The organism is Actinomadura sp. GTD37, from assembly GCF_041951365.1.
GTDB lineage: Bacteria > Actinomycetota > Actinomycetes > Streptosporangiales > Streptosporangiaceae > Spirillospora.
In genome coordinates this window covers 1-57671 of sequence record NZ_JBGNUS010000008.1, presented here as the reverse complement: position 1 = coordinate 57671, position 57671 = coordinate 1, and the positions used below count along the sequence as shown (strand labels likewise).

Sequence of the window (57671 nt, the reverse complement as noted above, 5' to 3'; positions counted from 1 at the left end):
GTCGACCGCGCGCCGAGGCCGGCGCGCTCGGCCAGGTCGTCCGAGACGGCCTGCTCGACCCGGCGGGCCGCGTCGCCCTCGCCGATGTGGTCGAGCAGCATGGCGACGGACAGGATCGTGGCGGTCGGGTCGGCCTTGCCCTGCCCGGCGATGTCGGGCGCGCTGCCGTGCACCGGCTCGAACATCGACGGCGCGGTGCGGTCGGGGTTGACGTTGCCGGACGCGGCGAGCCCGATCCCGCCCGCGATGGCGGCGCCGATGTCGGTGATGATGTCGCCGAACAGGTTGTCGGTGACGACGACGTCGAACCGCTGCGGCTGGTTCACGAAGAACATGGTGGCCGCGTCGACATGGACGTAGTCGGTCGTGATCTGCGGATACTCCTCGCCGACCCGCTTGAGGACGCGCTGGTACAGGTCGCCGGCGAACGTCAGGACGTTGTCCTTGTGCACCAGGGTGAGCTTCTTGCGCGGCCGGGACGCCGCGACCTCGAAGGCGTACCGGACGACCCGCTCGACGCCGAACGCGGTGTTCACGCTCTCCTGCGTGGCGACCTCGTGCGCGGTGCCCTTGCGCAGCACACCGCCGACACCCGTGTACGGGCCCTCGGTGCCCTCCCGGACGACGACCATGTCGATGTCGTCGGTCGTCACCCCGGCCAGCGGCGTCCGGACGCCCGGGAACAGCTTCACCGGGCGCAGGTTGACGTAGTGGTCGAGCTCGAACCGGGTCCGCAGCAGCAGCCCGCGCTCCAGCGTCCCGCTGGGCACGCTCGGGTCGCCGACGGCGCCGAGCAGGATGACCTCCTGCTCGCGCAGCTCGGCCAGCACCGAGTCGGGCAGCGTCTCCCCGGTCCGGTGCCAGCGGGCGGCGCCCAGGTCGTAGGAGGTCTGCTCGAACGTGAGGTCGCCGGACACCGCGTCGAGGACCTTCAGTCCCTCGGCGACCACCTCGGGGCCGATCCCGTCACCAGGGATGACGGCCAGGCGAATGCTGCGCGAAACCATGCGCGCACTCTACTGCAAACGTCTCAGTGCGTGGGCTTCCGTCTCACGATCCGGGCAGGAGCCCGCAATCCCCGCACATCCCGCCGCCGGGCGCACGGTAGTACAGGCAGCAGCTCTTCCGGACGAACCCGTCCGCGCCGAAGCTCCCCGTCCCCGCCAGCGGCTCCCGTCCGAGCAGCTCGCGCACCAGCGCGACCCGCCGCGGATCGGGCGCCCCCACGTTCAGGCTCCCCGCCAGCGCGGACGCCGCGTTCCCCCAGACCAGCCCTGCCGCGAGGCCCACGACCTCCGACATCGCCTCCCGCAGGGGCCGCAGATGGCCGTCCACCACCACGGCATGAGCGATCGAGGCGGCCTCCGCGGCGCCCTCGGCGCGCCAGCCGCGCGGTTCCGCGACCGCCAGCACGATCGGCTCCCCCGGCGCCCACCGCCACCGCAGCCCGCTCAGGTCCGGGACGACCCCGGCCGCCGCCGCGGCGACGACCGGCGACCACAGCCGGGCCGCGAGCCCCTGGAACACCAGCGACCCGGCGACCCGCCGCTCCGCCGTCCCGAGCCGTTCCGCGTAGTCGGCGGTGAGCGCCCGCAACCGCTCGACGTCCCCGCCGAACGGCGGCCACGGGCCCTCGCCGAGCTCGGTGCGGATCTCGAAATAGGCCCCGGTCCGCCCGACGTCCCGCAGAACCCCGACGACCTCGGCGGACGCGACATCGAGCGGCATGGGTGCTCCAGCGCCTGACGCCGGGCTGCTAGTCGGCTCTCCGGTCCAGGGCGGTCTGCAGGGCGCGGGCGGCCTCTTCTTCGGCTTCGTCGGCGGGAGTGTTGGTCCAGGTGTCGTTCATGGGATTGCTCCAGATCGCTGAGCTGTGGCGGGAGGGCCGCCGGGGGCGCGTGGTCCACGCGGTCCGGCTCGGATCGGACTGACGGCCAGGCAGGCCCCCGCAGCGGGTGCCGGCCTGCCGATGATCAGGCCCCGCTGCGGCAGCGAAGGATTACTACGAAGCGCCGCATGACTACCTGCGAGAATACCTCCGCTCGGGCGGCGATGTCCCGACCCGTGGCAGGGGTTCTCACGATGTGAGACAGATGGCAAACGCCGCGGGCGGACGCCCCTGAGGCGCCCGCCCGCGGCGGAGAAGGACCGCTCAGCCTTCGAGGTCGACCCGGCGGCCCATGTCGGCGCCCACCTCGCGGGTGATGGCGTCGACGAGCTGCGGGGCGACGGCCGAGTCGACGGTCAGCGCGATGAGCGCCCTGCCGCCCTTGACGTCGCGGCCGACCTGCATGCCGGCGATGTTGACCTGCTCGTCGCCGAGCAGCTTGCCGACGGCGCCGACGATGCCGGGGCGGTCGACGTAGGAGAAGAACGCCATGTGCTCGGTCGGGACGAGCTCCATGTTGTAGCCGTTGATCTCGATGATCCGCTCGGCGTGCTTGGGGCCGGTGAGGGTGCCGGAGACGGAGACCACGGCGCCGTCGGCCATGGTGCCGCGCACCTGCACGACGTTGCGCCAGTCGGGGCTGTCCTCGGAGGTGGTGAGGGTGACCTCGACGCCCCGGTCGCGCGCGAGGAGCGGCGCGTTGACGAACGTCACGGTCTCCTCGATGACGTCCACGAAGACGCCCTTGAGGGCGGCGAGTTCGAGGACCTTCACGTCGTGCTCGGCGATCTCGCCGCGGACGACGACGTCGAGGCGGACGGGGACGCCGCCGGCGAGGGCGGTGAAGATGCGGCCGAGCTTCTCGGCGAGCGGCAGGCCGGGCTTGACGTCCTCGGCGACCGCGCCGCCCTGCACGTTGACGGCGTCCGGGACGAACTCCCCGGACAGGGCGAGCTTCACCGAGCGGGCGACCTGCGTGCCGGCCTTCTCCTGCGCCTCGTGGGTGCTGGCGCCGAGGTGCGGGGTGACGACGACGTTGTCGTGGTGGAACAGCGGGCTCTCGGTGCACGGCTCGGTGCTGAACACGTCGATGCCGGCGCCGGCGACCCGGCCGTCCTTGATCGCGAGGTCGAGGGCGGCCTCGTCCACGATCCCGCCGCGGGCGGCGTTCACGATGCGGACGGACGGCTTGACCTGGTGCAGCTCGCGGTCGCCGATGAGGCCGAGGGTCTCGGGCGTCTTCGGCAGGTGGACGGTCATGAAGTCGCTCTCGCGGAGCAGCTCGTCCAGCGTGACGAGCTTCACGCCGAGCTGCGCGGCGCGGGCGGCCTGCACGTAGGGGTCGAACGCGATCACGTTCATGTCGAAGGCGGCGAGGCGCTGCGCGACGAGGACGCCGATGCGGCCGAGGCCGAGGACGCCGACGGTCTTGCCCTGGAGCTCGACGCCGGTGTACTTGGAGCGCTTCCACTCGCCCTGCTTGAGCGAGGAGTGCCCCTGCGGGACGTTGCGCGCGGTCGCGAGGAGCAGCGCGATCGCGTGCTCGGCGGCGGTGACGATGTTGGACGTGGGCGCGTTGACGACCATGACGCCGGCCTTGGTGGCGGCCTCCACGTCGACGTTGTCGAGGCCGACGCCGGCGCGGGCGACGACCCGCAGCTTCTTGGCGTGCTGGAACACCTCGGCGGTGACCTTGGTGGCGCTCCGCACGATCAGGGCGTCGACGTCGGCGACGGCCGGGAGCAGCCGCTCGCGGTCGGCGCCGTCGACGTGCCGGACGTCGAAGTCGGTCTCCAGCACGGCGATGCCGGCCGGGGAGAGTTCTTCTGCGACGAGGACGACGGGCTTGCTCAAGAGGAAACAGTCCTTCGGGAAAGTGAGTGGTCGTGTGCTGGCAGGTGAAGTCGCGAGTCACCTCGTCGTGGCCCTCGCCCCCGGCAGCGAGTCTATAACCCGCGGGCGGCGGCGGTTCCCGACAGGGAAAGACTCACTGGTAACTACCCGTCCGGACGGGTTCGCCCTGGTCTGTCAGGCCGCGTTCGGTTCCGGCACGGCGGCGAGCACGGACGCCACCCGCTCGGCGTCCCCGATGTGGACGTGCGGGACGTCCACGAACACCCGCAGCGGCCCCGCCGGCAGCCCCAGCTCCTCGGCGACCCGCAGCTGCACCTCGCGCAGCGGGATGTACATCAGGTAGCCGCGGTGGACGTTCTGCGACCGGAACATCGCGGTCATGGTCAGCCGGTAGCCGCGGATGCGGAACGACAGCGCGGTCAGGGCCGGCAGCCCGTCGGCCGGCTCGCCCGGGATCGTCAGCGAGATCCACGCGCTGGTCGTCCACGGCCTGGCGCGCAGCAGGTCCACCACCCAGCGGATCTGGTCGTGCCCGTCCAGGTCGTGGAGCCGCGGCCAGTACCGACCGCGGACGGCGCGGCGGGTGCGCTCCTGGGCCCGCCGGACCAGCCGCGCCCGGTCGCCGTACTCGCGGAGGATCGGGTCCTCCCAGCTCAGCGAGGCGACCTCGAACAGCAGCGGGGGCCCCTCGATGATGGGCCCGCCGTCCTCCAGCCCGGCCTCCCCGGCCGCCCACACGTGCCGGAGCACGCCGATCCACGCCTGGCCGCACGTCTCCCAGCGCCGGACGTCCTTGTCTTCTCGCGCCGGCATGTCATGACTCCGCACCGATATTCAACGAATTGCCTACCCGCGGGATTGCCGCGCCCGCGGGGAATTCCGCGTCGTCCCCGGCCGGTGACATACCGTCGCCCTGGATCACCTTCACACCGCTCATGCACTCCGCCTCAAGGCCCGATCCGGCGGCGGTCACGTGAGTGTTCGCGCAGGTCCACCCCGCACCGGCCGCGGCCGTCACGGCTTTCTTCAAGTATCAGGCAAAGTACCCAGAAACGATAGGGATATTTATCCGAACGGTACCTTCACCGGCATTCTGACCGTGATCTCACCCATAGGTCACTGGACAATCTGTCCAAACGATCGCGATTTGCCTCACCAAGGGTCGGGGACGTCCCGGTGCAGCACGATGTACCCGTCCCGCCGGAAGACCTGCCGGTACCCGGCGGCCTCCAGTTCGCCGACGCGCCGCCGCTGCTCGGCGACCGACGAGAACGGGAACTCCAGCCGCCCGACGTAGGCGACCACCCAGGGGGCGCCGCGCGACCGCTCGTCCCACAGCAGCACGCGGGTGCGGGACGTCAGCGCGGGCCCGACGCCGTTGGCCGCCTCGACGAGCGCGCCGTCCGGGATCGCCGCCGCCGCCGCGGACGCGGCGCGGGCCCGTTCGTTCTGCCGCCACAGCGCCGGATCGGCCAGGTGCCGGTAGGCGAAGAGCGGCACGCAGACGAGCGTGGCGGCCAGCACCGCGGCCATCGGCGGGAGGGGCGCGGCCCGCCGCGCCGCCCGCAGCCGCCCGCGCAGCCGCCCGCGCAGCCGCGCCGCGCCGTCCACCGCCGCGAGGACGAGCACGGCGATGATGAACGCGTTGTAGTGGTAGTGGGGCTCCCACCAGTTGCCGAAGCGGCTCGCGAGCATCCGCTCGGCGAGCAGCGGCACGGCGGCGAGGGTCAGCGGGGACGCCAGCGGCAGCAGGAGCAGCGGGAGGACGACCAGCGCCATCGTCACGACCTTCTGCGGCGGGTCGACGAGCACGGTCGCGACGTCCCACGGGTGGGTGAGGGCGTGGACGGCGGCGTGCGGGACGTCCGGGCCGAGCGCGCCGTAGGCCCAGTAGTAGCCGTTGTCGCCGCCGAACGCCGCGATGAGCACGCGGGAGCTGACCCAGGTGGCGACCAGGCCGACCACGACGTAGGCGAGGCCGGCCCGCCGGTCGCCGCGCGGCAGCAGGTCGCGCGGCCTCCGCCGCTCGCCGTCCTGCTCGTCCGGCCGGGTGAGCAGGTAGAGGCCGAAGCCGGCGAGCAGGAGCCCCATGTCCTCCTTGACCAGCAGCAGCGCGAACGCCGCCACCGCCGCCTGGACGCGCCGCCCGGCGTCGTGCCGCTCGACCAGCAGCGCCGACAGCAGCGGGACGAACGCGACCTCGTGGAAGTCGAACGCGAGCGCCTCGGCGATCGGCCAGGACAGCGCGTACGCGCCCGCCGCGCAGTACGCGGCGCGGGGGCCGAGCCGGCGTTCGGCGTACCGCGCGATCGGCCAGATCGCGAGGGCGAGCAGCACGGCCTGCGCGACGAGGAGCGTCTCGGGGCCGTCGTGGATCCAGTAGAGCGGCGCGAGGACGGCCAGGACGGGCGAGAAGTGGTCGCCGAGGACGGAGAAGTGCGGCCCGAACCCGTTGTGGACGCCCTTCACCATGGCGACCGGCAGGTCGAAGCGGCTGTAGGAGCGGACCGCCTGGTCGAAGATCACCAGGTCGTAGCTGCCGGTCCGGAAGGCGCGCAGCCGCAGCAGCGCGTACGCCGCGTACAGCAGCGCGCTCGCCGCGATCAGCGCGGCGAGCAGCGCGCGGCGGCGCCGGGTGTCTCCCCCGGTACCGGCGGGGACCTCGCGAGCGGGCCCGTGCGCCACGACGACCTCGGCCACGCGCCGGACGCTACCACCGGTCCGGCGCGCGGCCGGTCTCCGCCCCGCGCGTTTCCCCCGCCGGAGCACCTCCCATGACCGCGGCTTTCCCCGCCCGCCCCCGTCAGCCCCCCGCGCGGCGGGTCATCGGGACCCGGGAGCGGGTGGACGCCCCGGCGACGAGCGCGACGAGGAGCGGGATCCCGAGGCCGACCGCGAGGAGCAGCGTCCACGGGACGTCGACGATCACGCCGTGGGCGGGGACGCCGTCCGGAACGTCGCCGGTGAGCGGGTGGGTCACCGCGATGCCGGGGACGAGGCCGCCCGCGATGCCGAGCCAGCAGCCGAGCGCGGCGATGAACGCGGCCCGGCCCATGGTCAGCATCCGGCGGGTGCCCGGCCGGGCGCCGACGGCGCCGAGCGTCGCGAGGTCGGGGCGCGCGTCGGCGGACGCCAGCCCGGTCGCGATGAGCGAGCCGCCGAGCGCGAGGGCGGCCGCGGCTCCGGCCAGCATCAGCGTGACCTTCCCGAACGAGTCGGTGAAGCCGCGCTCGACGTAGACGGACCCGTCCTCGCGGGTGAAGGCGTCCAGGGTCCGGTCCAGGCGCGCCCGCTCGGCCTCGGTGACGCGGTGGTCGGCGCGGTCGACGCCGAACGCCTCCGTCCGGACGGGCAGCCCGATCTTCGCGGCGGCCTCCGGCGGGACGATGGCCCGCACGTGCGGGTCCCCCGGCGCGGCGACGGCCGGCAGATCCCTGATCGTCCGGACCGTGTGCTCCTTGTCGTCCGCCCAGTAGAAGACCTTGGCCGTGGTCGTCCCGCCGGCCGGGGGCCGGGCGCGGAAGAGCACGACCTTGCCCGCGTCCAGCGCCGCCGCGACGGCGGGATCGTCGTGGCCGAGGACCATCCGGGCCTCGCGGGCGCCGCCGACCACGTTGTCCATGAGGTCGAAGGAGGCGTCGGCGTCGCGCTCGGCGGCGAACGTGACGGCGGGGCACCGCGCCCAGTCGTCGCCCGCGCACACCCCGTCCGGCCCCGGCAGGGCCTTCAGCGCGACGACGGGGACGCCGGGCAGGTCGCGCCGGACGGCGTCCCCGACCTCGTCCGCCCGGCCCAGCGGCGGCCGGACCAGCGCCGACCCCATGGGCAGCCGCGCCTGGTACTCGACCTGCTCCTGCCGGAAGTCGCTGGCGCCCCCGATGGCCAGCGCGGTGATCCCGGCGACGGCCGCCATGATCGCGGCGACCGCGGGCGCGGTGCGGGCCCGGTTGCGGGCGGCGTCCCGGACGGCCAGGCGCAGCGGCAGCGGGAGCGGCCGCGCGGCCCGCCCGGCCGCACCGGTGATCCACGGGCAGGCGAGCACGAGCCCGATGATGATCGCCGCCGCCCCGATCGCGGCGCCGAACTCGCGCCACTTCCGCACGCCCTCCAGGCACAGCGCCACGCCCGCGACGGCGAGCGCGCCGCCGAGGACCGGCCAGCCACGCCGGCCCCGGCCGGGCGGTTCGCGGCGCCCGGCGAGGGCGGCGACGACGTCCATCCGCGCGGCCTGCGCGGCGGGGACGAGCGCGGCCAGCAGCCCGCTGCCCGCGCCGACCAGCATGGTCACGCCGACGAGGAGCCACGGGACGGTCAGCGGCCCGAGCGGTGCGGCGCCCCGGGCCTCGGCGATCCCCTTGACCAGGGCGGCGCCGGCGATGCCGAGCGCGGCCCCGGCGACCGCGGCCGTCCCGCCGAGCAGCAGCCCGCTCGTCAGCACGACGGCGCGCAGGTGCCGGCCGGCCCCGCCGGACGCCGCGACGAGCGCGAGGTCGCGGCGGCGGCGCCGGACGTCCACCGCGAACGCCGGTCCGGCCAGCAGCACGACCTCCAGCACGACCATCGCGATGATCAGCGCCAGCACGGCGGTCTCCGCGCTGGACGCGCCGGACGCGCCGCCCGGACCGGCCGACCGGTCCCGGGCCGCCGTCGTGGCCTGCAGGACCGACATCATGACGACGACGCCGATCGGCAGCCCGATCATGCACAGCACGAGCGCCGTGCGGCCCTTGGCGCGCAGCGCGTCCTGCCGGGCGAGCCGGAACGCGAATCCGCAGCGGCTCACGGCGCCTCCTGGAGCAGGGTCTCGGGGGTGGAGCGGCCGGGGGTGGCGTCGACGAGGCGGCCGTCGCGCAGGAACACGACCCGGTCGGCCCAGGCGGCGTGCCGCGACTCGTGCGTGACCATCAGGCAGGACGCGCCCGCGTCGCAGCGGCCGCGCAGGACCCGCATGACGTCCTCGCCGGTGCGGCTGTCGAGCGCGCCGGTCGGCTCGTCGGCGAGGACGAGCCGGCGGTCGCCGACGAGCGCGCGGGCGATCGCGACGCGCTGCTGCTGGCCGCCGGACATCTCGTCGGGGAACCGGTCGGCCAGGTCGCCGACGCCCACCTCGTCCAGCGCGTGCCGCGCCTCGCGGCGGGCCTGGCGGGCGCGGACGCCGTCCAGTTCGCGCGGCATCATGACGTTCTCGGCGGCGGTGAGGCTGGGGATGAGGTTGAGGTCCTGGAAGACGTAGCCGACGGCGCGGCGGCGCAGCGCGGAGCGGCGGGCCCGGCTCAGCGCGCCGAGGTCGGCGCCGTCCACGACGACCTGCCCGGACGTGGGCGTGTCGAGCCCGCCGGCGAGCGTCAGCAGGGTCGACTTGCCGGAGCCGGACGGCCCCATCACCGCGACGAACTCGCCCGCCGCGACGTCCAGCGTGAGCCGCGAGAGGGCGTGCACGAGGGCGGGCCCGGAACCGTGGTCGCGGGAGACGTCCCGCATGGCCAGCACGGTCATCGGCGTGCCTCCTCGCCGGTCTGCGCGGGCCCCTCGGCGGGGGTTCCGGCGGGAGCCTCGGCGGCGGGCGGGGCGGCGGGCCCGGTGCGCACCGCGTACGACTCGCAGTGGTCCAGCCAGCGGACCTCGGCCTCGGCCTGGAAGATCATGGACTCCAGCACCAGCCGCCACGCGCGGTCCCCCGGCTCGGCGGGGACGGCGGGCGCGCCGGCCTTCAGCCGGGTGAGGTCCTGCAGCGTGCGCAGGGTCGCGGTGCGCTGGGACTGGACGACCGCGGCGACGTCCACCCCCGGCGTGGTGACGGCCATCGCCAGCTTGATCGCCAGCTCGTCGCGCGGGCGGTCGGCCCGGACGATCGGGGTGGCGAACCAGCGCCGGACGTCCTCGTCGCCCGCCGGGGTGATCCGGTAGACGAAGCGGCCCTCGTCGTCGGCGCCGACGCGGGTCACGAGCTCGTCGCGTTCGAGCCGGGAGAGGGTGGAGTAGACCTGCCCGATGTTGAGCGGCCAGGTGGCGCCGGTGGAGGACTCGAACTCGGCGCGCAGCTGGTAGCCGTAGCGGGGCCCCTGGGACAGCAGTGCCAGCAGGCCGTGACGGATCGACATGCCTACCAAGTATGCATACCGAGTATCCCTAGGGCAATACCGAGTATGCATCCGCGAGGACACACCGCCGGGATTTCACTGTGGGCGACGGGCCGGAGCCTTAACGTGACCGTTGTCCCCGGCCGATCAGGAGAGACCCGTGACCTCGGACCGCACCGCGACCTCGAACTGCCTCACCAGCGTCCTGCACGACGTGCTGCGCGTGTACGACCACCGCTACCTGGGCCTCGACCCCGGCCACCGCGAGCGGCTCGTGGAGGGCACCCGCCGCGTCATCGGCGAGGAGGGGCTGAGCGAGGCCGCCCGCGCCGCCATGCCCGCGTCCGTCCGGCTCCGGGCGTTCTGCATCCAGCACGGCCTGCGCGAGGAACTGGAGCGGCTGATCCGCGACGAGGTCGAGGGCAGCCCCGCGGGCGCCGTCGTGGTCGGCGGTCGGATCTACGCGATGTACCCCTACCTGCGCGGCGTCCCCCGGCAGGACGCCGACATCACCACCGAGGTCGGCGTCGAGCACCGGCTGGACGCGGTCGCCTGGCAGGGCCGCACGGTGCGCATCCGCGGCGTCGCCGCGCTCCAGCGGGTCGAGACCGACCACACCGCCGTGGACGTCATCCTCCGGGAGCGGACGTCCGGCAAGGAGCACGGCTTCCCCGCCGAGCCCCGCCCGGACGGCGCCCGCGGGTTCGAGGCCGTCGCCGACCCGGCCGCCGTGGAGCCCGGACGCTGGGACGTGCACGTGGCGGCGACCTCGCTCGGCGTCACCCGCGAGGCCCGCTTCGGCTCCGTCCGCGCCGAGGGCCTGCGGACCGGCCCGCAGCGGCGGACCGCCGGCCCGAAGGACGTCGCCGTCTACTTCACCAAGGGCGGCCACCTGGCGCTCTTCGTGGCCGAGAGCTCCGGCGGCGCCTCGCCGCTGACCCGGCTGCTGCGCCGGCTGCGCACCTGACGCGCCGGCCGGCCCGCCGAGACGCGGACCGGCGGCCGACGCGCGAGGGCGCGGGAGCGCACCCGCCCCCGCGCCCTATACGGACGACTCAGTCGTTCAGCCAGCTCATCATCGGGCGCAGCTCGGCGCCGGTCTTCTCGACCGGGTGACCGGCCAGCTCGTCCCGGTACTGCTGGAACTGCTTCTGGCCGCCCTCGAACTCGTCCACCAGCTCCTTGGCGTACTGCCCGGACTGGATCTCGCCGAGGATCTTCTTCATCGCGGCCTTGGTCTCCGGCGTGATCACGCGCGGGCCGCGGCTGTAGCCGCCGTACTCGGCGTTGTCGGACACCGACCAGTACATCTTGGAGATGCCGCCCTCGTAGATGAGGTCGATGATCAGCTTCAGCTCGTGCAGGACCTCGAAGTAGGCGACCTCCGGCTGGTAGCCGGCCTCGGTCAGCACCTCGAACCCGGTCTTGATCAGCTCGGAGACGCCGCCGCACAGCACGGCCTGCTCGCCGAACAGGTCGGTCTCGGTCTCCTCGGTGAAGGTCGTCTTGATGCCGCCCGCGCGCAGGCCGCCGATCGCCTTGGCGTACGACAGGGCCAGCGGCCAGGCGTTGCCGGAGGTGTCCTTCTCCACGGCCACGATCACCGGCACGCCGCGCCCGGCGACGAACTGGCGGCGCACGAGGTGCCCCGGGCCCTTCGGCGCGACCATCGCCACGTCCACGCCCTCCGGCGGCTGGACGAGGTCGTAGCGGATGCTGAAGCCGTGGCCGAAGAACAGCGCGTCGCCCTCGACGAGCGCCGGCTTGATGTCCTTCTCGAAGATCTCCCGGTGGTGGTGGTCCGGGGCCAGCAGCATGATGAGGTCGGCCTCCTCGGCCGCCTCCGCCGGGGTGACGACGCGCAGGCCCTCGGCCTCCGCCAGCTCCCGGCTGGCCGACCCCTCGCGGAGCCCGACCCGGACGTCCACGCCGGAGTCGCGCAGGGAGAGCGCGTGCGCGTGCCCCTGGCTGCCGTAGCCGATGATCGCCACGTGCCGGCCCTGGATCACGCTCAGGTCGGCGGCGTCGTCGTAGAACATCTCAGCCACAGTGCTGTCGCCTTTCGTTGTTAATACGTGTCACGTTGTCGAGGTGTCACGCGCTGTCATGAGACGGGTTCACGCGCTGCGCTCGATGGCCCGCAGCGAGCGGTCGGTGATGGACCGGGCGCCGCGGCCGATGGCCACCATGCCCGACTGCACCAGTTCCTTGATGCCGAACGGCTCCAGGACCCGGATGAAGGCGTCCAGCTTGTCGCGGTTGCCGGTCGCCTCGATGGTGACGGCGTCCGGCGCGACGTCCACCACCTTGGCACGGAACAGGTTCACGGTCTCCAGGACCTGCGACCGTGTCTCCGCGTCGGCGCGCACCTTCACCAGGACGAGCTCGCGCTGGACGGACGCCGTGGAGTCCAGCTCGACGATCTTCAGGACGTTGATCAGCTTGTTCAGCTGCTTGGTGACCTGTTCGAGGGGCAGGTCGGCGACGTTCACCACGATCGTCATCCGGGAGATGTCGGGGTGCTCGGTGGTGCCGACCGCCAGGGACTCGATGTTGAAGCCGCGCCGGGAGAACAGCGCCGCGACCCTGGCGAGTATGCCGGGCTTGTTCTCCACCAGCACCGAGAGGGTGTGCAGGCTCATCGGGGTCAGTCTCCGTTCTCCCACTCGGGCGCCATGTCCCTCGCGATCTTGATGTCGTCGTTGGTGGTGCCGGCCGCGACCATCGGCCAGACCATGGCGTCCTCGTGCACGACGAAGTCGATCACGACCGGCGCGTCGTTGATCTCCATGGCCTTGGCGATGACCTCGTCGACGTCCTCGGCCCTGTCGCAGCGCAGGCCGACACAACCGTACGCCTCGGCCAGCTTGACGAAGTCGGGGATCCGCTTCGCCGCGTGCTCGGCCTGGGGCCGGAGGCCGGTGTTGGAGTAGCGCTCGTTGTAGAAGAGCGTCTGCCACTGCCGGACCATGCCGAGGTTGCCGTTGTTGATGATCGCGACCTTCACCGGGATGCCCTCGATCGCGCAGGTCGCGAGCTCCTGGTTGGTCATCTGGAAGCAGCCGTCGCCGTCGATCGCCCAGACGGTGGTGTCCGGCGCGCCGGCCTTGGCGCCCATCGCCGCGGGGACGGCGTAGCCCATCGTCCCGGCGCCGCCGGAGTTCAGGAACGCGCCCGGCCGCTCGTACTTGATGAACTGCGCGGCCCACATCTGGTGCTGGCCGACGCCAGCGACGTAGTAGGCGTCCGGCCCGGCGATCCGCCCGATCCGCTCGATGACGTACTGCGGGGACAGCGAGCCGTCGCCCGGGGTGTCGTAGCCCAGCGGGTACGTGTCCCGCCAGGCGTCGAGCTGCCGCCACCAGTCGGTGTAGTCGCCCCGGTTGCCCTGCTCGTGCTCGTTCTGCACGGCGACGATCAGGTCGGCGATGACCTCGCGGGCGTCCCCGACGATCGGGACGTCGGCGTGCCGGTTCTTGGAGATCTCCGCCGGGTCGATGTCGGCGTGCACGACCTTGGCGTGCGGCGCGAACCCGTCCAGCTTGCCGGTGACCCGGTCGTCGAACCGGGCGCCGAGGGTGACCAGCAGGTCGGCGCGCTGCAACGCGCCGACCGCGCCGACGCTCCCGTGCATGCCCGGCATGCCCATGTGCAGCGGGTGGCTGTCGGGCAGCGCGCCCTTGGCCATCAGCGTGGTGACGACGGGCGCGCCGGTCAGCTCGGCGAGGACCTTCAGCTCCGCGGACGCGCCGGCCTTCAGCACGCCGCCGCCGACGTACAGCACCGGGCGCTCGGCGGCCGCGATCAGCCGGGCCGCCTCGCGGACCTGCTTGGAGTGCGGCCGGGTCACGGGCCGGTAGCCGGGCAGCTGGAGCTGGACGGGCCACTCGAAGCCGACGGTCGCCTGGAGGGCGTCCTTGGCGATGTCGACCAGGACGGGGCCGGGGCGCCCGGTGCCCGCGATGTGGAACGCCTCGGCGATCGTCCGGCCGATGTCGGCGGCCTCGGTGACCAGGAAGTTGTGCTTGGTGATCGGCATCGTGATGCCGGCGATGTCGGCCTCCTGGAAGCCGTCCGTCCCGATGAGGGAGGACGCGACCTGGCCGGTGATCGCCACGATGGGCACCGAGTCCATGTAGGCGTCGGAGATCGCCGTGACGAGGTTGGTCGCGCCGGGCCCGCTCGTGGCCATGCAGACGCCCACCTTGCCTGTCACCATCGCGTAGCCCTGGGCGGCGTGACCGGCGCCCTGCTCGTGCCGGACGAGGATGTGGCGCAGCTTCTTGGAGTCGAACAGCGGGTCGTACGCCGGGAGGATCGCGCCACCCGGAATGCCGAACACGGTGTCGACGCCGACGTTCTCCAGGGCGCGGACCAGCGCCTGGGCTCCCGTCATCTGTTCGGTCGTCATGATTCTGCGGTTCCTTGGGGAGTGTGTCTTGGCTCGCCGGGCAACAAAAAACCCCCGCCGCCGTGGAGCGGTCGAGGGGAGGCGCGCAGGACGAGAAGCTTGGTCAGCCCGCGCGCCGGCCAAGTACTACGAGGATGGTGGAAGTGCTCTGCACGGGCCTACTTTCGCCGATGTCCGGCCCCCGGTCAAATCCGTGGACACTAATTCTCAGCATCTGAGACAGCTGTGCTGCGGCGCACCCGGCGCGGATCAGCCCGGAAGGGGCAGCGCGACGTCGCCGGGGCGGTTCCGCGCGCCGAGATTCGTCCGCACCAGCGACTCGACCCGCCCGGCCGCCATCGGCCGCGCCACGAGGAAGCCCTGGCCGCGCGGGCAGCCCATCTCGCGCAGCAGCTCCAGCTGCTCGGGCCGCTCGATGCCCTCCGCGACCACGGTCAGCCCGAGGTCGCTGCCGAGCCGCACGATCGTGCGGGTGAGCAGCGTCAGCGTCTCGTCCGAGCCCAGCCCCGCCACGAACGACGGGTCGATCTTGATGATGTCGACCGGGAGCTGACCGAGGTAGGCCAGCGAGGCGTACCCGGTGCCGAAGTCGTCGATCGCGAGCCGGACGCCGAGGTCGCGCAGCTCCGACAGCCGCGCCACGTTCTGCCCGGCGTCCTCGACCAGGACCTCCTCGCGGACCTCCAGGGTGAGCGCGCTCGGCGCCAGCCCGGTCTCCTCCAGCACCGCCGCGACCGACTCGGTGAACCGGGGCGCGGCGATCTGCCGGGCGGTGAAGTTCACCGACAGGCCGACGTCCCAGGAGTCGCGGCGCCAGCGGGCGACCTCGCGGCACGCCTCCCGCAGCACCCACTCGCCGAGCGGGACCATCAGGCCGGACTCCTCCGCCGGGCCGATGAACTCCTCCGGCGGCACCGCCTCGCTCCCCCGCCACCAGCGCAGCAGCGCCTCCACCCCGGTCACCCGGGACGTGCCGAGGTCCACCACCGGCTGGAACTCGACCGCGAACTGCTCCTCGGCGAGCGCGGTCTGCAGGTCGCTGCCGAGCTCCAGCCGCCGGACGACGTCGGCGTGCATGTGCGGCGCGTACACCTCGACGCGCCCGCCGCCCGCCTCCTTGGCGCGGGCCATCGCGAGGTCGCCGTTGCGCAGCAGGTCGGCGGCGGTGCGGCGGATCCTGCGGCCCGCGTCCGAGCCGTCGCCCGCGGCGCCGGGCTCCTCCTCGTCCCCGGCGAACGCGATGCCGACGCTCGCGGTCAGCACGATGTGCTTGTCGCCGACCTGGTATGGGTCGACCGAAAGTACGCGCAGGAGCCGTCCGGCGAGCTCCACTGTGGCGCGTGTCTCACCGTCGTCCGGCGGCAGCTGCACGAGGACGGCGAACTCGTCGCCGCCCCAGCGCGCCACCGTGTCGTCCGACAGGACGTTCGCGCGCAGCCGCCGGGCCGCCTGCGCGAGGACCTGGTCCCCGGCCGCGTGGCCCTCCGAGTCGTTCACGGCGGTGAACCCGTCGAGGTCGACGAACACGACCGCCACCTTGCCGCCGGACGGCTGCCGGGACAGCACCTCCCGCGTCCGCTCCTCGAAGTAGGACCGGTTCGGCAGGCCCGTCAGCCCGTCGTGGAACGTCAGGTGCGCGACCTGCCGCTGCAGCGCCGCCTGCTCGCTGAGGTCCCGCGTCGTGACCAGCAGCCGCGCCGGCGTCCCGTCCGCGCCGCTGTACCGCGAGATCGTCGACTCGGTCGGCAGCCACGTGCCGTCGGCCGCCCGCACCCGGCACGACACCCGCAGCACGTCGTCGGGGCCGCCGAGGTCGGCCTGCTCGTCCAGGAACTCGGTGAACACCGCCTGGAGGTGCGGCACGTCCTCCGGGTGGACGAGCTCGTTCAGGGGCCGTCCGAGCAGCTCGTCGGACGTGTAGTGGTACATGCGCAGGGCGCCCGCGCTGGCGTACCGGACGGTGGCGTCCAGGTCGCAGATGAGGACCGCGTCGTTGATGCTCTCCGACAGCGTCCGGAAGTGCTCCTCGCCGGTGTCGACCGCCCGGCGCAGCGCGTCGTTCTCCCGCAGCAGCCCGGCGAGGCGCGCGATCAGCACCAGCGCGGCCGAGCCCGCGGCGATCGACACGCCGGGCTCCAGGCCGTTCTGCCCGGTGACGGAGTGGCCCGCGATGAACAGCGCCGCCGCGGCGGCGATCGCGGCGGGCGCGATGCCCGGCCCGAGCATGCGGCCGCACTCCTCGCCGTCGATCTCGACGCCCGCCGGGATGTCGTCGACGGGCAGGTCCGGCTCGGCGGCCGGGCCCGTCCACGGCACCAGCAGCAGGAGCAGCAGCCCGGCGAGGCGCAGGATGTCGGACGGGTCGTCGGCCGGCCCGCCGCCGTCCAGCCGGACGAGGGTCGTCACGACGTCGGCGACCGCGATGGCCGTCAGCGCGCCGTACCCCATCCAGGCGAGCCGGCGGTGCCCGCGCGCGGCGCCGAGGACGAACGGCAGCGCGCCGCAGACGAACACGATGTCGATCAGCGGGTACAGCAGTTCCAGCACGAACTGCGACGGCGACTCCCCCGACCGGTGGTACAGCGTGCCGAACAGCGCGACCCAGCCGAGGACGAACAGCGCGCAGGCGCAGACGTAGGTGTCGGCGACGTAGCGCAGCCACGTGCCGGCGTCGCGCGGCAGCCGGACGGGCACGACGAGACCGGTGCCCAGCGCGACCAGCGCGACCAGGTAGAACAGGTCGGGCACCGACAGGGACAGGGCGCTGCGGCCGGCGCCGTCCGCCAGCGCGCTGCCGACCGCGCCCGCGAACCAGGACGCGGCGGCAATGCCGTACCAGCGCCGCGACGCCCGCCAGATCCCGCCCGGGGCGCCCGGCTCCGCCGGCGCGCCGTCCGGCCGCCGGGACGACAGCAGCAGGGAGATGGCCGCGGCACCCGCGGCACCCGCCTCCGCCCAGGCGATGAAGGCCCGGCCGCCCCAGCCGAGCAGCGAACCGGTGGCGTAGAGCAGGCCGACGACCGCGGCCATGGCGACCGGCAGCGCACGCGGCGGTATCCGCCTGGCGTAGTCGCCGCTCATCGCGCCGTGTCCCTTCCTGCCCCCGGGTGGAGCTGATCGGCCCCCGCGGACGGCGACGCCGCACGCCGGGGGAGAGTGGGTCCACGACCCTCGCCGCTCGTACAACGGCCGGAAGGTCACGGATCGTGCCCCGCGCAGGGTCGGCGCAGTGCGGTGGCGAGCGAACCGGCCTGCCTGGGGGGAGCCTGCCTGCCGGAGCCGCCCGCCTGGGATCAGCGACGTTGCTGCACTACGGGATCACCGTGTCGCTCACTGTACGTTCGGTAGGTCACGGAGCGATTGAGGCTGGGCGTCCTCCCGGCGACAAACGACCTCGTCGCGTACCACTTTGGGACGTCCGAAAGCCGATCGTCACGGAATCGGAGTCTTGCCCCGGCATGACGCTCGGTGACGGGGAACGACCTGCCCGCCGGATCCGTACTACCTACGGGAGGCGTTCATGCGACTGCACACGATCGTCCTGGTCTCGGCCGCCGTGGTCCTCGCGGGCTGCTCGTCCTCGCCGTCCGATGGGGACGGCGGGGACGGCGGGGACGGCGGGGACGGCGAGAGCGGGCGCACGCCGCCGCTCTCGTCCAGCCCGTCCGCCGGGACGGACGGGAAGCCGCGCACGGTGGCGGCGGGGCTGGAGGTGCCGTGGGCGGTGGCGTTCCTGCCCGGCGGCGACGCCCTGGTCACCGAACGCGACTCGGCCCGCCTCGTGCGGGTCGCGCCGTCGGGGAGGACGACGACCGCCGGCACGGTGCCCGGCGTGCAGCCGCAGGGCGAGGGCGGGCTACTCGGCGTAGCGGTGTCCCCGTCGTACTCGACCGACCACCTGATCTACCTGTACTACACGGCCGCGTCGGACAACCGTGTCGTCCGCGCCACCTATGACGGGCGCCTCGGCACACCCGAGCCGATCGTCACCGGCATCCCGAAGGGCCCGAACCACAACGGCGGGCGGCTGGCGTTCGGCCCCGACAAGATGCTCTACATCGCGACCGGCGAGACCGGCGACGGCCCCCTCGCCCAGGACCGGAACTCCCTCGGCGGCAAGATCCTGCGCGTCACCGCCGGCGGGGAGCCCGCCCCCGGCAACCCCTTCGGCAACCGCGTCTGGACGTACGGGCACCGCAACGTCCAGGGCCTCGCCTGGGACGGCGAGGGCCGCCTCTACGCCACGGAGTTCGGGCAGAACCGCTTCGACGAGATCAACCTGATCCGGAAGGGCGGGAACTACGGCTGGCCCGAGGTCGAGGGCGACGAGGACGGCGGCGACGGCTTCACGAAACCGCTGCTGACGTGGACGACGGACGAGGCGTCGCCGTCCGGCCTCGCCTTCGCGGACGGCTCCCTGTGGGCCGCCGCCCTGCGCGGCGAACGCCTCTGGCAGGTGCCCTTGCGCAACGGCAAGGCGGGCCGTCCGGTCGCGCGCTTCGAGGACGACTTCGGGCGCCTGCGCGCCGTCTCCGAGGCCCCGGACGGCTCCCTGTGGCTGACGACCAGCAACCGCGACGGCCGCGGCGACCCGGCGTCCGACGACGACCGCGTCCTGCGCGTGCCGCTCGGCTGACCGCCGTCCCGCGGCCGGGCCGCGGGACGGCGTGCGCCGCGGGTCAGGACGCGCCGAGCTTCTCCAGGATCAGCTCGCGCGCCCGCCCGGCGTCGGCCTGCCCGCGGGTCGCCTTCATCACGGCGCCGACGAGGGCGCCGGCGGCGGCGGCCTTCCCGGCCCGGATCTTGTCGGCCACGTCCGCGTTGTCGGCGATCACCTGGTCGACGACCGAGGACAGCTCGCCCTCGTCGCTGACGACCTTCAGGCCCCGCTTCGCGACGACCTCGTCCGGCGTGCCCTCGCCCGCGAGGACGCCCTCGAACACCTTGCGGGCCAGCTTGTCGTTCAGCTCCCCGGCCGTGATCATCGCCTGCACCCGGGCGACCTGCTCCGGCGTGATCGGCAGGTCCGCCAGCTCGACGCCCTGCTCGGTGGCGCGCCGCGACAGCTCGTTCATCCACCACTTGCGCGCCGCGGCGGCGTCGCTGCCCTGCGCGACCGTCGCCTCGATGAGGTCGACGGCGCCGGCGTTGACGACGTCCCGAAGTTCCAGGTCGGACAGGCTCCACTCGCCCTGGATGCGGCGGCGGCGCGCCGCCGGAAGCTCCGGCAGCGAGGCGCGCAGCTCCTCGACCCACTCCCGCGCCGGCGCCATCGGGACGAGGTCGGGCTCGGGGAAGTACCGGTAGTCCTGCGCCTCCTCCTTGCTGCGCCCGCTGGTCGTGCGGCCGGTCTCCTCGTGGAAGTGGCGGGTCTCCTGGATCACGCGGCCGCCGGCGTCCAGCACCCCGGCCTGCCGCTCGATCTCCGACCGGACGGCCCGCTCCACCGACCGCAGCGAGTTGACGTTCTTGGTCTCCGTCCGGGTGCCCCACTCGTGCGCGCCGCGCGGCATGAGCGACACGTTCACGTCGCAGCGCATCGAGCCCTGCTCCATGCGGACGTCCGACACGCCGAGCGACCGGACCAGCTCCCGCAGCTCCGTCGCGTACGCCCGCGCCACGAGCGGCGCGCGGTCGCCGGTCGCCGGGATCGGCTTGGTGACGATCTCCACCAGCGGGATGCCGGCCCGGTTGTAGTCGACCAGCGAGTACTCCGCCCCGTGGATGCGTCCCGTCGAGCCGCCCACGTGCAGCGACTTGCCGGTGTCCTCCTCCATGTGGACGCGCTCGATCTCGATCCGGTACGTCTCGCCCTCGACCTCGACCTCGAGGTGGCCGTCCACGCAGAGCGGCTCGTCGTACTGCGAGATCTGGAAGTTCTTCGGCATGTCCGGATAGAAGTAGTTCTTCCGGGCGAACCGGCACCACTCCACGATGTCGCAGTTCAGCGCCAGGCCGATCTTGATGATGCCCTCGATCGCCGCGTGGTTGGTCACCGGCAGCGCCCCCGGCAGCCCGAGGCACACCGGGCACACCTGCGTGTTCGGCTCCGCCCCGAAACCGGTCGGGCAGCCGCAGAACATCTTCGACGCGGTGCCCAGCTCGATGTGCGTCTCGATCCCGAGCACCGGCTCGAACCTGGCCAGCGCCTCGTCGTAGTCCATCAGCGTCGGGGTGGTCACTTCGCCTCCACCAGTTCCGGGGCCTGGGCCAGCAGCGGGCCGCCCCAGCGCTCTTCGAGGGCCCGCTCGACTGCGGCGCCGACGCGGTAGACGCGGTCGTCGCCGAGGACGGGGGCCATGATCTGCAGGCCGACGGGCAGGCCGTCCGACAGGCCGCACGGCACCGAGATCGCGGCGTTGCCGGTGAGGTTGGCCGGGATGGTGCACAGGTCGGCCAGGTACATCGCGATCGGGTCGTCGGCGCGCTCGCCGATCGGGAACGCGGTGGTCGGCGTCGTCGGCGAGACCAGCACGTCCACCTGCTCGAACGCGGCCTCGAAGTCGCGCTTGACCAGGGTGCGGACCTGCTGCGCCTTGCCGTAGTAGGCGTCGTAGTAGCCCGACGACAGCGCGTACGTGCCGAGCATGATGCGCCGCTTCACCTCGGGGCCGAAGCCCTCGGCGCGGGTCAGCGCCATGACCTCCTCGGCGCTGCGGGAGCCGTCGTCGCCGACGCGCAGGCCGTACCGCATCGCGTCGAAGCGCGCGAGGTTGGACGAGCACTCCGACGGCGCGATCAGGTAGTAGGCGGGCAGCGCGTAGGCGAAGTTCGGGCAGGACACCTCGACGACCTTCGCGCCGAGCGACTCCAGCAACTCGACCGCCTCGGTGAACCGGGCGGACACGCCCGCCTCGTAGCCCTCGCCGGCGAACTCCTTGACGACGCCGACCCGCAGGCCGTTGACGTCGGCGTGGCGCGCGGCCTCCACGACCGGCGGGACGGCCTCGCTCACCGACGTGGAGTCCATCGGGTCGTGGCCGCTGAACGCCTCGTGCAGCAGCGCCGCGTCCAGGACGTTCCGGGCGAACGGGCCGGGCGTGTCCAGCGACGACGCGAACGCGATCACGCCGTACCGGGACGAGCCGCCGTAGGTGGGCTTCATCCCGACGATGCCGGTGACGGCCGCGGGCTGCCGGATGGACCCGCCCGTGTCGGTGCCCGTCGACAGCGGCGCCTCGTACGCGGCGACGGCCGCGGACGACCCGCCGGACGAGCCGCCCGGGACGCGCTCCAGGTCCCACGGGTTGTGCGAGGTCCGGTAGGCGCTGTTCTCGGTGGACGAGCCCATGGCGAACTCGTCCATGTTCGTCTTGCCGAGGATCACCAGCCCGGCCCGCCGCAGCCGCGCCGTGACGGTCGCGTCGTACGGCGGCCGCCAGCCCTCAAGGATCTTGGACCCGGCGGTGGTGGGCATGTCCGTGGTGGTGAACACGTCCTTGTGCGCGATGGGCACGCCGGCCAGCGGGCCGAGCTCCTCCCCCGCCGCGCGCCGCTCGTCCACCGTCCGCGCCTGCGCCAGCGTCGCGTCCCGGTCGACGTGCAGGAACGCGTTGACCTGCCCGTCGACGGCCGCGATGCGGTCCAGATGGGCACCGGCCACCTCGACGGCCGACACCTCGCCGGCGGCGAGCAGCTCCCCGAGCTCCGCCGCGCCCTTCCTCACCAGCTCGCTCACGTCAGGCCTCCTCGTCCAGGATCCGCGGGACGCGGAAGCGCCGCCCCTCGGCGGCGGGCGCGCCGGCCAGGGCCTGCTCGGGCGTGAGGCACGGGCGCACCTCGTCCGCCCGGTAGACGTTGGTCAGCGGCAGCGCGTGCGAGGTGGGCGGGATGTCCTCCGCCGCGACCTCCTGCACCCGCGCGACCGCGGAGATGATCTGGTCGAGCTGGGCGGCGAGATGGCCGAGCTCATCGTCGCCGAGCGCCAGCCGGGACAGCCGGGCGAGGTGCGTTGCCTCGTCGCGGGTGATGGCTCCACCGGTGACTCCGTCCCCGGCGGATCCATCGGAGGCGGCGTGCTCATCATGCATGGGAGAGAGACCGTTCCTGCGATGAAGTGGGTTCCCCGCCATCCTATGGGCCGGGCGCCCCGCGACCCGACCGGTTTACCCGGGCATGATCCCGGCGCGCCGTTTCAACTCCGCATACGGGGAACGCTTGTCCCGTCCACCCCCGGGACGACGAGAGGAGACCGCCGTGACCATCGGCGGCAGCATCGCCCTGATCATCATCGGCGCGATCCTGGCCTATGCGGTCAACTACGAGTTCAGCGGCATCGACATCCGGCTGGTCGGCGTGATCCTGATGCTGGGCGGCCTGATCGGGCTCGTCATCGGCATCGTCCGGATCGTGTCGGCCCGCCGCTCCGCCGTGCGCCGGCCCCCGCCGCGCGTCCGCGAGGAGTACTACGAGGACGACTTCGAGGCCCGCCGCCGCGGCTACTGACCCGACGCCCGGCACCGCCTGCCACGGATACGCCGTGACGGTGGGATCGGCCCCGTGGTTCAGGCCGCGGGTTCCGGGGCCTTGCGCGCGTGGCGGCGGAGCCAGGCGGTGGCGGTCTCGGCGTCCATCGGGCGGCCGAAGTGCCACCCCTGGGCGGCGTCGCAGCCCATGTCGCGGAGGGTCTCGGCGGTGGCGGAGTCTTCGACGCCCTCGGCGACGGAGCGGAGGCCGAGGGTGCGGACGAGGTCGACGATGGAGCGGACGATGACGGCGTCGTCGGCGGAGTCGGCGAGGCGGCGGACGAACGAGGAGTCGATCTTGATCTCTTCGACGGGCAGCCGTTTGAGCCGCACGAGTGAGGAGTAGCCGGTGCCGAAGTCGTCCAGGCTGAGCGGGATGCCGAGGTCGGCGAGGGCGCTGACGGTGTCGGAGGCGTAGGCGGGCTCGTTCATCAGGATCCGCTCGGTGATCTCCAGCTGGAGCGCGGCGGCGGGCAGGCCGCGGGCGAGCAGGCCCTCCTCGATGGTCTCGGCGAGGCCGGTGTCGAGCAGGTCGCGGCCGGAGGCGTTCACGGCGACCTGGACGGCGAGGTCCTCGCGCCACCAGGCGGCGGTCTGCGCGAGCGCGGCGGTCACGACGTAGTGGGTGATCGAGCGCATCAGGTACGTCTGCTCGGCGACGGACAGGAACGCGGCGGGTTCGAGGAGCCCCTTGTCGGGGTGCCGCCAGCGGAGCAGCGCCTCCATGCCGACGAGGTGGCCGTCCCGCAGCGAGACCTTCGGCTGGTAGAAGAGTTCGAGTTCGGAGCGGTCGATGGCGCGGCGCAGGTCGCCGAGCATGCCGAGCCGCTCCGGGGAGTTGCGGTCCCTGCGGGGGGAGTAGATCTCGACGCCGGTGCGCGCCTCCTTGGCGTTGTACATGGCGACGTCGGCGCGCTGCAGGAGCAGTTCGAAGTCGGGCGCGTGGTCGGGGAACAGCGCGATGCCGACGCTGGCCTCCAGGTCGAACGACATGCCGTCCAGCCGGACGGGTTCGCTGAGCGCGGCGCGCAGCCGGACGGCGACCTCGCGGGCGGCGGCCTCGTCGCGGACGGACGGGAGCAGCACCGCGAACTCGTCGCCGCCGAGCCGCGCGACGAGGTCGCCGGGGCGGACGCTGTGGGTGAGCCGGTGCGCGACGAGTTGCAGCAGCCGGTCGCCGGTGGGGTGCCCGAGGGTGTCGTTGACCTCTTTGAAGCGGTCGAGGTCGAGGAGGAAGAGCCCGGCGCGGTGGCCGGGCGGCTCGGCGGCCTTGCGGCGGCGGGCGGCGAGGGCGCTGGCGCGGCGCCGCTCGGCGCCGCGCGCCTCGGCGAGCGCCTCCTCGGTGCGGACGATCAGCAGCTTGCGGTTGGGCAGCCCGGTCAGCCCGTCGTGCAGGGCCTGGTGCTCGCGCCGGACGGACACCGAGGCGTTCATGTAGACGGCGATGAACGGCAGCACGATGAGCGGCACGAACAGGGCCGATCGGTCCATGGCGACGACCATCAGCGGGGCGAGGCCGAGCAGCGCGAGGTGGACGAGGACCTGGTAGGCGAGGTCCAGGCGGAGCGCCTTGACCAGGGAGACGCGCGCGTGCAGGGCGACGGCGGAGCCGACGAGGGTGTCGTTGCAGGCGAAGTAGACGGCGCCGGCGAGCGCGATCGCGGGCAGGTCGGAGCCGTGCGGCACCCACAGGCTGGACGGGGTGGCGAGGTCGCCGAACAGGGCGAGGACGAGCTGCGCGGCGGCGAGGCTGAGGGTGTACTGGGCGGCGTTGAACGCGATCCGGTGCGGGGCGCGGCCGCGGAGGATGCCGCAGGTGATGACGGCGACGGCCTGGAGGGCGGCGGCGATGGGCAGGCCGGCGTACAGGAGCGCGGCGAAGGAGAAGGTGGTGGAGGTGGTGGCGCCGTTGTTCTCGGTGGAGCCGGGCGTGATGATCGGGCGGAGCTCGCCGAAGATGATGAAGCAGCCGAGGATCCAGAACACGGGCGAGCTGACGAGGGCGTCCAGGTCGGCCGCGCTCAGCCCGGAGAACGCGGCCCCGCCGGCCGTGATGCCGAGCAGGATGACCACGACGAAGTAGATCCACAACGGGGAGCCGCGGCGCGGGGCCGTGTTCCGGGTGTTGTTCGGGTCCTTCATCACATCCTCGGGGGGGTTCGGGGGGCCGTCCCCCGGCACCGGGCGTCCCCGACCTCGGGGGACGCCCCCCGGGTGTTACGTCCGGAGATTCAGGTGTAGGTCGTGATGAGTGGGAGAGTACGGCCTTTGCTCAACTTCGCGAAACCGATTGCGTACGTTCCGTTATGCCGGTCCGCACCCGCCGCTCACCGTTGGGTAGTTGAAGTGTACCCCTGAGTAACGCAACCCTGGTGGGACCCGCGCGAACACGTGCCGTTATTCGTCGGCGCGCAAAGTTACGTCTTTGGCCGCATCTGGCCCATCGGCGAGCAGGACGCGGAAGCCTTCCTCCGCTAGGACCGGCACGCCCAACTTGACGGCTTTGTCGTATTTCGACCCTGGATTGTCGCCCACGACCACGAAGCCGGTCTTCTTCGACACCGAGCCGGACACCTTGCCGCCGAGCCGCTGCACCGCCTCGGTCGCCGAGTCCCGGCTGTACTCCTCCAGCGAACCGGTGATCACCACGCTGACGCCCTCCAGCGGACGCGGGCCCGCCGCGCCCTCGTCCTCCATCCGGACGCCCGCGGCCCGCCACTTGTCGACGATCTCCCGGTGCCAGCCGACCGCGAACCAGTTCTTGATCGAGGCCGCGATCGTCGGCCCGACGCCGTCGACCGCCGCCAGCTCCTCCTCGGTCGCGTCCGCGATCGCGTCCATCGAGCGCATCTCGCGGGCCAGGTCGCGCGCGGCGGACGGCCCCACGTGCCGGATCGACAGCGCCACCAGCACCCGCCACAGCGGCTGCCTCTTGGCCTTCTCCAGCTCCTCGAAGAGGATCTCGACCGTCTTCTTCGGCTCGCCCTCCTTGTTGGCGAAGAACGAGACGGCCTTCGGCTCGCCGGTCTTCGGGTCGGTCTTGGCCGTGCCGGTCTTGGGGTCCAGCACGAGGCTCCGGATCGGCAGCAGCCGGTCGACGGTCAGGTGGAACAGGTCGCCCTCGTTCTTCACCGGCGGGTCGTCCGGCTCCAGCGGCTGCGTGAGCGCGGTCGCGCCGACGTAGCCGAGCGCCTCGATGTCGAGCGCGTTGCGGCTGGCGACGAAGTACAGCCGCTCGCGCAGCTGCCCGGGGCAGAACTGCGCGTTCGGGCAGCGGATGTCGGCGTCGCCCTCCTTCTCGTACGCCAGCTCCGTCCCGCACTCGGGGCAGTGCGACGGCATCTCGAACTCGCGCTCGGAGCCGTCCCGCAGCGCGGTCACCGGCGCGACGATCTCGGGGATCACGTCGCCGGCCTTGCGCAGCACCACGGTGTCGCCGATCAGCACGCCCTTGCGCCTGACCTCGCCCGCGTTGTGCAGCGTGGCGCGGTCGACGGTCGAGCCCGCGACCTTCACCGGCTCCATCACGCCGTACGGGGTGATGCGCCCCGTCCGCCCGACGCCGACCTTGATGTCGAGGAGCCTGGTGTTGACCTCCTCCGGCGGGTACTTCCACGCGATGGCCCAGCGCGGCGCCCGGCTCGTCGACCCGAGCCGCCGCTGCAGGGCGAACTGGTCGACCTTCACGACGACGCCGTCGATCTCGTACGCGGTGCCGTGCCGGTCGTCGCCGTACTCGGCGATGTACTCGCGGACGGCGTCCATCCCGCCGACGACCTTGTACCGGTCGCTGACCGGCAGCCCCCAGCCGCGCATCAGCTCGTAGGCCCCGGACTGGCTCTCCGGCTGCGTCCCGCCGCGCCAGGCGCCGAACCCGTGGACGAGCATGCCGAGCGGCCGGTGCGCGGTGACCCGCGGGTCCTTCTGCCGCAGGGACCCCGCCGCCGCGTTGCGCGGGTTGGCGAACGGCTCCTTGCCGGCCTCGACCTGCGCGGCGTTGACCTGCTCGAACCCTTCGACGGGCAGGAAGACCTCGCCGCGGACCTCCAGGACGTCCGGCCAGCCGCCGCCGGCCAGCCGGTCGGGGATGTCGGCGATGGTGCGGATGTTGTTGGTGACGTCCTCGCCGGTGCGCCCGTCGCCGCGGGTGACCCCGCGGGTGAGCCGCCCGTTCTCGTAGGTCAGCGCGATCGCGAGACCGTCGATCTTCAGCTCGCACAGGTAGCCGGCGACCTCGCCGACCTCCTTGACGACGCGCTCGTCCCACGCGAGCAGCTCGTCGGCGCTCATCGCGTTGTCGAGGCTCTGCATCCGCTCCAGGTGCCGGACGGTCGCGAAGTCGGTGACGATCGGCGCGCCGACCTTCTGCGTCGGCGAGTCGGGCGTGACCAGCTCGGGATGGCTCTCCTCCAGCGCGCCGATCTCCCGCATCCGCCGGTCGTACTCCGCGTCGGTGAGCGTCGGCTGGTCGAGGACGTAGTACCGGTAGTTGGCGTCTTCGAGCTCCTCGCTCAGCTCGCGGTGCCGCTGCCGCGCCTCGGTGGGAACGCCCTCGCTCATGGTCATGCCTTCATTGTCGCCAACGGGACCGACATTCACTCGGCCGCTTCGCAGAGCATCCTCGCCGTGTCGCGAGAGCGCTTGAGGGCTTCGCGGACGTAGCGGGGGGACGCGCCCGCCATGCCGCAGGCCGGAGTGATCACGACCTGCCGCGCGAGCTGCGCGGCCGGGAAGCCGAGCCGCCGCCACAGCCCGCGCACCGGCTCGCCGGTCGTCCGCAGGGACGGCAGGACGCCGTCGGCGGCGGGCACCGCGCCGAGGAACAGGCCGATCCCCGCGTCGATCGTCTCGCCCACCGCGTCGTCGTCGCGCTCCGGCACCAGCCGCAGGTCGACGGAGATCGCCTTCGCGCCCGCGCCGCGCAGCACCCCGTAGGGGACGTTCCGGGCGCAGCAGTGCACGACCGGGTAGGCGCCGGCCGCGTCGACCACCGTGCGCAGCACCTCTTCGGCGACGGGCTCCTCGACGGCGCGCAGCCGGGAGAACCCGCTGGCGGTCGGGACCGTCCCGGCGAGCACGCCGGGCAGGCCCGGCTCGTCCAGCTGAAGGACGATCTCCGCCGCGGGGAGCCGCCGCCGGACGTCCGCGACGTGCGCGGCGACGCCCTCGGCGAGCGAGGCGGCCAGGTCGCGGACGGCGCCCGGGTCCTTCAGCGCCCGGTCGCCGTGCCGCAGCTCGATCGTGGCGGCCAGCGTCCACGGCCCGCACACCTGGATCTTGAACGGCCCGTCGTGGCCGCCCGCGGTCTCCTCCAGGACGTCCAGGTCGCGCGCCATGTGGTCGTGGGCGCGCAGCGTGTCGCGGCCCGGACGGTCGGAGAACCGCCAGCCGGACGGCTCCACCCGCACCGGCATGTCGACCAGCAGCCCGGCCGTCCGCCCGGTCAGGTCGGCGCCGGGGCCGCGGGCGGGCAGCTCCGGCAGGTGCGGCAGCTCGGGCAGCTCGCCGAGGACGACCCGCAGCGCCTCCGCCGGATCGTCCCCCGGATAGGATCCGACGCCGGTCGCCGTACCGGCCTGCCAGGGGTAACTCGTCACACCCCGAACCCTATCCGGCGGTGATCACACCAGTTGCGCGAGCCGGTCCAGGTAGCGGAGCGTGTCGCCCTCCGGCTCGGTCCGCAGGTTGAACAGCACCTCGTCGACGCCCGCGGCCGCCAGCGCGGCGACGGCCTCCGCCTTGCCGGGCGCGCCGAACACCGTCACCGGGACGCGCCGGCCGGCCCGTTCCCGCAGCTCGGCGATCTGCGCCGCCAGCGCGTCCGTGCCCCGCCCGTGGATCGGCATCCAGCCGTCGCCGAACTCGACCACCCGGTCGAACGTCGTCGGGCCGGCCCCGCCGATCATGACGGGCGGGTGCGGGTCCTGGACGGGCTTCGGGTAGGAGAACACCGGGTCGAAGTCGACGAACTCGCCGTGGAACTCGGCCTCGTCCTTCGTCCACAGCTCCTTGACCGCCAGCACCCGCTCGCGGAGCAGCCGCATCCGGGTCGCCGGGTCGGTGCCGTGGTTGCGCATCTCCTCCCGGTTCCAGCCCGCGCCGACGCCGAGCACGGCGCGCCCGCCGGAGACCAGGTCGAGGGAGGCGACCTCCTTCGCCAGGACGATCGGGTCCCGCTGGACGATCAGCGCGATGCCCGTCCCGACGCGCAGCCGCTCCGTCACCGCCGCCGCGGCGGTCAGCGCCACGAACGGGTCGAGCGTCCGGTAGTACATCCGGGGCAGCTCCGCCCCGCCCGGCCACGGCGACTCCCGCTTCACCGGGATGTGCGTGTGCTCGGCCAGGAACAGCGACCCGAACCCGCGCTCCTCCAGCGCCCGCCCGAGCGCCGCCGGCCCGATCCCGTCATCGGTCACGAACGTCGAAACACCAAATTGCACGCGCCCACTGTAGTGCCCTTGGCGTCGGGCCCTGGGGCCCTCCTCCGTGCCCAGGTCAGGCGGGGACGGTGGCGGTCGCCGCGATGGTGGATGAGGCCAGGACGCGGTCGGCGTCGTAGAGGACGGCGGCCTGGCCCGGTGCGACGCCGCGGGCGGGCTCGGACAGACGGATGCGCAGGTCTTCGCCGTCCTGCTCGGCCGTGCAGGGGTAGACCTCGCCGTGGGCGCGGAGCTGCACGTCGCAGGCGAACGGGCCGCCGCGGGGCTCGCTCAGCCACACCGGGCGCTCGCCGGTGATCACGCGGACGTCCAGGTCCTCGCGCGGCCCTACCGTCACCGTGTTCGTGACGGGGGAGATGTCGAGGACGTAGCGGGGGCGTCCGTCGGGTGCGGGGGTGCCGAGCCGCAGGCCCTTGCGCTGGCCGATCGTGTAGGCGTAGGCGCCGTCGTGCTCGCCGACCTCGTTGCCGTCGGCGTCGACGATGGGGCCGGGGGCCGCGCCGAGCCGCTCGGCGAGGAAGCCGCGCGTGTCGCCGTCGGCGATGAAGCAGATGTCGTGGCTGTCGGGCTTCTCGGCGACCTGGAGGCCGCGCCGCGCCGCCTCCCGCCGGATGTCGGCCTTGGACGTGTCGCCGAGCGGGAACAGCGCGTGCGCGAGCTGCTCGGGCGTGCAGACGGCCAGCACGTAGGACTGGTCCTTGCCCTCGTCGACGCCGCGGCGCAGGACGCCGCCGTCCAGCCGCGCGTAGTGGCCGGTGCAGACGGCGTCGAAGCCGAGGGCCATCGCCCGGTCCAGCAGCGCGGCGAACTTGATCTTCTCGTTGCAGCGCAGGCACGGGTTCGGGGTGCGGCCGGCCGCGTACTCGCTGACGAAGTCTTCGACGACGTCCTTGTGGAAGCGTTCGGCGAGGTCCCATACGTAGAAGGGGATGCCGATCGCGTCGGCGGCGCGGCGGGCGTCCCGGGAGTCCTCCAGGGTGCAGCAGCCGCGCGCCCCCGTACGGTAGGACTGGGGGTTGGTGGACAGGGCCATGTGGACGCCGGTGACGTCGTGCCCGGCCTCGGCGGCGCGGGCGGCGGCCACGGCGGAGTCGACGCCGCCCGACATGGCGGCGAGTACGCGCAGAGTCATAGTCCTCCGAGCGTACGCGGCGCGGCCGGGTCCGCCGCCTGCATTTCCGCGTACGATTGGGGCCGCTATGGGAATCTTCCGCCGTCCGCGCGAGGCGTCCGCCGTCGCACCGCCCGCCATCAGCGAGTTCTGGGAGTGGTGGGCGCAGGCCCGCCCGACGATCGAGGCGTCGCTGGCCGCCGGGCCCGAGCCCGACGCGCCGGAGGCCGCCGCGCCCGGTGAGGGGCTGTCGGCGGAGACGATCGAGGAGTTGTCGCGCCGCGTCCACAAGATCCACTCAGGGTTGCAGTGGGAGATCGGCGGCGCCGACGACCGGAACCCGTCGCTGACCGTGACCGGCGGCGGCGACCCCGGGCTGCGCGGCGTGACCGAGCGCTGGGCGCGGGCCGCGCCGACCGGCGCGGCGGCCGCCGGCTGGACCTTCCACCCGGCGCGGCAGGCCGATCCGGAGATGCTCTCCCAGGACCTCGTCCTCGGCGACCACGAGTTCGACCTGGAGTACGTCCGGCTGGGCATGCGCGCCGACACCGACCGCGCCCGCGTGCACATCGGCGCCTACCATCCCGACTTCCTGTTCGTCGCCGAGGAGCAGCAGCTCCAGGTGGCGCTGAACGTCCTGCACTGGGCGCTCGGCGAGGACGACGTGGCCCGCTGGATCGGCGAGGTCACGATCGCGACGGAGGCGCCGATCGACTCGCTGCCGCCGTCGATGCTGCCCGCCGTCGTCGAGCAGGTCGCCGAGCCGTTCGCCGAGCCCGCCTGGCTGACCGGCGAGGGCCGCACCCCGCGCGGGCATCCCGCCCGCCTCGGCGCCCGGTTCCCGCTGCACCGCCAGGACTACCCGCTCTGCGACCTGCACGTGGCGATCAGCGTCCCGTACGCCAACAGCAACCCCGACCGGCTGCCGGTCGAGCCGTCGGCGGGCGCGCTGCGCGCCTTCGAGAAGAAGCTCGGCAAGCTCGGCGACCGCGCGGTCCTCGCCGTCCGGGAGACCGGGGACGGCCTGCGCGTCTTCCACCTGTACGCCGACCCCGACTCGGGTGTCATCTCCGAGCTCGACCAGCTCGCGGCGGGCTGGCCGGAGGGCAAGGCCAAGGTCGCCTCCACCGCCGACCCCGCCTGGAAGGCGCTCGCGCCGTATCAGCCCTGACGGGTCGCGTCGACCTTGCGCCAGCGGGCCTCGCAGAAGGAGTAGAGGCCGAAGGTGAGGACGCCGGCGGCGACGGCCGCGAGGCCCCAGGCGCCGGCGGGGGTGCCGGCGAACTCGCGGAGGGCGCCGTCCAGGCCGCGGGCCTTCTCCGGGTCGAAGGTGACGGCCGCGTGGGCGAGGAAGGCTCCGACGGCGAGGCCGATCAGGCCCCGGGCGGCGTTGCCGACGATCCCGAGGGTCTGGACGAGGCGGCGCGCGGGGCCGCTCATCCCGGCGGTCTCGAGTTCGTCGAGGAACCCGCGGCGGACGGCGCCGACGATCACGACGGCGCCCCAGACCACGAACCCCGCCGCGGCGGCGGCGACGAGCCAGCGCCCGCCGGGCTCGCCCATCAGCCGCGCGGTGATCGTCTTGGACTGCTGGTCGCTCGACGTGCCCTGGTGGCCGAACAGGAACGCCAGCGTCCCCGCGCACCCCGCCGTGTACATGACGCCGCGCGCGGCGGAGCCCAGCCGTTCGGTCGGCTTGTCGCCGCCCGATACGGGGCGTCCGTAGACGGCTTCGGCGTACTGCCAGAGTGCGAGCGCCGCGAATCCGGCGACCATGAGCCCGAGGACGACCGGTCCGCCGGGCTTGTCGGCGACGGCCTGGAGCGCGCCCTTGCGGTCGGCCTCCCTGCCGTCGCCGCCGAAGGCCACCTGGAGGGCGAGCCAGCCGATGAGCAGGTAGAGGAGGCCGCGGGCGACCAGGCCCACGCGCGACATGCGGTGGAACCAGGGGTGTCCCGCCGCCTGCTTGATCCCGTCGGTCATGTCCGTCGTCGTCGTCACGGGCAACGCAGTCCCCGTTCAAGGAACGGTCAAACCTGGGCGGATCAGCTGAGACCGGCGCGACGTGCGCGTTCGACCACCGGGCCGATGGCGTCGGCGAGCGCCTTCACGTCCGCCTCGGTGGAGGTGTGGCCGAGGGTGAAGCGCAGCGAGCCGCGGGCCCGCTCGGGGCCCGCGTCCATCGCCAGCAGGACGTGGCTGGGCTGCGAGACGCCGGCCGAGCACGCGGACCCGGTGGAGCACGCGATGCCGCGCGCGTCCAGCAGCATGAGCAGGGCGTCGCCCTCGCAGCCGGGGAAGGAGAAGTGCGCGTTGCCGGGCAGCCGGTCGACGGGGTCGCCGTTCAGGACGGCGTCGGGCACGGCGGCGCGGACGGCGTCGATCAGCCGGTCGCGCAGCTCGGCGAGGCGGCGGGCCTCGGCGTCCCGGTGCGCGACGGCGGCGTGGACGGCGGCGGCGAACCCGGCGATGGCGGGGGCGTCGAGCGTCCCGGACCGGACGTCGCGCTCCTGCCCGCCGCCGTGCAGCAGCGGCACCGGGTCGAGGAACACCGGCTCCTCGGGCTTGGCGAGCAGCAGCGCGCCGGCGCCGATCGGGCCGCCGAGCTTGTGGCCGGTAATGGTCAGGGCCTGCGCGCCGCTCGCCGCGAAGCCGACGGGCAGCTGCCCCGCGGCCTGGACGGCGTCGGTGTGCAGGGGGACGCCGCGCTCGCGCGCTACGGCGGCGAGTTCCGCGATGGGCTGGACGGTCCCGACCTCGTTGTTGGCCCACATCACCGTGGTGAGCGCCACGTCGTCGCCGGCGCCCAGCGCCTCGCGGAGCGTCTCGGGACGGACGCGGCCCAGCCCGTCCACGGGCAGCCACTCGACCTTGGCGCCCTCGTGGTCGGCGAGCCATTGCACCGCGTCCATGACGGCGTGGTGCTCGATGGCCCCGGCCAGCACGCGTGTGCGCGCGGGGTCGGCGCCGCGGCGGGCCCAGTAGAGGCCCTTGACCGCGAGGTTGTCGGCCTCGGTGCCGCCGGAGGTGAACACGACCTCGCTCGGGCGGGCGTCGAACGCCTCGGCGATGATCTCGCGGGACTCCTCGACGACGCGGCGGGCGCGCCGGCCGACCGCGTGCAGGGAGGACGGGTTCCCCAGCTCGCGGAGCTCCGCCGTCATCGCCTCGATGGCCTCGGGCAGCATCGGGGTCGTCGCCGCATGGTCGAGGTAGGTCACCACGCGGTCAACAGTATCCGCGCCCGCCCTGTTCCCCTCCGGTGCCCATGCGGTTGCGCGCGCCGGTAACGGCCGCCGGGAATAGCCGACGCGGGCACCGGGTTCACCGTCTGTACCGTCCAGCCGGTACAGTGGGGGGATCATGAAGAAGGAAGCCCTCCTGGACGCCGCCGAAGCCGTCCTCTCCGAGCAGGGGACGCAGGCGCTGACGCTCACCGCGGTCGCCGACCGCGCCGGCGTCAGCAAGGGGGGGCTGCTCTACCACTTCCCCACCAAGGAGGCGCTCGTCCGGGCGATGGTGGCGCGCGTCATCGAGGAGTTCGACGACCTGATCGCCTCCTACATCGACTCCCACGGGGACGGAGCGCCGGGCTCCTACACCCGCGCCTACGTCGAGGCCACGTTCGAGATCCTCGGCGGCGACGCCCGCGCCTACCGCCGCTGGTCGGCCATCACGGCCGCCGCCGCGGACCCCGACCAGGCCGAGCCGCTCAACGAGGCGATGCGCCGCTGGCACGGCCGCGACCCCGCCGACGACCCGGACCCGGGCACCGCGATGGTCGTCCGGCTGGCGGCCGAGGGCCTCTGGGAGGTCGTGAGCCACGCCCCCGGGCTGTACGACGCGCGGCAGCTCGAAGCGCTGAAACGGCGGCTCCTGGACCTCCTGGAGCGATGACGCCGGGGCCCCGCGCCCCCATGAACCCCTGAACCCTGAGCGCTGCGGACCTTCCCGGGTCCGGGGCGGCCTTCGTCACGACGCCGCGCGAGCGGCGCCGCCGGGCTGCGCCCGGCCGAGCCGAGAAAGAGGTGAACCATGCTGTTCCGTGCCCGTTCCGGGACGTTCCTGACCTTCGCACTGGCCGGTCTGCTGACCGGAGTGTGGGTGGCGCGCATGCCCGCGCTGGCCGGGAAGTTCGGGACGACCGAGGGCGAGATCGGCATCGTCGTCCTCGTCTGGGGGCTCGGCGCGATCGCGGCCATGCAGGCGCTGCGCGGCGTCATGGCGCGCGCGGGCAGCCGGGCGGTGCTGCGGGCGGCCCTCCCCCTGACGGCGCTGTCCTACGTGGCGGTCGCGCTCGCGCCCACCTACGGGATGCTGCTCGCCGCCGTCGCGCTGTTCGGCATGACGTTCGGGATCACCGACATCGCGATGAACGCGCAGGGCAGCGTCGTCGAGCAGGCGTACCGCAGGCCCATCATGAGCGGCATGCACGCCGGCTGGTGCGTCGGCGCGATGAGCGGCGGGCTGTTCGGCGTCGCCACGGCCGCCGCCGGGTTCGGCTTCACCGAGACCGTGCTGGCCGCCGCGCTGCTGGCGCTGCCCGCGGGCCTCGCGCTCGGCCGCAGCTACCTGCCCGACCCCGTGGCGCCCGCCGCGTCCGGGACGGGCCGCAGGGCGCGCCGGATGCCGCCCGCCGTCTACCTGATCGGCGTGCTGGGCTTCATCGCGTTCATGACCGAGGGCTCGATCGCCGACTGGAGCGGCCTGCTCCTGCACGACGAGATGGGCGCCACCGAGGCCGTGGCCGCCGTCGGCTACCCGGTGTTCGAGCTGGCGATGCTGCTCGGCCGGCTGGTCGGCGACCGCGTCCGGACGCGCGTCGGCACCCGCCGCCTGCTGACCGGCGCGGGCCTCGGCACCGCGGCCGGCATGACCGTGGTCGTGCTGGCGCCGTCGCCGGCCGTCGCGATCGGCGGGTTCTTCGTGACCGGGCTGCTCGTCTGCACGGTCGTCCCGACGACGATCTCGCTGGCCGGGACCGCCGCGCCGGACCGTCCCGCCGCGGCCGTCGCCCAGGTCGGCGCGATGGGCTACGGCGGCCTGCTGCTGGGCCCGGTCGTGGTCGGCTTCCTCTCGGACGCCACGTCCCTGCGCGTCGGCGTCGCCACCGTCGTCGTGCTGGCCCTCCTCATCGCCGCGGGGGCGCGCTTCGTGCCCCTCCGCACGTCGACGGACGTCGCCGCGGCGCCGGAGGCGGCGCCGGGTTCCGGCGATGCGGGCGACACCCGCCCCGAGCCCGTGGCCGCCTGACCTCGCCGCACGCCACCGCCCCCGCCCGCCGGACGGAGTCCTCCGGGCGAAAGGGTCGTGGGCCGGGTCGTGATCCGATATAACCCATTCGGGATCTTCGCAGGTGATGGGGGGCGGTCCATGAGCGGGTGGCGGGTTCCGGGGTACACCGAGCTGCGGGTGCTCGGCGAGGGCGCGCAGGGGCGCGTCGTCCTCGCGCGGCACGACGGGACCGGACGGCCCGCGGCGATCAAGTACCTCGGGGAGCCGCTGGCCGCGGACGCGGTGTTCCGCGAGCGGTTCCGGGCCGAGGCCGGGCTGCTGAGCCGGCTGCGCAACCCGTTCGTCGCGCAGCTGTTCGGCCTCGTCGAGACGCCGGACGGGGCCGCGATCGTCATGGAGTCCGTGGACGGCGCGTCCCTCAAGGCGGTGCTCGCGGAGCGGGGGCCGCTGGAGCCGGTGGCGGCGCTGGCGGTCCTCAAGGGCTCGCTGCTGGGCCTGGCCGCCGCGCACGACCTCGGGATCGTCCACCGCGACTACAAGCCCGCCAACGTGATCGTGCGCGGGGACGGGCTGAGCAAGCTGATCGACTTCGGGATCGCCGTGGACGCGGGCGCGTCGGGACGGTCCGGGACGCCCGTCTACATGGCGCCCGAGCAGTGGCGGGACGAGCCCGCCTCCCCCGCGACCGACGTATACGCGGCGGCGTGCGTGTTCTTCGAGTGCGTGACGGGGCGCCGCCCGTACACCGCCGAGGACCCGGCCGGGCTCATGGGCCGCCACCTCACCGCCCCGGTCCCGGTGGACGGCGTCCCCGAGCCGCTCCGCCCGCTCATCGAGCGCGGCCTCGCCAAGAACCCGTGGGACCGCCCGATGGGGGCGGCCGCGTTCGTCTCCGAGCTGGAGTCGGTCGCGTCCGGCGCGTACGGGACCGACTGGGAGGGGCGCGGCGTCCGGACGCTCGCGGGCGCCGCCGCCGCGCTGTCGATGCTGTTCCCGCTGACCGCCCTCGGCCTCGGCTCGGGCGGCGCGGCGGCGGGGACGGCCGGCGCGGGTGCGGGCGCGGGCGCAGCGGGTGCAGGGGCGGGTGCGGCGGGCGCGGGTGCCGGCGGGGCGGGGGCCGCGGGCCAGGGGGTCGTCGGCGCGCTCGGGGCCAAGGGCGCGGCCGCCATCGCGGGCGGGGCCGCCGCCGTCGCGGTGGGCGGCGGCGCGGCGGTGTACGTGGCCACGGCCGACGAGGCGCCGAAGCCGATCGCGACGCGCCTGGCCGCACTCAGCGAACCGCCGCGGGACCTCGGGAACGGGGTCACGTTCCAGGCCCAGGGGCAGCTCGTACGGGTCACGGGCGGGGAGCCCGCGGTCACCCGAAAGATCAACGAGGCGCTGCGGGCCCCGCTCGAACAGCGCTGGACGAAGACTCTCAACGGCCTGAAGGACATCGGCCGCGGCGCCTACACCGATGTCGTGAAGCCGCAGATCCTGCTGCGCAACGACCGGCTGCTGTCGGTCTGGTACACGGTCGGCCTGCGGGGCGAGCGCGGGACGGGCTGGGACCAGTCCCAGGCGGCCACCGTCGACCTCAGGACGGGCGCGTCCTACACCGCGCCCGGACTGTTCCGCGTCCCGACCGGGCAGGGCCTCAAGCCGCTGGACGACAAGATCAAGGCGCATCTGCCCGACGGCGTGTACTGCTGGAGCGGCCAGAGCACCCCGGGCGGCGCCGTGGTCGAGCGCGGCACCGACGACCCGTCCAAGTTCGTCAAGGACGGCTCCGTCACCATGGCCCTCACCCCGAAGGGCGTCCGCGTGGCCTTCTACGGATCGATCCTGGGCTACGCGTCGGCGTGCGGGCTGCAGGACACGGTCGTCCCGTACGGCGAGGTGGGCGAGATGTTGAAGCCCGCGCTGCTCAAGGCCGTCCCGTACCCGTCGCCGGCGCGCTCCTGACAGGCCGGAGGCCCCGGCGACGCGCGTCGCCGGGGCCTCCGCGGAAGATCACTTGCGCTTGGTGATCTCCTCGGTGAGCTGCGGCGCGACCTGGAAGAGGTCGCCCACGAGGCCGAAGTCGACGAGCTCGAAGATCGGCGCCTCGGGGTCCTTGTTGATGGCGACGATGGTCTTCGAGGTCTGCATGCCGGCCCGGTGCTGGATGGCGCCGGAGATGCCGACCGCGATGTACAGCTGCGGCGACACCGTCTTGCCGGTCTGACCGACCTGGAACGAGTGCGGGTACCAGCCGGCGTCGGTCGCGGCGCGGGAGGCGCCGACGGCCGCGCCGAGCGAGTCGGCCAGGCCCTCGATGATCTTGAAGTTCTCGGCGCCGCCGACGCCGCGGCCGCCGGAGACGACGATCGCGGCCTCGGTCAGGTCCGGGCGCTCGCCCTTCTCCTGGACGACCTTCTCCACGATCTTGGCGGCCTTGTCGGCGTCCGTGAGCGCGACCGACACCTGCTCCTCGGCCGGGGTGGCCGCGGACGCCTCGGGGGCGACCGAGTTCGGCCGGACGGCGATGATCGGCGTGCCGGTCCGCACCTTGGCGTGCGCGATGATGCCGCCGCCGAAGATGGAGTGCTCGGCAACGAAGCCGTCGGTGACGTCCACGACGTCGGTGAGCACGCCGGAGCCGGTCTTGACCGCGAGGCGGCCCGCGATCTCCTTGCCCTCGGCGGTGGCGGCGACGAGCACCGCGGCCGGGGACTTCTCGCTCACGAGCTGGGCGAGCAGCGCGGCCTTCGGGGCGACGACGTAGGAGGCCAGCTCCTCGTCGGCGGCCACGTAGACCTTGCCGGCGCCGTACTCGCCGAGCCTGTCCCTGGCGTTCTCATAGCCCGGGCCGACCCATACCGCGGCGGCCTCGCCGAGCCGGTTCGCCAGCGTCAGCAGTTCGAGCGTGACCTTCTTGACCTCACCGTCGACATGGTCGACGAGGACGAGAATCTCAGCCATTGGTCTCTAATTCCCTTCCCCGGTCAGACGAACTTCTTCGACGCGAGGAACTCGGCGATCTTCGCGCCGCCGTCGCCCTCGTCGGTGACGATCTCGCCCTTGGCGCGCGGCGGCGCCTCGGCGAAGTCGACCACTTCGGTGGCGGCGTTCGCCAGGCCCACCTGGGACGCGTCGATGCCGGCGTCGCCCAGGCCGAGCGTCTCGACCGGCTTCTTCTTGGCCGCCATGATCCCCTTGAACGAGGGGTAGCGCGGCTCGTTGATCTTCTCGACGACGCTGACGACCGCGGGCAGGGCCGCCTCGACCCGGTCGAAGCCGTAGTCGGTCTGCCGCTGCGCCTTGATGGACGTCCCGTCGATCTCGACCTTGTTGGCGAGCGACACCTGCGCGACGCCGAGCCGCTCGGCGAGCATCGCGGCGAGGACGCCGGTGCGCGCGTCGGTGGACTCCGAGCCGAGGATCACCAGGTCGAAGCCGGTGCGGCCGAGCGCCTGCTGGATCGCGTAGGAGGTCTGCAGCGCGTCGGAGCCGGCGAGGCCCTCGTCGAGCAGGTGGACGGCCTTGTCGGCGCCCATGGCGAGGGACTTGCGGATCGAGTCGGTGGCCTTGTCGGGGCCCATGGTCAGGACGGTCACCTCGCCGCCCTGGGCCTCCTTGATGCGCAGCGCCTCTTCGATCGCGTACTCATCGAGTTCGTTGATGACGCCGTCCGCCGCGGCGCGGTCGAGCGTGCTGTCATCGGACTTCAGCTTGCGCGGGCTCTCCGTATCGGGAACCTGCTTCACCAGGACGACGATGTTCATGGCCGGTGGCCGACCTCCCTGCACTCAGTTGGCCGCTGGTGAGCGGCAGAGGGGCGCCGCCCATGACGGGTCGACGCGGACATGCGCTTTCGAAGTCACAGCCTGCCAAATCCCCGAACGCCCTTCGGACCCGGGTCCCTGATTGGGCCGTGCACGAGCAATGTTACTAGCCAGTAGCCCGCTGGCAAATCCCAGCTCGTGAGACCTTACCCACGCATACGGGGCGTTTGCGGGCCTTTCCTCGTCCCGAACCGGACGTGACGCACTTCACTCCGCCTCACCGGTTGACGGCGTGCTGCAGCCGGTCCAAGGCGCTCTCCAGCGTCTGCTGCAGCCCGTACGCCGGAGCGAAGCTCGGCGTCAGCGTCAACGCCCCGACCCCCGCGAGCAGGGCCAGCAGGCCGAGTCCCGCGACCGCGGCGGCGATGGGCCGGGGCCGCCGCGCGAGCGGCAGGAGCAGCCGCTCCAGCCCCCGGCGCGGGCCGTGCACGCCCGGCGCCGTCCACAGCGCCGCCGCCCCCGCCCCGGCGCCGAACGCGCAGGCGGCGAGGGAGTCGATCCGCCCGCCGACCGCCGCGGCCGCGGCGAGCCCGAGCGGGACGGCCACCGTGAACACCGCCGCGTACGGGACGGTCAGCAGCGTCCGCCCGACGGCGGCCGCCCGGCCGCGCGCCCGGCCCTCCGCCGGCGCGCCCGCGAGCCGCAGCAGCGTCACCGCGGCGAGCGACAGGACGAGACCCGCGATCGGCGCCATGATCGCGACGGCGACCGCGATCACCACGACCATGGCCGTGAGCAGCCGCGCCCACCCGAACACCACCGCCAGCTCGGGCGCCCCGGCGGCCCGCGACGGCGCCGCGGCCTCCGCCGCCCGCCTCGCGTGCGGGACGGGACCGGCCGCCCGGTCGGGCGCGGGACGGGCGCCCGGGACGGCGGGAAGGTCGAGCCGCGACGCCGCCTCGGCCAGTTCCCCGGCCGCCGGACGCGACCCCGGATCGGGGTGCGAAGCGGCCTCCACCAGCGAGCGCAGGCCCGCGGGCAGCGCACTGGCGGGAGCATCGTGCCGGCCGGTGGCGGCGTACGCCACCGTCGCGGCCCACGCGCGGACGTCACCGGAGGCGCCGGCGCCGGCGACGAGGGCGAAGTCGACGACGATGGGGGCGTCGTCCACGACGAGCACCGTCCCCGGACCCAGCTCGCCATGTGCGAGCCCCGTCCGGTGGAGGGCGGCGAGCGCCTTGGCCAGCCCGACCGCCAGGCCGCGCAGCGCGTCCCCCGACATGGGGCCGCCCGAGGCGACCGTCTCCGCCAGCGGCCTGCCCGGGACGAACCGGGACACGATGTAGGGGCGCGGACCGGCGGGATCGCCGTCCAGGACGTCCACCACGTAGGGGCTGAGCACCTCGCGCATCCGCCCCACGTCGGGCGCCACGCCGGGCGGCAGCAGCCGGATCGCCACGTCGCGCCCGTCCGGCCCGGCGGCGCGGTGCACGGCCCCCGCGCCGTCCGGCCCCGGCGCGCCGGGCACGGGACCGCCGCCCAGCCGCGCCAGCAGCCGGTACGGGCCGATGTGCTCCTGGTGGCTCGCCTCACCGCTCATATGGGTCGCCACCCTACCGACGAAGCCGCCCGGGGACGGGCCGGTCACATGCCGGGGATGTTGGAGACCAGCTCGCGGACGTCCGCCCGCAGCCCTTCGAGGCTCTGGCTCATCCCGTCCAGCGGAGTGGTGTCGGGCGGCTGGTTCTGCGACAGCACGACCAGCACCGTCGCGAAGACCCCGAGGATCAGCGCGCCGGCGAGGGCGGCCTCGGCGCGCGGCAGGAGCGCGCCCCAGAGCCGGGCGAGCTGGCGGCGCGGCGCGCCGCTGCCCGGCGCGAGGCACAGCAGCCCGATCACCGCCATCGACGAGTACGCGATGGCCTTCGACGCGGTCATGTCCGACTGCGCGAAGATCAGCACGCCGAGCAGGACCAGCCCCGCGAACAGGCTGAGCGACGTCCACAGCACGGTGGACATCAGGGCGCCGGGCAGGTGCAGCGGCGTCCGGAACGCGGCGGCGACGGCGTCGCCGGAACGCGGGCCGCGCCGCGTCTGCCGCCCCTCCATGCCCTTGGCCGCCTTGTCGCCCGCGCGCAGGACGAACACGCCCGCGACGGTGGCGGCGAGGGCGAGCAGCGGCGCGATGTTGGCGAACCCGAGCAGCGCCACCAGGACGATGAAGCTGAGCACCCGGTACCAGCCGTAGGGCTTGCGGCGGTCCTTGTCCGGCTGAGCGCGGTCGGCGCGGGCCTGGTCGGCCACGCGGCGCTGCGCGTCCTGGGTCTGCGCGTCGTAGGGGCCGCGCTGCAGCGCGCCCGGTGGCGGCTGGTTCGGCGGCGGCTGGTTCGGCGGGGGCCCGTAGGGCGGCGGGTAGCCGCCCTGGGCGTACGGGTCGGGCGGGCCGTAGCCGCGCGGCCCGAACTGCTCGCCGGCCTTGAACTGCGCGGGCGGCGGGCCCGGCGGAGGGGGCGGCGGCGCGGCGGGCGGCAGCTGGCCCACGAAGTCCCTGGGCTGGGCCGGGACGGGCGCGGGCGCCGGGACCGGCGACCCGCCGGGCGCGGTGGGCCGCGCCGGGGCGTCCCCGGGCCGGGCGTCCTGCGGCCCGGTCGCCGGCATGGAGAACAGCCGGGAGTGGTCGGGGGCGGGCTCGTCCAGCGACGTGCCGGCCGCGGCCATGCCCGCCGCGGCGGCGTCCGGGGACGGGTAGTGCCGGTCGACGCGGGTCTGGTCGGTGATCGTCGCTTCGAGGTGGATCCGCCGGGTGAGCTGCACCAGGCCGACCGCGGTGGGGCGCTCGGCCGGGTGCCGCGCCATCGCCGACCGCAGCACGGGCAGCAGCGCGTCCGGCACGCCCTCCAGGTCCGGCGCGCCCTGCATGATCTTGTAGAAGATCGACTCGAAGGTGCCGGAGCCGAACGGCGGCCGGCCGGTGGCGGCGTAGGCGACGGTGCCCGCCCAGGCGTGCACGTCCGACGGCGGGCCCGCGTCCTCGCCCTCGATGATCTCCGGGGCGAGGTAGCCGGGCGTGCCGATGACCATCCCGGTCGCGGTGAGCCGGGTCGCGTCGGCGGCCTGCGCGATGCCGAAGTCGATCACGACGGGCTCGCCGTCCACGAGCATCACGTTGCCGGGCTTCATGTCGCGGTGCACGATCCCGGCGCCGTGGATCGCCGACAGCGCGGACGCGAGCCCCACCCCGAGCCGCTGCAGCCCCTGCCCGTAGATCGGCCCGGCGTCCTCGACGACCTCTTCGAGGGTGCGGCCGGGCACGTACTGGGTCACGATGTAGGGCTGGTCGGCCGTCACGTCGGCGTCGAGGATCTCGGCGACGTGCGGGCTGTGCACCCTGCGCATCGAGTCGACCTCGCGGGCCAGCCGGCGGCGCGCCGTGGCGTCGCCCGCGACCGCGGGCCGCAGCACCTTGATGGCCACGTTGCGCCCCTCGGGGTCGGCGCCGAGGTAGACGACGCCCATGCCCCCTTCTCCCAGGGTCTGCTGGACGCTGTAGTGGCCGATTCGGTCCCCGGACGTGACGGCTCCCTTCATCGTTTCCGAAACCCTACCCTCGCCGATCCGGCCCGGAAGATCTAATCGTCATCAGGCCGCCGCCGTCCCGCCGCACGCGCCGGCGAGCGCTCCGGCGAACCAGCGGGCCGCCGGACGCCGCACCGGGTCGCGCAGCAGCGCCGCCCGCAGCAGCCCCGCCACCGGCTCGGGGACGCCGTCCAGGTCGGCCTGGCCGCGCAGGATCCGGAAGCACACCCCGTGCAGCGACCCGCGTCCGAACGGCGGGCGGCCCGTCGCCGCGTACGCGACGGTCGCCGCCCAGGAGAACACGTCCGACGCCGTGGTGGCGCGCTCCCCCTCGATCAGCTCGGGGGCGAGGTAGGCGGGCGTCCCCACGACCATGCCGCGCCGGGTGATCTGGTCGGCGCCGGACTCGTGCGCGATCCCGAAGTCGATCAGCGTCGGCCGGTCGCCCAGCACGATGACGTTGCCCGGCGACACGTCGCGGTGCAGGACGCCCGCGTCGTGGACGTCCCCGAGCGCGAGCGCCAGCCGCCGCGCGAACCGGGCGAGGCGCTCGCCGCGCAGCGGCCCGTACGCCGGGACCAGGTCGTTCAGCGGGCAGCCCGGCACGTACTGCATGACCACGTGCGGCCGCTCGGCCGTGATCGCCCCGTCCAGCAGGCCGGCGACGTAGGCGCTGCGCACCCGCGCCTGCGCCTGCATCTCCCGTGCCAGCCGGTCGATCGCCTCCGGTACCCCCGTCAGCTCCGGGACCAGCTCCTTGACGGCGACCTCGCGGCCATGGGAGTCCATGGCGAGGTACACCACGGCGGTGCTGCCCCGGCCGATCTCGTCCAGCAACCGATACCCGCCCAGTCGCCGATGCGTCCCCATGTCCCCTTTGACGCCGGGAATCGGGTTCGCGTTCCCGCGAACTGGCCGTGACAAGCCCGCGCGGGCGGCGCGGTGACCAGCCGGACTAGCCCTTGCGGGCGGCCTGGCGGGCGCGGCGCTCCTCGCGGCGGGTCTCGAACTTGGTGGCGGCGGCGTCGAGCTGCTCCAGGAACTCGGCGAGCTCCTCGCGGGCCTTCTCGCCGTCGCCGGTCAGGTCGGTGCGGTCGAACACGTTCCACTTGCGCAGCACCGGGACGAGCACGTCGTCGTGGTGCAGCCGCAGGTCGTAGATGCCGGCGTTGGCGATGATGACGGACTTGCGGAGGAAGCCGTGGATGCTGTGCCCCGGCATCTGGAACGACTTCACCACGTCGGTGATCGCCCGCATCGTCTCGTTCGGCGCGAGGTCCAGGGCGGCGCCCAGCATGTTCCGGTAGAAGATCATGTGGAGGTTCTCGTCGGCGGCGATGCGGGTCATCATCTGCTCGCAGACCGGGTCGCCGGACGCCTTGCCCGTGTTGCGGTGGGAGACGCGGGTGGCGAGCTCCTGGAACGACACGTAGGCCGACCCGTGCAGGAACGAGTCGCCGTGGTCGGCCTCGTAGCCCGCCTCCATGTGGTGCATGCGCGCGCGCTCAAGGGCGATGGGGTCGACGGCGCGGGTCACGGTGAGGTAGTCGCGCAGGGCGATGCCGTGCCGGTTCTCCTCCGCCGTCCAGCGGTTGACCCAGGTGCCCCAGGCGCCCTCGCGGCCGTACACGGTGGCGATGGCGCGGTGGTAGCCGGGGAGGTTGTCCTCGGTGAGCAGGTTGACGATGAGCGCCTCGCGCGCCTCGACGCTCAGCTTGGACTGCTCCAGCGACCATGCCTCGCCGTCCAGCGGGCCGTCGTAGTCGCGGCCCTCGCCCCACGGGACGTACTGGTGCGGGAACCATTCCTTGGCCATCGACAGGTGCCGGTTCAGTTCCTTCTCGACCACCGGCTCGAGATCCCGCAGGATGCCGGTCTGGAACGTCTCTTCGGGGGTCACGGACATGCGGTTCCTTCGCTGGACGAGGTGGTCTTGCCGGACATGCCGCCGCGGACGCGGCTCGGTTGGGGCGCCCAGCAGGCCACACACAACCTACTCAAGCGTAGGTTCGATCGTCGCCACTCACCGTGATCCCCGTCAAGTCGGCATCGCGACAATCAAGGCCCGGGAACTTTTGTAGACCTGAGCAAAAACGGCGCGGCGTCCCGTCACCGCGTGTCGGCGGCCTGCTGCCACATGCGGTTCACGGCGGCCCTGAGCAGCGGCCTCGGGACGAGCTTCAGCGCCGGGAGCGCCGCCTTGTACTGCATGCCGGGGACGCACAGCGCGCGTCCGGCGGCCACGGCGTCCAGCCCCGCCCGCGCCACGTCGTCGCGGCGCAGCCACAGCAGGTCGGCCGGGCCGTGCGCGCCGGGCCGCTCGTCCTCCGTCCGGGTGAACCCCGGGCACAGCGCCGTCACGTGGACGCCCTTGCCCGCGACCTCGGAGTGCAGGCTCTCCGAGAACGACGCCACGTACGCCTTGCTCGCCCCGTAGCTCGCGCTGCCGGGGGACGGCGTGAAGCCCGCCATCGACGCGACGTTCAGCACCCCGCCGCGGCCGCGCTCGACCATCCCGGGCAGGGCGGCGTGCGTGAGCCGGACGAGCGCCGTCACGTTGAGCTCGATCTGCGCGAGGTGGTCGTCGAGCGGCAGGTCCGCGAACGCGCCGAAGGCGCCGTACCCGGCGTTGTTCACCAGCAGCTCGACCGGGTCGGCGCTCAGCCGCCCTTCCACCTCGGCGCGCTGCGCGGGGTCGGTGAGGTCGGCGGCCACCACCTCGACGGCGACCCGGTACCGCTCGACCAGCTCGCGGGCCAGCCCGTCCAGCAGGTCGGCCCGGCGCGCCACGATCACCAGATCGGTGCCGCGGCCGGCCAGCAGGCGGGCGAAGCTCTCCCCGATCCCGCTGGACGCGCCCGTCACGAGCGCGGTTCGGTACGCGTGTCGCATGGCGGGAGATGCTAGCGGCCGCCCCTCGCGAACCCCGGCAGCACACCCAAAAACACAAATAACGGTTTAACCGTCATTCACCGGCGCAGCGGCGCCGCGGCGCTCAGCGTCCGGTGAACTCGGCCTTGCCGGGGCCCTCCTCCATGAAGCTCCTCATGCCGTTCGCCTGGTCGTCGGTGGCGAACAGGGCCGCGAACTGCGTCCGCTCGATCTCCAGGCCGGTGTCGAGGTCGACCCCGAGGCCGCTGTCGATCGCCTGCTTGGCGGCGCGCAGCGCGATCGCCGGGCCCCCGGCGAAGGTCGCCGCCCATTCCCTGGCCGCGGTGTAGACGCCGGCGTCCGGGACGACCCGGTCGACCAGGCCCATGGCGAGGGCCTCGTCGGCCTTGACGTGCCGCCCGGAGAAGATCAGGTCCTTGGCGCGGGACGCGCCGATGAGCCGGGCCAGCCGCTGCGTGCCGCCCGCGCCGGGGATGATGCCGAGCTGGATCTCCGGCTGCCCCACCTTCGCGCCCTCGCCCGCGACGCGGAAGTCGGCGGTCAGCGCCACCTCCAGGCCGCCGCCGAGCGCGTAGCCGGTGATCGCGGCGATGACCGGCTTCGGGACGGCGGCGAGCGCCTTGGTGAAGTCCTGGAGGAGCCGCGAATGGCCCGCCGACATCTCGGCGTAGGACATCGGGGCCATCTCCTTGATGTCCGCGCCCGCCGCGAACACCTTCTCCCCGCCGTACAGGACGACCGCGCTCACGGCGTCGTCCTGGGTGACCTGCCTGGCCGCGTCGATGAGCTCCCGCTGCATCTGGGCGTTCAGGGCGTTCATCTTCGGGCGGTCCAGCCTGATCGTCGCGACCCGGTCCTCGACCTCTACCCGTACGAACTCGCCCACGGCGATCCTCCTGCGCAAACTCGGTGGCGGACGCGACGAGCCTAGCCAGGCCGTGTCGGACGATGCCGTCGGAGGCTGCTGGTAGCTTCGGGGACCATGCTCGTCGCCCACGCCACCTGGCATGGCGGTGCGCTGTGCCTCTGGGCCGAGCGCACCGGCCCGTACGAGCCGTCGGCCGCCGTCCACCCGTTCGCGACCTGCGATTTCGGCGGGACGTCGTACGAGCCGCTCGTCCGCACGGCGTTCCGCGTCGAGCTGGCGATGGCGCTCCCCACGTCCGGCGACCACCCGCTGCCCTCGGCCGAGCTGGGCCCCGAGCCGGCGCCGGGCGAGCCCGAGCTGCGCCCGTGGCGCGTCCCCGCCCTCGTCCTGGAGCCGTTCCCCGCGATGGCGCTGCTCCAGGCCGCCGAGCACAGCGCCGACGTCGTCCCGGGCACCGACCTGCGCTACCTGTGCGTGATCGCGGACGAGGCGGTGCACCTCACCTCGCGCGGCCACGTCCTGCCGGCCCTCCTGCGCGAGGAGGGCGAGCTCGTGGCGCGCTGGCGCCCGGTGATCGACGACCCGGCCCGCTTTCGGGACCTCGCCCGCGCGATGCCCGCCGCCTGCCGCGCCGCGGACGGCGGGCGCCCCGCCGCCGAGGTCCTGCGGGAGGCGCTGTCCGGGCTGGTCGACACCGCCGTCCGGGGCGTGGTGCCGCACCCGCTGCTGGTGTCGCGGCGCAAGGAGCCCGACCGGCTGCCGCTCGCCGAACGCTGGGTGGCGGCGCTGACCGGCCCGTCCGCCGCCGTGGCCCGCGAACCCCGGGACGACCCCGGCGACCTGATCGCCGAGCTGGACGCGTGGGCCGCCGCCGCGCGCCGGCCGTCCGGCCCGCTGCGCGTCTGCTTCCGCCTCGCCGAGCCGGGCGCGGCGGAGTTCGGCGACATCGCGGAGTTCGGCGAGGTCGCGGAGTTCGGCCGGACGGAGGAACCGGCGGACGAGTCCTGGCGGGTCGAGTTCGCCCTCCAGGGCACCGACGACCCGAGCCTCTACGTCCCGGCCGCCATGGTCTGGGAGGGCGAGGCCACCTCGATCCCCGACGCGGAGGAGACGCTCCTCGCCGGCCTCGGCCGCGCCCTGCGCCTCTTCCCCGACATGGCCCCCGCCCTCGACGGCCCGTCCCCGCACGAACTGCTCCTCGACACCGCGGGCGCGTTCCGCTTCCTGCGCCAGGCGGCGCCGATGCTCGCCGCCGCCGGGTTCGGCGTCCTGCTCCCGCAGTGGGCGGGCAAGGCGAAGCTCGGCATGAAGCTGACCACCCGCGACGAGGACCCGGAGGCGTCTTCGGGAGCGGCGGCGTCCTCGGGCTTCGACCTGAAGGCCATGGTCGACTTCCGCTGGGACCTGGCCATCGGCGACGAGAGCATCGACGAGGCCGAGCTGGAGGAGCTGGCCCGCCTCAAGACTCCGCTCGTCCGCCTGCGCGGCCAGTGGGTCGAGCTCGACGAGCGGCAGCTCGAAGCGGCCCTCGACTTCCTCCGCAACCCGCGCCGCGGCCGGATGACGGCCGCCGAGGCGGTCCGCGCGATCGTCCACGCCGGCGACGACGCCCTCCCCCTCACCGGGGTCGACGCGGGCGGCCCCCTCGGCGACCTGCTCTCCGGCGAGGCCGACCGCCGCCTCACCCCCATGCGCACCCCCGACGAGCTGGACGCCGAACTGCGCCCCTACCAGGAGCGCGGCCTCGCCTGGCTGGCCTTCATGAACGATCTGGGGCTGGGCGCCCTGCTCGCCGACGACATGGGGCTCGGCAAGACGATCTCCGTCCTGTCGCTCCTCGTCCATGAGCGGGAGAGCGGCGCCCGCCCCGACCCGACGCTCGCGATCCTGCCGATGTCGCTGGTGGGGAACTGGCAGCGGGAGGCGGCGCGGTTCACCCCCAAGCTGCGCGTCTACGTCCACCACGGGACGGGGCGGCATCGCGGCGCCGAGCTGGGCGAGGCCGTGGCGGGCGCCGACCTGGTGCTGACCACGTACGGGACGGCCGCGCGGGACGCGGAGACGCTCGCCCCCATCGCGTGGGAGCGGGTCGTCTGCGACGAGGCGCAGGCGCTCAAGAACAGCGGGACGCGGCAGGCCAGGGCGGTGCGGAGCATCCCGTCCCGCACCCGGATCGCGCTCACCGGCACCCCGGTCGAGAACCACCTCACCGAGCTGTGGTCGATCATGGAGTTCGCGAACCCCGGCCTGCTCGGGCCGCGCACCGCGTTCCGGCGGCGGTTCGCCATCCCGATCGAGAAGGAGGGCGACGAGCAGGCGGCGCTGGCGCTGAAGCGGGCGACGCAGCCGTTCGTCCTGCGCCGCCTCAAGACCGACAAGTCGATCATCTCCGACCTGCCGGAGAAGCAGGAGATCAAGGTCTACTGCAACCTCACGACCGAGCAGGCGTCGCTCTACCAGGCGACCGTGGACGACATGCTCCAGCAGATCGCCGAGGCGGACGAGAAGCAGCGGCGCGGCCTCGTCCTGGCGACGATGGCCAAGCTCAAGCAGGTCTGCAACCACCCGGCGCAGCTGCTCAAGGACGGCTCGCGCCTCCCCGGCCGCTCCGGCAAGCTCGAACGCCTGGAGGAGATCTGCGCCGAGGTCCTCGAACAGGGCGAGAAGGCGCTCGTCTTCACCCAGTACGCCGAGTTCGGCTCGATGCTCCAGCCGTACCTCGCCGCCCGTCTCGAACGTCCCGTCCTGTGGCTGCACGGCGGAACGTCCAAGCAGGCGCGCGACGACCTCGTCCAGCACTTCCAGGAGGACGGGGAGCCGTCGGTCTTCCTGCTCTCCCTCAAGGCGGCCGGGACGGGCCTCACCCTGACCGCCGCCAACCACGTCGTGCACGTCGACCGCTGGTGGAACCCCGCCGTCGAGGACCAGGCCACCGACCGCGCGTTCCGCATCGGGCAGACCCGCGACGTCCAGGTCCGCAAGTTCATCTGCGTCGGGACGATGGAGGAGCGTGTCGACGAGATGATCGAGCGCAAGAAGGCCCTCGCCGAGTCGATCGTCGGCACCGGCGAGGACTGGCTGACCGAACTGTCCGTCGCCGAGCTGCGCGACGTCCTGCGGCTGTCCCCCGAGGCGGTGAGCGACTGATGGGCGACGGGATCAAGGCCCGCAACAAGCGCGGATCGATCGGCGCCGAGTGGTGGTCCCGCCGGTTCATCGACCTCGTGGAGTCGTTCGCCGACAAGGGCCGCCTCCAGCGCGGCCGGACCTACGCGCGCAAGGGCAACGTCTTCGACCTGCGCGTGGACCCGTACGAGGTGACCGCCAAGGTGCACGGCTCGGCGCCCGACCCGTACGAGGTGGCGCTCGGCATCGACGTGATCGACGAGGCCGACTGGCGGGCCGTCGAGAAGGAGCTGGCGTCCCGCGCGGTGTTCCGGGCCCGCCTCCTCGCCGGTGAGATGCCGCCAGAGATCGAGTGGGTGTTCGCCGAACTGGGCCTCGCCCTCTTCCCCGGCTCGGCGTCCGACCTGCACCTGATGTGCGACTGCCCCGACTGGGGCGACCCGTGCAAGCACGCCGCCGCCGTCCTCTACATCCTGGCCGAGGCGTTCGACGACGACCCGTTCCTCATCCTCCAGTGGAACGGGCGCGGCAAGGACCGGTTGCTCGCCGGCCTGCGGCGCGCGGGCGCGGCCGGGCCCGACCCCCTCGACATCGAGGACGAGCCGCTGGCCGCCGCCGGTTTCTGGACGCCCCCGTCCGGCCTGGCCCGCCTCCGCGACCGCCGGCCGACGCCGCCCGTGCCGCCCGGTTTCGTCCTCCAGGTGGCCGCTCCCCCGCCCGTCCGGATCCGCCGCCGCCCCCTCCCGGACGTCCTGGCCCCCGCCTACCAGGCCCTGGCCGCGCAGGACGCCGACGACCGGCCCGTGTGACGACTCGGCGTCGCCGCACGGGCCTGGGTCGCCCGGTCTCGGTCAGGGGCGCTCGTTCGCGGCCAGCGCCGGGCCGTGGTCACCGCGGCGGCTCGGTCCGGGCAGTCCGGTGCGGACGAACGGCGCCGGGCGTTCGCCGGTGAGGGCCGTGCCGCGGGCTCCGGCGACCTCGTCGCGCAGCCGGGGCAGTTCGGCGTAGAGGGCGTCGCCGGGGCACTGGGTGGCGTTGTAGTCGCGGTGGCCCACGATCGCGGCGCCGGGGTCGAGGCCGTAGACGTCGCACAGCCAGGCCAGCGTCTGGACGAGGGCGTTCCACAGCGCCGCCGTGGGGAGCGCGGTGATGTAGGTGCCCTCGTTCTCGATGCCGAGGGTGTGGCCGTTGTTTCCGGCGGTCTGCGCGCCCATCACGTTGGCGCCCTGGCCGATGGCTTCGAGGGAGCGGTTGCGGCCTTCCATGACGTGTCCGCCGCGGCTGATGGTGAGCTGCTGGCCGGTGTCGGCCCACCCGTTGGCGTCCATGTGGAGGTCCTGGCAGTCGCGGGACAGCTGGAACGCGTGGGCGAGCGAGTAGTCGGTGGAGTTCGGGAAGGCCATGTGGTGGACGACGAGGTGGTCGGGAGCGGCGATGATCTGCGCCGGGGACGCCGGCGGCCGGGCGTTCCACTGCGCCCGGGTGTAGACGGACGGTGCGGCGTGGGCGGGACGTGCCGCGCCGAGGTCGGCGGCGCCGAGCAGAACGGCGCCGCTCGCGACGGCGCCGGCCCTGGCGAGGAAGTCGCGCCGGGCCAAGGAGGTGTCGGACATGGCGGGGGCTCCTTGTGGTCGGACTCGATCTGCCGACCATCCCTAACCCCCGGACTTACCGGACGAATAGGTGAAAAGTGAGCAACCTCGGAGCCGCGCCATTGGCACATCGCCGGATCCGCGCTGTTCACGCGGCCGGCACGGCCGAAGGCCGGCCGTCAGCCGGCGCCGTCGAGGACCTCGTGGAGCCTGCGGGCGAAGGCTTCGGGCTGTCCGCCATGGCCGGACCCGCCGTCGCCGAAGCCGCCGTGGTGGCTGGGGAACACCGTCGCCCGCTGCCCGAGCAGCTCGGCCGTCGCCACCGAGGCGCGTCCGGTCATGGCGCCCGCGGACTCCTCGCCCACGGCGATCACGACGCGCGTGGCCGCCGCGGTGAGCGCGGCGGCGTCGGGCCGGTGGTCGCTGACCGCCCACGAGCGGTCGGACAGCAGCGGGTCGCCGCGGGAGCCGTCGTCGTCGGCGGGCATCCCGAACATGGCGGGGTCCGGCGCGGGCTGGGCGAAGAACGCGTCGGTGAACTCGCCCCGCCATGACGTCATCGCGATGAACGCCGCCATGCCGGCTCCCCAGCCGTTCTTCTCGTAGGCGTCCCGGACGCCGGCGCGGGCGCGCCGGGCGGCCCCGGCGTCGGGCAGCACCGGGATGAGCGGCGGCTCGTGCGCGACCAGGATGGTGACGTCCCCGGGGTGCGCGGCCACGAGGGCGAGCGCGGTCACCGCGCCGCCGCTGCTCGCGAACATCTCGACCGGGCCCGCGCCGAGCGCCTCGATGACGGCGTGCACGTCGGCGGCCTGGACCTCGGGCACATGGTCGTCCCGTCCGTCCGTGCGGGTGCTGCGGCCGAGGCCGCGCGGGTCGTAGGTGATCACGGTGCGCTCGGCGAAGTACGACGCCGGCGTGCGGAAGCCGCCCGCGTCCATGGGATGCCCGATCATGAACAGCGCCGGACGCCCGCCGGCGGCCGGCAGCGGCCCGGACACGTCATAGGCGAGCACGGCCCCGTCCGTTTCGAGCATGTGCGAAGTCATCATGCCCATGCCGACTCCACCCCCACCGAAAACTCATCGCCCGCCCCCGCTTCAGCGCGGGACACGGAACCGGGCAGTGGCACCAGCCGGGCACCCGCCTACTTCCGCAGCTCGTCTCGCGCGGCACAGCTAGAGGGGGAGGTGGGCTTGGACGGTGAAGCCGCCGTCCGCGCCGGGGGCGGCTTCGAGGGTGCCGCCTAGGGATTCTGCTCGGTCGCGCATGCCGCGGATGCCGCTGCCGTCCGCCGAGGTCGCCGCCGTGGGGGTTCCGTCGTCTTCCACGCTGACCGCCACGCCGTCGTCGGTGTAGGCGATGCGGACCACGGCGGTGGACGCGGTGCTGTGGCGCGCCACGTTCGTCAGGGCCTCCTGGACGATGCGGTACGCGGCCAGGTCGGCCTCGGCGGGCAGCGCGCGCGGCTCGCCCTCGACGCTGGTGCGGATCGTGAGGCCGGCGGCGGCGATGCCGTTCGTCAGCTCGTCCAGGCGGGCCAGGCCGGGGGCGGGGGTGACCGGGGCGGCCTCGTCGACCTGGCGGAGGACGCCGAGGGTGGCGCGCATCTCGCGGAGCGTGTCCTTGCTGGCCTGCTTGATCGCGGTGAGTGCGTCCTCGGCGCGTTCGGGCTCGCGGCGCAGCCCGTGCAGCGCGGCGGTGGCCTGCACGTTGATCAGCGAGATGTTGTGGCCGAGGACGTCGTGCAGTTCGCGGGCGATGCGCAGCCGCTCCTCGACGGCGCGGCGGCGGGCCTCGGCCTCGCGGCCGCGTTCGGCGACCCGGGCGCGCTCCTCGGCCTCGCGCAGGTAGGCGCGGCGGTTGCGGACGACGCCGCCGATGGCGATGACGGCGACGAACCAGCCGGCGAGCAGGAAGGACGCCGCGTCCGCGAGGTGGTTGATGTCGTCGCGCCGGTCGGCGACCAGGGACGCGGCGATCGAGACCCCGGCGAGCACGCCGGCCGACGCCAGGTGCCCTTCGGCGGCGGCCGTGTACAACGCGATCACGAAGGTGATCACGAGGGGGCCGTCCGGCTCCGTCAGCGGGTAGAAGAGGCCGCACGCCGCGAACGTGACGACGGCGACCGCGACGGGGCGCCTCCGGCGGAAGTACAGCGCGCCGCACGCGACCGCCATCAGCGTCCAGCCGTAGACGGGCATCCGCGAGGGCGCGCCCATGTGCGTCGACACGATCGCCAGCACGCCGAGGACGGCGAACGAACCGGCGGCCAGGACCGCGTCCGCCGTGCGCCCGGCCGGCAGCCACGGGACGGGACGCTCGCGGGGGTTCGCTAGTCGCACACGTCCATCCTGCCAGGACCCGCCGGTTTGCACATCTGCGATGGAATGTAGTACTTCTACTATCAACAGTTAGAGAGCTATGACGATCCGTTCAAGAACCCGTACAGGGTCGTAGAGAGGGGGTGCGCGTGAGCGAACCGACGGACGCATGGCGGGAGCCGGGAGCGACCGGCCGCCCGGGGCGCGTTCCGAACGGCGGTGGGACGTCCCGTGATCCGCAAGGCTGACGCGGTGTCCGCCGACAAGGAGACCGTCTACAACAGGATCCCGGTGCTGCGGGCCGAGCGCGGCGTCTCGCGCCGCGACCTGGCCGTCGCGCTGGGCGTCCACTACCAGACGGTCGGCTACCTGGAACGGGGCGAGTACAGCCCCAGCCTGCACCTCGCCCTGCGCATCGCCGAGTACTTCGAAGTGCCGGTCGAGGTCGTCTTCTCCCTGAAACCGTTCCCGAGAATCGGAGACACGTCATGACCAAGCGCGCCGACCGCCTCGCGGCCCTCGACGAGGAGCTGGAGCGCCGGATGCCCGCCCGCTACGCCCGGCAGCGCCCCCGCCGGATGCTGGCGGGCGCCGGCGCGGTCACGCTGGGCCTGCTCTGGGTGGACGCCGCCGTGTCGTGGGCGCTGGCCCCCAGCGACACCGCGATGATCGTCAACTTCGTGATCTGCGGCGTGCTGGTGGTGGTCGGGATCCCGCTTGCCGGCCAGCTGATCGCGGTCACCCGGGGCCTCACCTCCAAGCGGGAGCGCGAGCTGGACGAGCGGCAGCTCACCGCGCGGCTCCGCGCGTTCGCGACCGCGCACCGGGCCACGACCTACGTGCTCATCGCGGTGCTGGCGGCGACCATGATCGCCGACCGCGACGGGCGCGAGTCGCAGATCCCCGGCGCCGCGCTCTTCCTGATCCTGTTCGCCCTGCTGGCGACGCACGTCCTGCTGCCCCTGGTCGTCGCGGCCTGGCAGACGGCCGACCCGCCCGCCGAAGAGGAGGCCGACGAGGAGGCGGACGAGGAGAGCGCCGCCTAGCGCAGGTCGCCGTTCGTCATGCCCTGCGGCGCGGGCGGCAGCGCGACGAGGCCCATCTCGGCCCGCCCCGACAGCAGCGGATGGCTCGGCACGACCCGGACGCTGTAGCCGTACGCGCCGCTGCGCCCGAGCGGGACCTCGCCGGCGTAGCGGCGCCGCCCGTTCTCCGCCGGCTCGGCCTCCGCCAGCTCCAGGTAGGACGGGTCGACGAGCGCGTCGGTGTCGTCCACCCGGCCGTAGGCGACCTCCACGGCGACGTCGTCCGGGTCGAGGCCGCCGAGGTTCACGACGACCCGCACCGTGAGCCGCGCGCCGACCTGCGGGCTCTCCTCGCCGCTGGACTCGACGTGCTCGACGGCGACGCCGGGCCACGCCTTGCGGACGCGCTGCTTCCACGCCGACAGCGTCCGGGCGCCCGCGAACTCGTCGGCGACCATGGCCCGCTCCGACGCGGCGGCCGGGGTGTAGAGGTCCTCGACGTAGTCGCGCAGCATCCGGGTCGCGAGGACCTTCGGGCCGAGGGTGGCGATGGTGTGCTTGACCATCTCCAGCCAGCGGCGGGGCAGGCCCGCCGAGTCGCGGTCGTAGAACGTGACGGACACGTGGTCCTCGATGAGCTCGTACAGCGCGGCGGCCTCCAGCTCGTCCCGCCGGTCGGGGCTGGCGAGGCCGTCGGCGGACGGGATCGCCCAGCCGTTCTGCCCGTCGTACCACTCGTCCCACCAGCCGTCCAGGATGGACAGGTTCAGGCCGCCGTTCAGCGCCGCCTTCATCCCGGACGTGCCGCTCGCCTCCAGCGGGCGCAGCGGGTTGTTCATCCACACGTCGCAGCCCTGCACCATCAGCTGCCCGAGCGCGATGTCGTAGTCGGGCAGGAACACGATGCGGTGCCGGACGTCCTCGGAGTCGGCGAACCGCACGATCTGCTGGATGAGCCGCTTGCCGCCCTCGTCCGCCGGGTGCGCCTTCCCGGCGATGACGATCTGCACGGGGCGGTCCGGGTCGAGCAGGATGGAGCGGAGCCGGCCGGGGTCGGTCATCATCAGCGTGAGCCGCTTGTAGGACGGGACGCGCCGCGCGAACCCGATCGTGAGGACGTCGGGGTCGAGCGCGTCGTCGATCCAGGAGACCTCGGCCTCGCTGGCGCCGCGCTGCCGCCACGACTCGCGGAGCCGGCGCCGCGCGTCCTGCACGAGCCGGCGCCGCAGCAGGCCCCGCATCCGCCAGATCTCCGCCTCGGACACGGCGCGGACGCCCTCCCAGCCGCGCCCGGTCTCCATCACCGACGGCAGTTCGCGGGCGGTGAACTCCAGCACCTCGCGCGCCACCCAGGTGCCCGCGTGCACCCCGTTGGTGATCGATCCGACGGGGACCTCGGCGGTGTCGAACCCGCCCCACAGGCCGCCGAACATCTCCCGGCTGACCTCGCCGTGCAGCTCGCTGACGCCGTTGACGCGCTGCGCGAGCCGCATCCCCATCACGGCCATGTTGAACACGGTGCGGTCGCCGCCCGGGTAGTCCTCGCTGCCGAGCGAGAGGATCCGGTCGACGGGGGCCTGCTCCTCCTCGTTCGCGCCGCCGAAGTACCGGCCGATCAGGTCGCGGGGGAACCGGTCGATGCCGGCCGGGACGGGCGTGTGCGTGGTGAACACCGTGCCCGCCCGCGTCGCCTCCAGGGCCTCGTCGAACGTCAGCCCGTCCTCCGACACCAGCTCGCGGATGCGCTCCAGGCCGAGGAACCCGGCGTGGCCCTCGTTGGTGTGGAACACCTCGGGCGCGGGATGCCCGGTGATGCGGCAGTACGCGCGGATCGCCCGGACGCCGCCGATGCCGAGCAGCATCTCCTGGAGGAGCCGGTGGTCGCCGCCGCCCCCGTACAGCCGGTCGGTGACGTCGCGGGCGGCCTGGTCGTTGTCCTCGACGTCGGAGTCGAGGAGCAGCTGGGGGACGCGCCCGACGCGCGCGATCCACACCTGCGCGTGCAGCTCGCCGCCCTTGGGGAGGCCGATCGCGACGCGGACCGGCGTCCCGTCCCGCTCGCGGAGCAGGGTGAGCGGGAGCCCGTTCGGGTCGATCGGCGGGTAGCGCTCCAGCTGCCAGCCGTCCGGCGACAGCGACTGCGAGAAGTAGCCGTGCCGGTACAGCAGCCCGACGCCGAGGATGGGGACGCCGAGGTCGCTCGCCGTCTTCAGGTGGTCGCCGGCCAGGATGCCGAGGCCGCCGGAGTACTGCGGCAGCGCGGCGGTGATCCCGTACTCGGGCGAGAAGTAGGCGATGGACGACGGCGCGCCGGGCCGCGACTGGTACCAGCGCGGCGCGGTCAGGTATTCGCGCAGGTCCTCGGCGGTGTCCTGGAGGCGGCGCAGGAAGCGGCGGTCGTCGGCGAGCTGCGCGAGCCGCTCCGGCGCGACCTCGCCGAGCAGCCGGACGGGGTCGTGGTGGACGGCCTTCCAGAGCGCGGGATCAACGGCGCGGAACAGGTCCAGCGTCTCGTGGTGCCAGGACCAGCGCAGGTTGAGGACCAGCTCCTCGAGCTGCCGGAGCGGCTCGGGAAGCACCGTGCGGACCGTGAATCGTCGGATTGCCTTCACACGACGCCACGCTATGCGCTCGTGTCGCGTGAGCGCGACGGCGGGGAGCGGACCGTCACCTCGCCGCTCGGTCGTGCCGGCGCGTCCCGCGACCGCGAGAACCCCGTCCTGCGCAGGGACTTCAGCCGTTCCGGAGCTTACTTTCCGCGATTGGAGGGGTACGTAAAGTTATCCCCAACCGCAGTGCGGGAGGCGCCGCATCGCGGGCATGGGACGTTTCGGAAGTCTCGCTCGGGTAGGGGGGACACATGCACGTCGAGTCCGGAACGTCCCGTATGACCGATTTTCCGGGGCTAGGTCGCATTCCGATTCTGGACGTGGCGCCGGTGGTGGGGTGCGGCCGGTGGCCGGCGAAGGCCGTGGTGGGGGAGACGGTCGAGGTGTCGGCGACGGTGTTCCGGGAGGGGCACGAGATGCTGGGCGCGG

The 57671-nt window shown here is 73.7% G+C and carries 46 protein-coding genes (1 of these 46 running past the window's edge); 12 read left to right on the top strand and 34 right to left on the bottom strand.

The genetic code is table 11. The annotated features are described in order from the left end of the window. From ACA511_RS32270 to ACA511_RS32235, 8 genes are all read right to left on the bottom strand, one after another. Nucleotides 1-1007, bottom strand: the 5' portion of a protein-coding gene (locus ACA511_RS32270) for a 3-isopropylmalate dehydrogenase (protein WP_375028466.1). Its footprint begins 43 nt before the window's first position; the window shows 1007 of its 1050 coding nt (coding positions 1-1007); the start codon lies at nucleotides 1005-1007; its stop codon lies off the left edge, out of view. A gap of 43 nt (nucleotides 1008-1050) precedes the next feature. Further along, a complete protein-coding gene (locus ACA511_RS32265; protein ID WP_375028465.1) occupies nucleotides 1051-1728 on the bottom strand; it encodes a (2Fe-2S)-binding protein in 678 nt (225 codons plus the stop codon). 424 nt (nucleotides 1729-2152) lie between these two features. Next, nucleotides 2153-3742, bottom strand: coding sequence for a phosphoglycerate dehydrogenase (gene serA, locus ACA511_RS32260; RefSeq protein WP_375028464.1), 1590 nt, complete (start codon nucleotides 3740-3742; stop codon nucleotides 2153-2155). Between the two features lie 174 nt (nucleotides 3743-3916). Beyond that, the gene (locus ACA511_RS32255) at nucleotides 3917-4555 is read right to left on the bottom strand and encodes a hypothetical protein (protein WP_375028463.1); all 639 of its coding nucleotides are present in this window, start codon (nucleotides 4553-4555) and stop codon (nucleotides 3917-3919) included. 339 nt (nucleotides 4556-4894) lie between these two features. Further along, entirely contained in the window at nucleotides 4895-6442 is a 1548-nt protein-coding gene (locus tag ACA511_RS32250) for a DUF2079 domain-containing protein (RefSeq protein WP_375028462.1), read from the bottom strand. 103 nt (nucleotides 6443-6545) lie between these two features. Then, a complete protein-coding gene (locus tag ACA511_RS32245) occupies nucleotides 6546-8525 on the bottom strand; it encodes an FtsX-like permease family protein (protein ID WP_375028461.1) in 1980 nt (659 codons plus the stop codon). Beyond that, nucleotides 8522-9238: an ABC transporter ATP-binding protein gene (locus ACA511_RS32240; RefSeq protein ID WP_375028460.1), complete on the bottom strand. Its 717-nt coding sequence runs from the start codon at nucleotides 9236-9238 to the stop codon at nucleotides 8522-8524. The genes ACA511_RS32245 and ACA511_RS32240 overlap by 4 nt, the downstream gene beginning before the upstream one ends. Then, the gene (locus tag ACA511_RS32235) at nucleotides 9235-9843 is read right to left on the bottom strand and encodes a PadR family transcriptional regulator (protein ID WP_375028459.1); all 609 of its coding nucleotides are present in this window, start codon (nucleotides 9841-9843) and stop codon (nucleotides 9235-9237) included. The genes ACA511_RS32240 and ACA511_RS32235 overlap by 4 nt, the downstream gene beginning before the upstream one ends. 139 nt (nucleotides 9844-9982) lie before the next feature. Here ACA511_RS32235 and ACA511_RS32230 point away from each other — a divergent pair, with 139 nt between their 5' ends. Further along, nucleotides 9983-10789 carry a hypothetical protein gene (locus ACA511_RS32230; protein WP_375028458.1) on the top strand — a complete coding sequence of 269 codons (807 nt, stop codon included), beginning with the start codon at nucleotides 9983-9985 and terminating at the stop codon, nucleotides 10787-10789. An 88-nt stretch (nucleotides 10790-10877) separates the two neighbouring features. On the opposite strand, the gene ilvC is transcribed toward ACA511_RS32230, so the two are convergent. From ilvC to ACA511_RS32210, 4 genes are all read right to left on the bottom strand, one after another. Further along, nucleotides 10878-11861, bottom strand: coding sequence for a ketol-acid reductoisomerase (ilvC, locus tag ACA511_RS32225; RefSeq protein ID WP_375028731.1), 984 nt, complete (start codon nucleotides 11859-11861; stop codon nucleotides 10878-10880). A gap of 78 nt (nucleotides 11862-11939) precedes the next feature. After that, complete coding sequence (gene ilvN / locus ACA511_RS32220) at nucleotides 11940-12464, bottom strand: acetolactate synthase small subunit (RefSeq protein WP_375028457.1); 525 nt, start codon at nucleotides 12462-12464, stop codon at nucleotides 11940-11942. Between the two features lie 5 nt (nucleotides 12465-12469). Further along, complete coding sequence (locus tag ACA511_RS32215; RefSeq protein WP_375028456.1) at nucleotides 12470-14356, bottom strand: acetolactate synthase large subunit; 1887 nt, start codon at nucleotides 14354-14356, stop codon at nucleotides 12470-12472. A 126-nt stretch (nucleotides 14357-14482) separates the two neighbouring features. Then, nucleotides 14483-17314, bottom strand: coding sequence for a putative bifunctional diguanylate cyclase/phosphodiesterase (locus ACA511_RS32210; protein WP_375028455.1), 2832 nt, complete (start codon nucleotides 17312-17314; stop codon nucleotides 14483-14485). A gap of 439 nt (nucleotides 17315-17753) precedes the next feature. Here ACA511_RS32210 and ACA511_RS32205 point away from each other — a divergent pair, with 439 nt between their 5' ends. Further along, nucleotides 17754-18869 (top strand): PQQ-dependent sugar dehydrogenase, encoded by a 1116-nt coding sequence (locus ACA511_RS32205; RefSeq protein WP_375028454.1) that lies wholly within the window; start codon nucleotides 17754-17756, stop codon nucleotides 18867-18869. 43 nt (nucleotides 18870-18912) lie between these two features. On the opposite strand, the gene gatB is transcribed toward ACA511_RS32205, so the two are convergent. Genes gatB through gatC form a run of 3 tightly spaced genes read right to left on the bottom strand, consistent with a single transcriptional unit; the run spans nucleotide 18913 to nucleotide 22263 of the window. Further along, on the bottom strand, nucleotides 18913-20397 hold the full coding sequence (gene gatB, locus ACA511_RS32200) for an Asp-tRNA(Asn)/Glu-tRNA(Gln) amidotransferase subunit GatB (protein ID WP_375028730.1): 1485 nt from the start codon (nucleotides 20395-20397) through the stop codon (nucleotides 18913-18915). 14 nt (nucleotides 20398-20411) lie between these two features. Further along, on the bottom strand, nucleotides 20412-21911 hold the full coding sequence (gatA, locus tag ACA511_RS32195) for an Asp-tRNA(Asn)/Glu-tRNA(Gln) amidotransferase subunit GatA (RefSeq protein WP_375028453.1): 1500 nt from the start codon (nucleotides 21909-21911) through the stop codon (nucleotides 20412-20414). Nucleotide 21912: 1 nt separating this feature from the next. Continuing rightward, a complete protein-coding gene (gatC, locus tag ACA511_RS32190) occupies nucleotides 21913-22263 on the bottom strand; it encodes an Asp-tRNA(Asn)/Glu-tRNA(Gln) amidotransferase subunit GatC (RefSeq protein ID WP_375028452.1) in 351 nt (116 codons plus the stop codon). A gap of 166 nt (nucleotides 22264-22429) precedes the next feature. Between gatC and ACA511_RS32185 the strand changes: the two genes are divergently transcribed. Next, nucleotides 22430-22678: a DUF6458 family protein gene (locus ACA511_RS32185; RefSeq protein ID WP_375028451.1), complete on the top strand. Its 249-nt coding sequence runs from the start codon at nucleotides 22430-22432 to the stop codon at nucleotides 22676-22678. Nucleotides 22679-22737: 59 nt separating this feature from the next. Here the strand turns inward: ACA511_RS32185 and ACA511_RS32180 are convergent, their stop codons facing one another. The 5 genes from ACA511_RS32180 to mnmA form a co-directional block, all read right to left on the bottom strand. Further along, nucleotides 22738-24840: a putative bifunctional diguanylate cyclase/phosphodiesterase gene (locus ACA511_RS32180; RefSeq protein WP_375028450.1), complete on the bottom strand. Its 2103-nt coding sequence runs from the start codon at nucleotides 24838-24840 to the stop codon at nucleotides 22738-22740. A gap of 255 nt (nucleotides 24841-25095) precedes the next feature. Further along, nucleotides 25096-27264 (bottom strand): NAD-dependent DNA ligase LigA, encoded by a 2169-nt coding sequence (ligA, locus tag ACA511_RS32175; RefSeq protein WP_375028449.1) that lies wholly within the window; start codon nucleotides 27262-27264, stop codon nucleotides 25096-25098. Between the two features lie 29 nt (nucleotides 27265-27293). Continuing rightward, a complete protein-coding gene (locus ACA511_RS32170; RefSeq protein ID WP_375028448.1) occupies nucleotides 27294-28295 on the bottom strand; it encodes a methionine synthase in 1002 nt (333 codons plus the stop codon). A gap of 24 nt (nucleotides 28296-28319) precedes the next feature. Next, nucleotides 28320-29138 (bottom strand): LLM class F420-dependent oxidoreductase, encoded by an 819-nt coding sequence (locus ACA511_RS32165; RefSeq protein WP_375028447.1) that lies wholly within the window; start codon nucleotides 29136-29138, stop codon nucleotides 28320-28322. Between the two features lie 55 nt (nucleotides 29139-29193). Further along, nucleotides 29194-30270: a tRNA 2-thiouridine(34) synthase MnmA gene (gene mnmA / locus ACA511_RS32160; RefSeq protein ID WP_375028446.1), complete on the bottom strand. Its 1077-nt coding sequence runs from the start codon at nucleotides 30268-30270 to the stop codon at nucleotides 29194-29196. A 67-nt stretch (nucleotides 30271-30337) separates the two neighbouring features. On the opposite strand from mnmA, the gene ACA511_RS32155 reads away from it, so the two are divergent. After that, nucleotides 30338-31420 carry a DUF695 domain-containing protein gene (locus ACA511_RS32155; protein ID WP_375028445.1) on the top strand — a complete coding sequence of 361 codons (1083 nt, stop codon included), beginning with the start codon at nucleotides 30338-30340 and terminating at the stop codon, nucleotides 31418-31420. Here the strand turns inward: ACA511_RS32155 and ACA511_RS32150 are convergent. Both ACA511_RS32150 and ACA511_RS32145 read right to left on the bottom strand, forming a co-directional pair. Further along, a complete protein-coding gene (locus ACA511_RS32150; protein ID WP_375028444.1) occupies nucleotides 31411-32250 on the bottom strand; it encodes a DUF1206 domain-containing protein in 840 nt (279 codons plus the stop codon). The two genes, ACA511_RS32155 and ACA511_RS32150, sit on opposite strands and share 10 nt — an antisense overlap. A 44-nt stretch (nucleotides 32251-32294) precedes the next feature. Beyond that, the gene (locus tag ACA511_RS32145; RefSeq protein WP_375028729.1) at nucleotides 32295-33470 is read right to left on the bottom strand and encodes a cysteine desulfurase family protein; all 1176 of its coding nucleotides are present in this window, start codon (nucleotides 33468-33470) and stop codon (nucleotides 32295-32297) included. A 142-nt stretch (nucleotides 33471-33612) separates the two neighbouring features. Between ACA511_RS32145 and ACA511_RS32140 the strand changes: the two genes are divergently transcribed. The 3 genes from ACA511_RS32140 (at nucleotide 33613) to ACA511_RS32130 (ending at nucleotide 37428) form a co-directional block, all read left to right on the top strand. Further along, a complete protein-coding gene (locus ACA511_RS32140; protein WP_375028443.1) occupies nucleotides 33613-34146 on the top strand; it encodes a TetR/AcrR family transcriptional regulator in 534 nt (177 codons plus the stop codon). Nucleotides 34147-34284: 138 nt separating this feature from the next. Continuing rightward, on the top strand, nucleotides 34285-35502 hold the full coding sequence (locus tag ACA511_RS32135; protein WP_375028442.1) for an MFS transporter: 1218 nt from the start codon (nucleotides 34285-34287) through the stop codon (nucleotides 35500-35502). 120 nt (nucleotides 35503-35622) lie between these two features. After that, nucleotides 35623-37428 (top strand): serine/threonine-protein kinase, encoded by a 1806-nt coding sequence (locus ACA511_RS32130; RefSeq protein WP_375028441.1) that lies wholly within the window; start codon nucleotides 35623-35625, stop codon nucleotides 37426-37428. Between the two features lie 48 nt (nucleotides 37429-37476). Here the strand turns inward: ACA511_RS32130 and ACA511_RS32125 are convergent, their stop codons facing one another. From ACA511_RS32125 to ACA511_RS32090, 8 genes are all read right to left on the bottom strand, one after another. Continuing rightward, complete coding sequence (locus ACA511_RS32125; protein ID WP_375028440.1) at nucleotides 37477-38427, bottom strand: electron transfer flavoprotein subunit alpha/FixB family protein; 951 nt, start codon at nucleotides 38425-38427, stop codon at nucleotides 37477-37479. 23 nt (nucleotides 38428-38450) lie between these two features. Continuing rightward, nucleotides 38451-39230 carry an electron transfer flavoprotein subunit beta/FixA family protein gene (locus tag ACA511_RS32120; RefSeq protein ID WP_375028439.1) on the bottom strand — a complete coding sequence of 260 codons (780 nt, stop codon included), beginning with the start codon at nucleotides 39228-39230 and terminating at the stop codon, nucleotides 38451-38453. A gap of 277 nt (nucleotides 39231-39507) precedes the next feature. After that, complete coding sequence (locus ACA511_RS32115; RefSeq protein WP_375028438.1) at nucleotides 39508-40830, bottom strand: hypothetical protein; 1323 nt, start codon at nucleotides 40828-40830, stop codon at nucleotides 39508-39510. A 44-nt stretch (nucleotides 40831-40874) separates the two neighbouring features. After that, the gene (locus tag ACA511_RS32110) at nucleotides 40875-42818 is read right to left on the bottom strand and encodes a serine/threonine-protein kinase (protein ID WP_375028437.1); all 1944 of its coding nucleotides are present in this window, start codon (nucleotides 42816-42818) and stop codon (nucleotides 40875-40877) included. 51 nt (nucleotides 42819-42869) lie between these two features. After that, complete coding sequence (locus ACA511_RS32105) at nucleotides 42870-43676, bottom strand: serine/threonine-protein kinase (protein WP_375028436.1); 807 nt, start codon at nucleotides 43674-43676, stop codon at nucleotides 42870-42872. A gap of 85 nt (nucleotides 43677-43761) precedes the next feature. Then, nucleotides 43762-44712, bottom strand: a complete 951-nt coding sequence (locus tag ACA511_RS32100; protein WP_375028435.1) for an acyl-ACP desaturase — start codon at nucleotides 44710-44712, stop codon at nucleotides 43762-43764. A 203-nt stretch (nucleotides 44713-44915) separates the two neighbouring features. Further along, on the bottom strand, nucleotides 44916-45698 hold the full coding sequence (locus ACA511_RS32095) for an SDR family NAD(P)-dependent oxidoreductase (protein WP_375028434.1): 783 nt from the start codon (nucleotides 45696-45698) through the stop codon (nucleotides 44916-44918). Nucleotides 45699-45801: 103 nt separating this feature from the next. Beyond that, nucleotides 45802-46584: an enoyl-CoA hydratase/isomerase family protein gene (locus tag ACA511_RS32090; protein ID WP_375028433.1), complete on the bottom strand. Its 783-nt coding sequence runs from the start codon at nucleotides 46582-46584 to the stop codon at nucleotides 45802-45804. Nucleotides 46585-46680: 96 nt separating this feature from the next. Here ACA511_RS32090 and ACA511_RS32085 point away from each other — a divergent pair, with 96 nt between their 5' ends. Next, nucleotides 46681-49713, top strand: coding sequence for a DEAD/DEAH box helicase (locus ACA511_RS32085; protein ID WP_375028432.1), 3033 nt, complete (start codon nucleotides 46681-46683; stop codon nucleotides 49711-49713). Beyond that, on the top strand, nucleotides 49713-50501 hold the full coding sequence (locus ACA511_RS32080; RefSeq protein WP_375028430.1) for an SWIM zinc finger family protein: 789 nt from the start codon (nucleotides 49713-49715) through the stop codon (nucleotides 50499-50501). The genes ACA511_RS32085 and ACA511_RS32080 overlap by 1 nt, the downstream gene beginning before the upstream one ends. Nucleotides 50502-50543: 42 nt before the next feature. Here the strand turns inward: ACA511_RS32080 and ACA511_RS32075 are convergent, their stop codons facing one another. The 3 genes from ACA511_RS32075 to ACA511_RS32065 form a co-directional block, all read right to left on the bottom strand. After that, on the bottom strand, nucleotides 50544-51305 hold the full coding sequence (locus ACA511_RS32075; protein ID WP_375028429.1) for a peptidoglycan recognition family protein: 762 nt from the start codon (nucleotides 51303-51305) through the stop codon (nucleotides 50544-50546). 158 nt (nucleotides 51306-51463) lie between these two features. Further along, the gene (locus tag ACA511_RS32070) at nucleotides 51464-52342 is read right to left on the bottom strand and encodes an alpha/beta fold hydrolase (RefSeq protein WP_375028428.1); all 879 of its coding nucleotides are present in this window, start codon (nucleotides 52340-52342) and stop codon (nucleotides 51464-51466) included. Nucleotides 52343-52462: 120 nt separating this feature from the next. After that, nucleotides 52463-53629, bottom strand: coding sequence for a sensor histidine kinase (locus ACA511_RS32065; RefSeq protein ID WP_375028427.1), 1167 nt, complete (start codon nucleotides 53627-53629; stop codon nucleotides 52463-52465). Nucleotides 53630-53839: 210 nt separating this feature from the next. Between ACA511_RS32065 and ACA511_RS32060 the strand changes: the two genes are divergently transcribed. Together ACA511_RS32060 and ACA511_RS32055 are read left to right on the top strand one after the other, a co-directional pair. Further along, entirely contained in the window at nucleotides 53840-54100 is a 261-nt protein-coding gene (locus tag ACA511_RS32060) for a helix-turn-helix transcriptional regulator (protein WP_375028426.1), read from the top strand. After that, nucleotides 54097-54654 carry a hypothetical protein gene (locus ACA511_RS32055; RefSeq protein ID WP_375028425.1) on the top strand — a complete coding sequence of 186 codons (558 nt, stop codon included), beginning with the start codon at nucleotides 54097-54099 and terminating at the stop codon, nucleotides 54652-54654. Before ACA511_RS32060 ends, ACA511_RS32055 begins: the two co-directional genes overlap by 4 nt. On the opposite strand, the gene glgP is transcribed toward ACA511_RS32055, so the two are convergent. Further along, on the bottom strand, nucleotides 54651-57245 hold the full coding sequence (gene glgP, locus ACA511_RS32050; RefSeq protein ID WP_375028424.1) for an alpha-glucan family phosphorylase: 2595 nt from the start codon (nucleotides 57243-57245) through the stop codon (nucleotides 54651-54653). The genes ACA511_RS32055 and glgP overlap by 4 nt on opposite strands. A 248-nt stretch (nucleotides 57246-57493) precedes the next feature. Here glgP and ACA511_RS32045 point away from each other — a divergent pair. Next, the coding region (locus ACA511_RS32045) for a maltotransferase domain-containing protein (RefSeq protein WP_375028728.1) at nucleotides 57494-57671 on the top strand (178 nt) is incomplete at its 3' end.

Coding starts and splice junctions, on each gene's coding strand:
- ACA511_RS32180 (WP_375028450.1), bottom strand. CDS start 24,840: ATGAAGGACCCGAACAACACCCGGAACACGGCCCCGCGCCGCGGCTCC.
- gatB (WP_375028730.1), bottom strand. CDS start 20,397: ATGGACTACGACGAGGCGCTGGCCAGGTTCGAGCCGGTGCTCGGGATC.
- ilvN (WP_375028457.1), bottom strand. CDS start 12,464: ATGAGCCTGCACACCCTCTCGGTGCTGGTGGAGAACAAGCCCGGCATA.
- ACA511_RS32130 (WP_375028441.1), top strand. CDS start 35,623: ATGAGCGGGTGGCGGGTTCCGGGGTACACCGAGCTGCGGGTGCTCGGC.
- ligA (WP_375028449.1), bottom strand. CDS start 27,264: ATGACCATGAGCGAGGGCGTTCCCACCGAGGCGCGGCAGCGGCACCGC.
- mnmA (WP_375028446.1), bottom strand. CDS start 30,270: ATGACTCTGCGCGTACTCGCCGCCATGTCGGGCGGCGTCGACTCCGCC.
- ACA511_RS32115 (WP_375028438.1), bottom strand. CDS start 40,830: ATGAGCGGTGAGGCGAGCCACCAGGAGCACATCGGCCCGTACCGGCTG.
- gatC (WP_375028452.1), bottom strand. CDS start 22,263: ATGCATGATGAGCACGCCGCCTCCGATGGATCCGCCGGGGACGGAGTC.
- ACA511_RS32100 (WP_375028435.1), bottom strand. CDS start 44,712: ATGTCCGTGACCCCCGAAGAGACGTTCCAGACCGGCATCCTGCGGGAT.
- ACA511_RS32105 (WP_375028436.1), bottom strand. CDS start 43,676: ATGGGGACGCATCGGCGACTGGGCGGGTATCGGTTGCTGGACGAGATC.
- ACA511_RS32125 (WP_375028440.1), bottom strand. CDS start 38,427: ATGGCTGAGATTCTCGTCCTCGTCGACCATGTCGACGGTGAGGTCAAG.
- ACA511_RS32110 (WP_375028437.1), bottom strand. CDS start 42,818: ATGAAGGGAGCCGTCACGTCCGGGGACCGAATCGGCCACTACAGCGTC.
- ACA511_RS32075 (WP_375028429.1), bottom strand. CDS start 51,305: ATGTCCGACACCTCCTTGGCCCGGCGCGACTTCCTCGCCAGGGCCGGC.
- ACA511_RS32055 (WP_375028425.1), top strand. CDS start 54,097: ATGACCAAGCGCGCCGACCGCCTCGCGGCCCTCGACGAGGAGCTGGAG.
- ACA511_RS32255 (WP_375028463.1), bottom strand. CDS start 4,555: ATGCCGGCGCGAGAAGACAAGGACGTCCGGCGCTGGGAGACGTGCGGC.
- ACA511_RS32095 (WP_375028434.1), bottom strand. CDS start 45,698: ATGCGACACGCGTACCGAACCGCGCTCGTGACGGGCGCGTCCAGCGGG.
- ACA511_RS32240 (WP_375028460.1), bottom strand. CDS start 9,238: ATGACCGTGCTGGCCATGCGGGACGTCTCCCGCGACCACGGTTCCGGG.
- ACA511_RS32235 (WP_375028459.1), bottom strand. CDS start 9,843: ATGTCGATCCGTCACGGCCTGCTGGCACTGCTGTCCCAGGGGCCCCGC.
- ACA511_RS32120 (WP_375028439.1), bottom strand. CDS start 39,230: ATGAACATCGTCGTCCTGGTGAAGCAGGTTCCCGATACGGAGAGCCCG.
- ACA511_RS32085 (WP_375028432.1), top strand. CDS start 46,681: ATGCTCGTCGCCCACGCCACCTGGCATGGCGGTGCGCTGTGCCTCTGG.
- ACA511_RS32140 (WP_375028443.1), top strand. CDS start 33,613: ATGAAGAAGGAAGCCCTCCTGGACGCCGCCGAAGCCGTCCTCTCCGAG.
- ACA511_RS32265 (WP_375028465.1), bottom strand. CDS start 1,728: ATGCCGCTCGATGTCGCGTCCGCCGAGGTCGTCGGGGTTCTGCGGGAC.
- ACA511_RS32210 (WP_375028455.1), bottom strand. CDS start 17,314: ATGAGCGGCGACTACGCCAGGCGGATACCGCCGCGTGCGCTGCCGGTC.
- ilvC (WP_375028731.1), bottom strand. CDS start 11,861: ATGTTCTACGACGACGCCGCCGACCTGAGCGTGATCCAGGGCCGGCAC.
- ACA511_RS32080 (WP_375028430.1), top strand. CDS start 49,713: ATGGGCGACGGGATCAAGGCCCGCAACAAGCGCGGATCGATCGGCGCC.
- ACA511_RS32070 (WP_375028428.1), bottom strand. CDS start 52,342: ATGGGCATGATGACTTCGCACATGCTCGAAACGGACGGGGCCGTGCTC.
- ACA511_RS32155 (WP_375028445.1), top strand. CDS start 30,338: ATGGGAATCTTCCGCCGTCCGCGCGAGGCGTCCGCCGTCGCACCGCCC.
- ACA511_RS32135 (WP_375028442.1), top strand. CDS start 34,285: ATGCTGTTCCGTGCCCGTTCCGGGACGTTCCTGACCTTCGCACTGGCC.
- ACA511_RS32205 (WP_375028454.1), top strand. CDS start 17,754: ATGCGACTGCACACGATCGTCCTGGTCTCGGCCGCCGTGGTCCTCGCG.